We start from the raw sequence: 57,112 nt of genomic DNA, 5'->3' as shown, positions 1-57,112 counted from the left end.
CCGGATCCGCGAGGCCCCGCCCGGCGGCAAGTGGGACCACACCCTGTTCCTGTGCGGGGCCGAGAAGCTGCGCGGGGACGTCCTCGACCGGCTCATCGACGCGTGCGAGGCCACCGGGACCGGGCTCGTGCTGATGTACCGGTCGATCCCCGGCCACGTCCGCGAACGGCTCGGACGCCGGGGCCACGCCGCCGTCGGGTTCATGCGGCTCGGCAACCCCGAGGACGCCCGCGTCGCCGCCGAGCACATCGGCGCCGGCCAGCCGCTGCTCGTCGCCGAGATCACCGACGCGGCGGGGGAGACGCTGTTCGACGTCGCGGGGGAGAGCTACGCCAGCACGGTCGCGTTCGCGCGGCCGCGCGGCGACGGCCTCACCGACCCGGTGTGGTCGCCGCTGCCCGCGCCCGCCGCCGACGACTCGGTCCTGGTGAAGGGCATCAGCTCCGCGACCGCGTGGGGCCGGACGGTCGCCGACCTCCGGACGAACAAGCAGCGCTTCCGGGAACTGCTGGTGGAACCGCCGCAGCTCCAGGAGCTCCCCCCGACCGCGATGGTGTTCACCCATTCGGGCGCTGCCGGCCGCCGCATCCTCCTCGTGGACGCCAACCCCGGCATCATCACGCTGCCGACCGCGCACTCGATGGAGTTCGAGGAGTACGTCCGCGAGCAGGAGTCGCTAGCCCAGGCCGAGGACGCCCCGCCGGCGCCCCCCGACCCGGAACCACCGGACGCGCCCGCGCCGCTGGTGCCGCACACCCGGCACGCACTGCCCCGCGGCGCCGGATCCCGCCCGGTCCGGATCGGCTCGCCGCTGAAACCCAACGGCAGGCACAAGGCGAACCCGCCGTCCTCTCCCTGACCGGCCCCGCCGCTCGCGACATCTGCGGTTTCGCAATCCAGAAACCAGAGCCGCCGACGCTGTGCGACCACTCGAAAACTCGCAGCGATCCAGCCCGATCCCGCTTCGGAGAACGCATACACCGACCCACTGTAGAGGTCAATGCCAAAGTTTTATGCCTTCGGCGCTAGATGTTGTGCGGCCGTCGATTTACATCGCCTTCCCGGAATGAGGCCACTGCAAACGTCGATATTTCGAAGGCGTTTAGTTACCTAGCGTAATATTCTTGGTTGGGGTATTGAAGTGGGACGCCGGAGACGTCTCGCCAGGTTTACTGAATTGACTGTGTTGTATATCACATTGCCATGATCGATCCGGGTCTTTCTCCCTAATGATCTGCGGGTTACGTTGAGGCGGCTTTGATCAACCCGGGCGCATTGGGGTTCTTTATGAGTCGCCGTGCAGCATGTCGTCGTGGTTCTGTTCCTTGGCCGTCGCCATGGCGGCGCCCAGTTTGGTTGGTCCGGTTCCTGGCGCTGTTAATGGTCGCCGGAATGGTCCAAGTACCTTTGTGGTCGGCGATTCGAGAACCCCTGGCCCACGCCGATGAACCGAAGTCGGCGGCAACCGAGCAGCAGGCGGTGGCGGCGGCGAAACGGACGGGCCGGCCGGTGGAGATCACCTCCCGGCGCGGAGAGAACAGCACGGTACGGGCGCTGCCGAACGGCCGGATCGAGATCGAGCAGCATGTGCAGCCGATCCGCACTCGCCAGGGTGGCAAGTGGGTCGACATCGACACGACCTTGCACCGTTCCGGTGGCGCGATCGTCCCGGCCGCGACGACGGTCGGGCTGAAGTTCTCCGCCGGTGGGAACGGTCCGATGGTGCGGATGACCCGGGCCGGTCACGCGCTGGCCCTGTCATGGCCGCAGGCGTTGCCCGAACCGATGCTGGACGGCGACACCGCCGTGTACGAGGGCGTGGCCGGCCCGGCCGTGGACTTGCGGCTGCGGGCGCGGGTGGACGGGTTCGCGCATGTGCTGGTGGTCAAGACGGCGCAGGCGGCCAAGGACCCGCGAGTGGCCAAGCTCGCGCTGGCGATGTCGACCACCCGCCTCGCCGTGCGCGAGGAGCGGGGCAGCGGGGTGCTGACGGCCACCGACACCGGCTCGGGCGCGGGAGTGTTCGAGGCGCCGTCCCCGAGAATGTGGGACTCCTCCCAGACCGCGCCAACCACGCCGCAGGCCCGCGCCCGCGCGGCCGGCCCGGGAGAGGATCCGGCGAAGGGGCCCGCCGACGGGGCCAAGACGGCGCGGCTGGATGCGGCCGTGGAAGCCGGCAAGCTGACGCTGATCCCGGATCAGGGGCTGCTGACCGCGCCTGACACCCGGTTCCCGGTGTACATCGACCCGGTGTGGACGACGAGCAAGGCGACCAGTTGGGGGATGGTGTCGTCGGGCTGGCCGGATGAGTCGTATTACAAGTTCGCCGGCAACTCGACCGAGGGCGTGGGTCGCTGTGAAGTGGCCAAGGACCCCAACTGCGTGAAGAACCAGACCAAGCGGCTGTTCTTCCGGATGCCACTGCCGGCGATCAAGGGCCGCTACATCCAGAACGTGGAGTTCGTCGCCTACGAGACCTACGCCTACAACTGCAGCAACCCGACCTCGATCCAGTTGTGGCGGACCGCCACGCTGCAGTCGTATGCGACCTGGAACAACACCAATAACTCATCGGTGTGGCAGGAACAGCTGACCTCGCGTGATGTGGCGTACTGCTCCAAGACGCCGGTGGAGTTCGGCGGGACCAAGCTGCGTTCGCATGTGCAGGACGCGGTGAACAAGGGCTACTCGACCATCACGTTCGGGTTGAAGGCCTACAGCGAGTCGACGATGGACTGGTGGAAGCGGTTCGCCGACGACGCCTACATGAAAGTGCAGTACAACAACCCGCCGCTGCAGCCCGACACCGACACCATGTTCGCCAACCCGGGCACCAAGTGCCTGCCTAGTGGGCAGGCCAAGACGGTCAACGACATCTCCACGGTGTACGCCTACCTCAAGGACCCCGACACCGAGGACGCCAACAAGGTCCAGGGCCAGTTCACGCTGCACTGGGCCAACAACGCCGACGGGTCGGACTGGGGCCCCAAATGGACCTCCGCGCTGACCCCGGCCAAAACCTCGGGCAGCCGGTTCTCGGTGACGCTGCCGTCCACCATCCCGCAGCGGACCAAAATCGGCTGGGGCGTGCGGGCCTGGGACGGCGAGCAGTGGGGCCCGTGGAGCTACGCAGGCGCCCAAACCGGCTGCTACTTCTACTACGACCCCGCCGTGCCCGGGGCCCGACCATCACCTCGACCGACTACCCCGCCGACGATGCTTGGCATGGGGGCGTGGGACAAGCCGGCACGTTCACCATTGCCGATTCCGAGGGCGTCGCCGACCGGTACGAGATCACCTTGAATGACGAGCCGGCGCGGATGGTGACCACTACCGCCGGCGCGGTGCAGCAGGTGCAGATCGCGCCGACCCGCTCGGGCCCCAACATCTTGACGGTGCAGGCGTTCGCGCCGTCCAACCAGAACGGACCAGCGGTCTCCTATGAGTTCCGCGCGAACACGGGTTCGGATCCGGTGGCCAGGTTCAAGCTGGACGAGCCGTCCGGTGCCACGACTTTGCAGGCGGTGACCCGCAACGGTGAACCGGCCGTCTCCGCGACCGTGCACGGAGGAGTGACCACTGGCACGACCGGCCAGATCGATGGGGCACTACAACTAGACGGTTCGACCGGCTACGCCTCCACCAGCGCCCCGTTGATCGACACCAGCAAGAGTTTCGCGGTGTCGGCCTGGGTTCGTCTTGACGACCCTGATGGCCGCACCCGCACGATGCTCAGCCAGGACGGGACGAGCAAGAGCGGGTTCTACTTCAAATACGATGGCGCGTACCGTAAGTGGGCACTGTCCAAGGTCAAGTCCGACTCAGCCGAGACGGGAACCTATCAATCCTTCTCCGCGAGCATGGCGGAGCTGAACACCTGGACCCATCTGGTCGGTGTCTATGACGACACGACCAGAAGGCTGCAGATCTATGTCAACGGTCAACCAGGGACCCCCAGTCCCGAAGTGACTTCCGTATGGAACGCCACGGGCGGGTTCCAGGTCGGGCGCAGCCTTTGGCTTGGCAACCCGGCAGATCACTGGCCCGGTCAGATCGACGACGTGCGAGTTTACGACCGGATCGTCGGCCAGCAGGAGGCCGAGGAAATGGTCACTCAGCATCCGGTGCTCAAGGCTCGGTGGAAGCTGAATGAGAATGGTTCGGGTGAGCCTGCGGGCGCCCCTGCGTTGGTACTGCAGAACGGCGCGGCCATCGACCCGACGGCCGGGTTCCGGGAGTGGGCGTCACCGGCGGGCCTGAAGCTCGACCCCGCCCAGAAGCAGTTCGCCGAGACCACTGAACCCGTGGTCGACACCGATGAGAGCTTCACCATCACCGGGTGGGTCCGCAACGGTGGCCGACCCCAGCAGCCGGCCACCGTGTTCTCCCAACCGGGCGCCGCCACGAACGCCTTCGCGTTGCGGTACGTACCGGGTGAGGATCCGGCCGAGCAGGGCGGCTGGCAGGTCGTGATGCACAACTCCGACGATGCGGCCGCTCCGGTATTGACCGCCTCGCATTCGGGTTTCGTCCCGTGGGACTGGTCGCATGTGGCTGTGGTGTACGACGCGTTGCGTGACCGCGTCAGCCTGTACGTCGACGGGCAACTGGAGGAAACCGCCGACGGGGTGTCGCAACAGGACCAGATCCTCGGTTTCAACGCGGCGGGCAACGGCGGTCTGCAGGTGGGCCGCAACAAGTTCGGCGCGACCGACGGCACCGAATTCTGGACCGACGCCCTCGACGACATCTGGGCCTACCAAGGTGCTCTGACCACCGAGCAGATCCAGTCCCTGGCCGGCGATATCGAGCTTCCGACCGCAGACGGTCCCTAGCCGCCAGGTCCGCCGCCCGCGCCGGTGAGGCCGGGCGGCGGACCATCACATCCCTGCCCTCTTCTCTTCGTGATCTCGTGAGGCGCCCCGCGGCGGGGTGCGGCGATGGAGGACGTCGTGAACGCAGGCCGGAAGGTCTCGGGTCGGACCGGACGCAGGAGGCTGGTGCTGGGGTCGCGTCGGGCCGTGACTCTGGTCGCGGCCGTGCTGGCGGTTGCGATGCCGGCCGGGCTGGTGTCGGTCCCACCGGCGCTTGCCGACCCGCCGAACTCGCATCGCCCGAAGGTCGCGAACCATGAGAAGCAGGTTCCGGGTCGTGATCTGAAGGTCCGGCAGCGCAAGGCTGACCCCGTCAAGCCCGGGCCCGCCGCCAAGGCGGCATGGCCGAAGCCGGGGGCCGCCGAGGTCGACGTCCCGTCCGATGGGAAGGGCGCTGGGACGCGGGTGGGCAAGCTGCCTGTGCAGGTGTTGCCGCCCGGCAAGCAGCCACGATCCGCTAGGGCCGTGCCGGCAGCGGGACGGGTGCGGGTTCAGGTGCTGGACCAGCAGACCAGCCGCACGCTCGGAGTGGACGGTCTGGCGTTCACCGTGGCCCGCACGGACACCGTCGCACCGGGCCGGGTGAAGGTACGGCTGGACTATTCGGGGTTCGCGCAGGCGTTCGGTGGTGCCTTCGGTGCGCGGCTACGGCTCACGCAACTGCCGCAATGCGCCCTGACCACGCCGGACAAGCCGGAATGCCGGGCGGGCAAGCCCGTGACGGCAGGCAATGACGCGGCGGCCAAGACGCTGACCGCCGACGTCGAGGCCGCCCCGTCGGGTTCCCCGACGGCCGCGACGGGTCAGAGTGCGACTTTGCTGGTCGCCACCGCCGGCTCCGGCAGTTCCCAGGGTGACTACGAGGCCACTTCTTTGGAGGCGTCGGCGACATGGAACGCCGGTGGCAATTCCGGAGATTTCACCTGGTCGTACCCGATGCGGGTGCCGCCGGTACCCGGTGAGCTGGCTCCGGAGGTCGCGCTCTCCTACTCCTCGGCGAGTGTGGACGGCCGGACCGCCAACACCAACGGCCAGCCGTCGTGGGTCGGTGAGGGCTTCGATCTGTGGCCCGGCTACATCGAGCGGCGTTACAAGTCCTGTGAGGACGACGGGGCACCCAAGGACGCGTATGGCAACTCGCCAGGCGATCAGTGCTGGGGGTACGACAACGCGACGGTCACGTGGAACGGCAAGGGCGGGGAGCTGATCGAGGCTTCCGACGGCACGTGGCGGATGAAGGGAGACGACGGCACCAAGTTCGAGAAGCTCACCAGCTCCTCCACCGGCAACGGCGACAACGACGGGGAGTACTGGAAGGTCACCACGACCGACGGCACGCAGTACTTCTTCGGGCTGAACCGGCTGCCGGGCTGGACGAGCGGGAAGCCGGAGACCGATTCGACGTGGACTACGCCGGTGTTCGGTGACGACTCCGGTGAACCGTGCCACGAGGCGAGCTTCGCCGACTCGTGGTGCCAGCAGGCATACCGCTGGAACCTGGACTATGTCGTCGACCCGTCCGGCAACGCCGTCAACTACACCTACGGCAAGGAGATCAACCACTACGGCCGCAACCTCAAACCCGAGGACGAGACCCCGTACGTCCGCGGCGGCTATCTGAAGACGATCTCCTATGGGCTGCGCAAGGACGCGCTGTTCGCCAAGGCACCCGCGCAGGTCTCCTTCACCACCTCCGAGCGCTGTATCCCGGACGCGACCTTCGACTGCGACCCGTCCAAAATCGGAACCAACCCGGACTACTGGTGGGACGTCCCCTGGGACCTGAACTGCGACGCCGGGCAGGAGTGCAAGGACACTCACGGGACGGTCGCTCCGACGTTCTGGTCCCGCAAACGCCTCACCAAGGTCACGACCCAGATCCTGACGGCGGACGGGTCAGGGTACCGGCCGGTGGACTCGTGGTCGATGGACCACGAATGGGGGCTGGCGGACGTCGAGCGGGATCTGCTGCTGAAAGAGATCGTCCACACCGGCCACGCCGCCACCGATGACGGCGGTGCGGTGACGTTGCCGAAGGTGACGTTCAACCATGTCCAGTTGCCGAACCGGCTCGACAAGACCGGTGACGACATCCTGCCCTATATCCGTTACCGGCTCGGCGCCATCTACGACGAGTCTGGCGGCCAGATCGACGTCGCCTATTCCGACCCGGACTGCTCCCTGTCGAATCTGCCGACACCGGAGACCAACACCACCCGCTGCATGCCGGTGATCTGGACGCCGCCCGGCAGGGAAGACCCGATCACCGACTGGTTCCACAAGTACGTGGTGACGTCGGTGATCCAGACAGACCGCACCGGGCTGGCCCCCGACATGGCCACCAAGTACGAGTACGTGGGTGGTGCGGCCTGGCATTTCGACGATGATGACGGGCTAACCAAGGAGAAGAACAAGACCTGGTCGCAGTGGCGCGGATACGGCCACGTCCGCACCTTCACCGGAGACCCCGCCGCTCCCGCCACCCAGGCGGACGCGTACTTCATGCGCGGGATGGACGGGGACCGCGAGTCCAAGGCCGGCGGAACCAAGTCTGTCACCGTCTCCGACGGTGAGGGCGGTACCTACACCGACCATGACGCGCTGGCCGGGTTCACCCTCAAAACCGTCCAGTACACCGAACCCGGCGGCAGCGTCCACAGCAAGACGGTGAATACGCCGTGGCGGGTCCAGACCGCCTCACGGACCCGTTCCTGGGGCACCACCGCCGCCAACGTGGTCCACACCGACACCACCCGTACCTGGACGGCCAAGGACGGCGGCGGATGGACCGAGACCAAGACCGACACCGAGTACGCCGGTTCTGGCCCGGGCGTCGGCCGGGTCACCTCCATCAACGACCTCGGTGATACCGCCACCGGCGCCGATGACAAGTGCACGCGCACCAGTTACGCCGACAACACCGCTGCGTGGATGGTGAACTTCCCCTCCCGTGTGGAGACCGTCGCAGTCGCCTGCACCGTCACCCCCGACCGGCCCGCGCAGGTCCTCTCCGACGCGCGCACCTACTACGACAACGGCGCCTTCGGTGACGGCCCGTCCAAGGGCAACATCACCAAGGTCGAAAACCTGGCCGACTATGACGGGACCACGCCGCAGTATGTGACGCAGGCCGCCACCGTCTACGACGCCTTCGGCCGGGTCACACAGGTGACGAATGCGCTGGGACAGGCCACCACCACCGCCTACACCGACACCCAGGGTCTGGCCACCAAGGTGCAGACCACCACGCCGCCCGCCACGTCCGGTGACGTGTCCACGGCGCTGACCACCACCGAAGAGCTGGATCCGGCATGGGGGCAGCCGACCCGCACCACCGACGCCAACGGGCTGAACACCGACCTGGTGTATGACGGGCTGGGCCGGCTGCGGAAGGTGTGGCTACCTGACCGGTCCAAGGCCAACGGCCAGAGCCCCAACCACGAGTTCCAGTACCAGGTGACCGACGGGCAGATCGTCACGGTCACCACCAAGGCACTCACCGCCACCGGCGGGCAACGCGTGGCCGGGATCGAGTTGCTGGACGGGTGGCTGCGATCCCGGCAGACCCAGGTCCCCGCCCCGGACGGCCGCCTGATCGCCGACACCTTCTACGACGACCGCGGTCAGGTCATCAAGTCCTACGCCGCTTACCCGGCGACCGGCGCCCCCGAGCCGACCCTGTTCGGGGTCGGAACCCCCGGCAACGTGGAGACCCAGACCCGCACCGAATATGACGGGCTGGGACGCAAGACCGTCGAGAAGCTCACCAAGGGCAACGGGTCGCAGCCCGAGCAGGAACTGTGGCGCACCACCTACGCCTACGGCGGCGGTGACCGGATCTCGGTCACCCCACCCGACGGCGGCACCCCCACCGCGCAGATCACCAACGCCCATGGCCAGGTGATCGAACGTCGCCAGTACAAGGCGTCCACCCCGACCGGTGACTACGACGCCACCCGCTACACCTACACCCCCGCCGGGCAGATCGCCTCGGTCACCGACCCGTCCGGCAACACCTTCACCACCACCTACGATTTGCGCGGTCGCAAGGTCCAGACGACCGACCCCGACAAGGGCACCACCACCTTCACCTACGACGACCTGGACCGCCTCACCTCCACCACCGACGCCCGCGGCAAGAAGGTGTTCACCACCTACGACGGATTGGACCGCAAGACCGCCACTCACGAGGGCACGGCCGACGGGCCGCTGCTGACGTCCTTCACCTACGACACCGTGACCCGCGGCAAGGGCAAACCGGCGACCGCGACCCGCCATGTCGACGGTGCCGAGTACACCAGCCAGATCCGCGGCTACGACACCCTCGGCCGCGTGCAGGCCACCACCATCAACATCCCCACGCAGCAGGGCGCGCTGGCCGGCGCCTACACCTTCTCGACCCGCTACAACCTCGACGGCACCGTCCAAAGCAACAGCCTGCCCGGCATCGGCGGGCTGCCCGCCGAAAGCGTCGTGCAGTCCTACGACACCTGGCTGCGGCCTACCCGCCTGACCAGCAGCACCGCGACCTACGTCAACGACACCGTCTACACCCCCACCGGCAAGCCCACCATCCTCGAACTCGGAGTTGCACCCAAACGCGCTTGGCAGACCTTCTCCTACCAGTACGGCCCCCAGCGCCTTTCCACCGCCGAAACCCTCCGCGAGGGCATCAACGGCTCCGACCGCAACGCCACCTACCACTACACCGACTCTGGCGTCATCACCTCCATTGCCGACACCTCCCGTGATGGCGTCGACAACCAATGCTTCACTTACGACCACCTGCAACGCCTCACCCAAGCCTGGACCCAGGCCACCACCGACCCCTGTGCCGCCGACCCCACGGCCTCGGTGGTCGGTGGCCCGGCCCCCTACTGGCACACCTTCGGCTACGACACCGCCGGTAACCGCACCAGCGAAACCCGCCACGGCATCGCCGGCGTCGCCGACACCACCCGCACCTACAGCTACGCCACTCCCGGTCAGGGAAACCGTCTCACCCAGGTCACCCAGAGCGGCCCCACCGGAGACCGCACCGACACCTACGGCTACGACGCCACCGGCAATACCACCACCCGGACCACCACAACCAGCCAAGGCACCACCGGCCAGACCCTGCAGTGGGATACCGAGGGTGAGCTGGCCAAGGTCACCGAGAACGGCAACGACGAAACCTTCATCTACGACACCGACGGCAACCGCCTCATCCGCACCGACCCCGCCGGCTCCACCCTCTACCTGCCCGGCGGCACCGAGCTACGCGCCCTGACCGGCGCCACCACCGCCACCGGCACCCGCTACTACACCTTCGGCGACCAGACCGTCGCGATGCGCACCTCCGACGGCACCGTCACCTACCTCACCGCCGACCACCAGGGCAGCGGCCAAGTCGCCGTCAACGCCACCACCCAGGCCGCCACCGTCCGCCGCTTCACCCCCTTCGGCTCCATCCGCGGCATGGACGAGAACGCCACCTGGCCGAACGACAAGGGCTTCGTCGGCGGCACCCAGGACCCCACCGGCCTCACCCACCTCGGCGCCCGCGAATACGACCCCGAAACCGGCCGCTTCGTCTCCGTCGACCCCCTCATGGACCAGGCCGACCCCCAGCAGATGAACGGCTACACCTATGCCAACAGCAACCCGGCCACCCACGCCGACCCCGATGGCCTATGCCCGCCGGACATCTGCGGCGCGGGCTACGTCCCTGTCGGCCACAAGAAGCCATTGATGACCGGTGGATGTGGGCACGACTGCGGAAGCCCCCCTCGGGGATTCACCTCATCACCCAACAGGCCAGTGAATGTCCGGTGGGGCGACACCGTGGTTCGCGCCAGGGATTCCATCGCATACACCGGTGCCCTGCAAAAGATGCTGCGGCTCGTGTACACGAAATATGCAGGCACCCTAGGCCCTCTGGACCCGCAACTCATGCCAACCTGCGGTACCAACGGCAATGCCTGTTTCCCAGGGGACCTGGGCAGACTGGGCAACTTCGCAAGACTGCTCTGCAAAATCGGCGGCTTCACATGCGAACGCATGTCAGGCATGGAGTTCCTCTCCGCAGGAATGCGCAGCTTCCCAGAGCTTGCCGCGTTGGGGCCGGAAGGCGGTATCACGGGCGTCAGCGGTGGCCGCCGACCGGCGGGCGGGCCAAGGAGCGGCCCCTCCAAGCTCGGGGGATGCAGCAGTTTCGTGCCGGGAACAACGGTCCTCATGGCCGACGGTGGCCGGAAGCCCATCGAAGACGTCAAGGTTGGCGACAAGGTCCTTGCCACCGACCCTGAGACGGGCGAAACCCGGGCCCAACCAGTCCTGGGAACGATCACGAGCAAGGACGATAAGAACCTCGTCCAAATCACCGTCGACGGCGATGCTCCCGCCCTGGCGTGGATGACCAACCAGACGGCAAAGCGTGTCTCTCCCAAGTTCCATGGCCTCAAGTTCTCCAAGAGCGGCGTGCTCATCGCCACCGACAACCACCCCTTCTGGGTCGCCGGTGACATCAACGCGTGGGTCGAGGCGGCCGACCTCAAGCCCGGCATGTGGCTCCGCACCAGCGCCGGCACCTACGTCCAGGTCACCGCCACCCAACACCGGATCACCCACCACCAACGCGTCCACAACCTCACCATCGCCAACACCCACACGTACTATGTGGAGGCGGGCACCGCATCCGTACTCGTCCACAACAGCGGTTGTGGCGAAGTCATGGCGCACTTCGATGGCGTAAGTGCGGCGCGTAACGCCGCTCGAAATTCGGCCGGCTTGGGGGACGATGCTGTTCCGTTCATTCAAGAAATCGGCCCAATGAAGGGTCGGGTGACGGGTATGCAGAGTCCGGACGGCCTGAGAGGGTGGCGTATCGACTTCGACCCGAATGATCCGGAGAAAGGCTTTCATTTCAACTGGTGGGTGAGGGACGCTGCTAAGCGTTCGGCAGGTGGCTGGCGGAGCGGGGCTAACGTCGTTAGGGGTGGCACCTATGACGATTACCTCAGTCTTATCAGCCACTTCCCACAGTCATGATGATTTGATGAAAAAAAAGACAAAGATCAAAGAAGCTCACATCAGGCAGTGGATGTCAGAGCACGAGTCGCTGCAGTTGGACGCGTCTTACTCGGCCGAATTCGAGCAATATCTGAACAGTCAGCCGTGGGCTCCGAGTCGACTCGATTGGAGATCTGTCGGTCACGTCGAGTTTGTAATGACCGATTCCTGGGAAAATAACATCGTTGAGTTTTCCGATCAGACGCCCTTGGGGCATCATGGTCATCTGATGCTTATGTATAGCGGTGCTGAGCCTTCGCTGCTCAGCTTCAAAGAGGACGCACTTCGGGATATCGACTTGATTTATTCGGCAAGTCCTGGAGCTCGCTACTTCTGTGGCGTCGATATTGTGGATGGTCGGCCCATGCCAAGGTATGAGGACTTTGCTGAGTTCGATGGCAACTCTAAGATAACCTTTCGGGTGTAGGTGTAACGAGGGGAGAGTGAAGCTTTGCTCGGTAACTGAGTAGTCGCATCTGCGGTATCTGGTCTCATCAGGTGCGCAGCCGGTTGCGGTCAAAGCCTGGTTGGTTACACAGAGCTCTTCAAGATTCTTATAAAGCCGGGCGGCAGGCGATAGCCTAAGCCCATGCGGCGCATAGCCACCCCGGCAACCGTTACGGTCTCGGCTGTTTTATCTACGGAGGACGGGGCGGTGCGTGCCGCAATTCGTGAGTGGGTGTGGTAGTCGGCGGCACCCTCGGCTGGGTGACCAGCCAAGCTCCCAAGCCCAGCAGCCCCAAGCTTCTCAACCCCAAGGGCCCCAAGAGCGGCGTGCTCATCGCCACCGACAACCACCCCTTCTGGGTCGCCGGTGACATCAACGCGTGGGGCGAGGCGGCTGACCTGAAGCCCGGCATGTGGCTCCGCACCAGCGCCGGCACCTACGTCCAGGTAACCGCCACCCAGCACCGGAGCACCCACCACCGGCGCGTCCACAACCTCACCATCGCCGACACCCACACGTACTATGTCGTGGCAGGGGCTAGGCCAGTCCTCGTCCACAATCAGACTTGTGGGACCCCGTCTTCAGGGAAGGTTAGTAACCCTGGCACGAGATTTGATGTTCCAGATGAAGCCGGTGTATATACGATTCACATGGATGACGGAAGTAAATATGTCGGAAGTAGCGTCGATAGTATGAGGACGAGAGTTAATAAGTAAATGCGATCGAAGCATGCAGTCAGGAAGGCTGAATATGGTCCGGGAAACGTTGTTAATGTCACATGAATTTCACTTCCTGGTGTGAATGACCCGGTAGTCGCACGTCGAACCGAGCGGACTGTAATGGAAGGGCTCAAGAGTCGAGGTGTCACGCTGATTAATCGGCGTGATCCGGAAATCGTGGTTCCATTTGGTGGATATTTTCAGTGAGATAGAATAGAGGGGGCGAGATGGGGGCATGGGGCTCTGGGCCATTTGACAGTGATACGGCGGAAGATTTTGTGGACGACCTGGAACGGCTGGCTTCACTGCAGCGCTTGGCGGTGCTGGAGCGTGTATTTCATCGCGCCATCGATGCCGCAGAATCTGAGAAGCTTCCTGCGGAAGTTGTGGCTGCCGCCGCAGTGGTTGCGGCAAACCTGCCATCAGGTGCGTCTCTGTCCTGGAATGAAGATTATCCAGGTATTTCCGAGTGGTTGCCTAAGCCCATTGCTTTCGATCTCACTGTCTTGGCCAGGCGCGCCTTGGATGTCGCCCTGCCGGTTAACGGATGGTTCTGGCAAAGCTGGGTGGATATTGAGGAGAGGCGCGAAGCGGAGAGTGTGGTCAATATATTGAAATCCATTTTGAGTGATCGGTGATAAGAAAGTCCCGGAGCGTGTGTGGATCGGCGCTAATGTCAAGGGCTTTAATTTGCTGCAACAAGGCACTGGAGAGACTGGCCTGCCTCAGCAGCTCCGTGCCGAGTGGGTATCGCGGGGGCCGCGGCTCGGCATGCGTTGCCGCGGGGTGGAGGGCGGGCGGTAAGGGCTGTGGGGGCGTTGAGGACGGGTGGGGGGCGTAAAGGTGGGCATTTGGGGTCTTCTTAACGGGGCGTTGGCGTGAGCGGTGGGGGCTGGTAAGGATGCTGGGGTGACTCCGCCGTCTGGTTCGAGACCGCCGTACCGGATGAATCCCGGTATACCGCCGAGCATGGGTGCCGCCCCGGCGGAGCCGTTCGTGCTGCCGGGGCCGTGGTACCGGATCCAGGCGATCCCGGTGCCGGAGCGGGTCGCGTCCGCCGAGTGGGATTTCGTCAGCGTGCTGCCCGCCGCGCTGTCGGCGGCGCGACTGGGCAGGCCGTTCGTGGTGGGGTGGTTGTCGGCGGGCGGCGGCGCGCCGCTTGAGCTGATCACCAATGCGGGGTCGATCGGCACCCCGGAGCCGGGGGCGGAGACGCACGGGTTGCTGTTCCCCGGCGGGGCGCGCGGTGTCCCGATCGGGGACGGCTGGCTGCGCCGGGCGGAGCGGATGGCGTGGACGCGCTGCCCCGGCCGGCTCGCCCCGCAGCACGCCGGGGCGGGCGGCGGGCCCGGGCTGTTCGAGGCGACGCTCGTCACGCTGATGGAGCGGCCGTTCGGGTGGTTCGTGGTCGCCGACCCGTGCGATGAGCGGCAGATCGACACCGAGATGCGCGAGCTGCACCACGAGCTGCGGATGCTGCGGCGCGGCGAGGACGAGCAGGCCCGGCTCGCCGTCGACCGGGCCGGGCGGCGGCTCGCCGAGCTGGACGCGTTCCGTGAGGCGGGGCTGTGGCAGGTGCGGGTCGTCGCGGGCGCCGCTTCGCAGGACGAGCTCGGGCAGATCGCCCCGGTGCTGGTCGGGTCGATGGAGCTGGGGCACCATCCCTATCGGCTCAGGTCGGGGCATGGGAGCGGGTCGTTCGCGGAGATGCTGACTCCGGGGGCGGTGCCCGCGCCGGCCCGTTCGATGGCCGAGCCGGAGCAGCGGTTCCCGTTCGTCGCGACGGCCGGGGCGCTGGCGGCGCTCGCCGGGCTGCCGCGGCGCGAGGTTCCCGGGCTGCGGGTGCTGGACGCCGGGTACTTCGATGTGACGTCCGAGACGGTGCCGGTGAGCGGGGAGCCGCAGATCGAGCTGGGCGCCATCCTGGACGGGCAGGACCGGGAGGTCGGCCGGTTCGCCGTGCCGCGCTCCACCATCAACCGGCATGTGTTCGTGACCGGCGCGACGGGCGCCGGCAAGTCGCAGACCGTCCGGCATCTGCTGGAGCAGCTGACCCGCGCGGGCATCCCGTGGCTGGCGATCGAGCCCGCCAAGTCGGAGTACGCGGCGATGGCGGGACGCATCCAGGACCTCGGCGGGCCGGTCACGGTCGTCAACCCGTCCGATCCGGGGGCGGTGCCGCTGTCGGTGAACCCGCTCGCGCCCGAGCCCGGTTATCCGGTGCAGGCGCACATCGACATGGTGCGGGCGCTGTTCCAGGCCGCGTTCGACGCCGAGGAGCCGTTCCCGCAGATCATGGCGCAGGCGTTGCAGCGCGTCTACGAGAACAACGGGTGGGACGTCGTGACGGGCGGGGGCGTGCCCGGTTCGCTCATCGAGCCGGCCGTGCCGACGCTGGAGCAGCTCCAGAACGCGGCGTTGCAGGTCATCCAGGACGTCGGCTACGGGCGTGAGCTGATGGCGGACGTGCAGGGGTTCGTGGACGTCCGGCTCCGGTCCCTGCGCATCGGGTCGGCGGGACGGTTCTTCGAGGGCGGCCACCCGGCCGACATCGGCGGGATGCTCCGCGACAACATCGTCCTCGCCATCGAGGACGTCGCGAACGACGAGGACAAGGCGTTCCTCATGGGGACGCTCATCATCCGCATCGTCGAGCACCTGCGGATGCGGGAACGCAAACGCGACCGCGCGACGGGTCCGGCGCTGCGGCACGTCATCGTGATCGAGGAGGCGCACCGGCTGCTGCGCAACCGCGGCCCGGAACGCGGCAGCTCCCACGCGGTCGAGCTGTTCGCCGGGATGCTCGCCGAGATCCGCGCGTACGGCGAGGGCATCATCGTCGCCGAGCAGATCCCGACGAAGCTCGTCCCGGACGTCATCAAGAACACCGCGCTGAAGGTCGTGCACCGGCTGCCCGCCTACGACGACCGGCACCAGGTCGGCGCGGCGATGAACCTGGACGGCGACCAGTCCCGCGAGGTGGTGTCGCTGCGTCCGGGTGTCGCGGCCGTGTTCGCCGACGGCATGGACCGCCCGCTGCGCGTCCGCGTCCCGCTGGGCGAGGGCCGGGAGGCGGAGCTGGCGGGGCCGCCGCCGCCCGTGGACGGCCGCCGCTCGGCCGCCTGCGGCTGCGAATGCCGGTCGGGGCGCGCCTGCACCCTGTTCGAGCTGCGCGAGGCCGACCTCATCGCGGGCGGCCCCGACTGGACCTGGCTGCGCCTGTGGGCGGACACGCTCGTGCTGGCGCATGTCGTGAACCGTCCGCTGCCCGCCGTCCCGCCCGAACTGGGGCGTGCCTGGTCCCGGCTGGCGCCGCGGCTGCGCGAGTGCGCGCTGGCGACCGTCCTGGAACGTTCGGTGACCCGGCGGTCCCGGTCGCTGCGCACCGCGTACCCGCCGGCCGAGCTCACCGCCGCCGTCGCCGAGGTCGCCGGGCGCCTCCTCGGCGGCGCCGCCCCCGGTGCCGCGCCCGGCCCGGCCTGGGTGATCCCGCAGGTCAAGTGGCTGCACGAGCTGGACCGCCTGTTCCCCTACGGCGGCGGCGTCCCCGACAAGCACGCCCCCGCGCCGCCGCTCGACTACCCGCTTCCCGGTCTCAAGCAGCCGCCGGGCGCCAAGCTCGGCCACCGCCTGCGCGCCCTGCGCCGCCATCCGCTGTCGATGGAACTGGAGCGCAACCGTCCGATCGCCCTCACCGCCCTCTACGGCGACGACGAGCACGCGGGCTTCTACCAGGACCTCACCGTCGTCACGATCGGCTTCGAGGAGGACGAGCAGGTGGAGCACGTCGCCGGGACGATGCGCGTCACCGAATGGCTCGAACCCGTCCTGAGCTGGTTCGAGCGTTTCGTGGCCCCCTTCGAGGACCCCTCCGCCGGGCTCCCCTTCCTCGGCCAGCCCCGCACCCCCGGAGAGCCCGCCGAGCCGTGACCGGGTGTGGCCAGCGGATCACAACTCGGTTCCGTTCCACCTGTCAGGGTGATCATCCGGATATTTTCGTCGTCATGACCGTGGAGCAGGACACTCCGGGCGGCGCGCCGTTCTTCCACCACGCGCAGACGGCCGCGGAGGCCGCGCAGCAGCCGCTGCAGAACACCACCCGCTACCTGTGCGCCGCCGTCTACCTGGACCGGCGGATCTGCGATCGGGTCATCTCCGAGTTCCTCGACGACGAGAACCGCGCCGTCGTCCCGTCCTTCGGGTTCGACCTGGAACCGGTGATCCTGCACGCGCTGCGGGCACGCCGCTACCGGCTGATCCGCGACCTCGTCCTTTGCGGGATCTGGACGGTCGCGCTCATCCTCCTGCCGCTCATCGCCGTCGGCCTCTTCATGTTCGCGCTGGTCCTCTCCGCCTTCTACGCGATCCCATGGCGGCGGCTCTCCCCGGGGATGCGGCTGCTCGTCGGCTGGGTGGCGGTCAACGCGGTCGGGGTGGTCGTCGCCGCCGCCGTGGTCCCCGTGGTCGGTGCACAGCTGGTCGAAAATGCGGGCTACACCACCCACGAACTGGAGCAGGACAAGGGAGCCCTGGAACTGCTCCAGACGGATCTGGCCGTCCCCAGCCTGATCATGCTGACCCTCGCCCTGAGCATGACGGTCATCGGCCATCTCGCCGCCGTCTACGCCGTCCTCGCGCGCGACCTCGCACCCGGCGCGACCGGGCCGGGCCCGCGCGCGTTCGGCGAACGCGCGGGGAAGGTCGTGACGCGGGTCCGCTCCGCCCAGCGCGGCAACGTGACGCTGCACTCGGGGACGAACCCGTTCATCGGCGCGGGCGACCTCACCTCGCCGTGGGCGCGGGCATGGTCGATCGTGCTGGAACTGGACCGTCCCGCCTCCGGCCGGGTCGACCTCGTCAAGCACGGGGACGACGCCGCGGGGCCGTCCCGCGTCGACCCGATGGTCATGCACATGCGGGTGCGGGACCGGCTCCACGCCATGCGGGACGAGCGCCCGACCGGGGAGCACACCGCCGGCCTGGAGGACCTGCCGCCGAACGAGCGGATCACCGCGCTCCTCACCGGCATGCACATCGCCGGGCGTGGCGAGAGCGTGCAGCGGATGCGTCCCGCCGACCCGGCGATCGCCACCTCGATGCCGCCGCACCCGCTGATCGACCCGGCGCACGGATGCCCGTTCTCGATGGCCACGCCGGAGGCCGTCGACGCGCTCGTCCGGCATCCGCAGTCGCACATCCGCTGCTTCCAGCGCATCACGGTCGGCGCCCACGGGCAGGCCGTCCTCAGCCGGGACGGCCGCGTCGTCGCGGCCGCCGAGGAACAGGACATCTCCCTCACCGCCTTCGTGTATCTCGCGGTCGAGGGCCGGATGCTGTACGGGAATTTCGCGGCGACCGTGCTGCCGCCCGTCCGGCGCGAGTTCCGCATCGTGGACCTGCTGCCCACCTGGAGCACCGCGACCCAGCTCTTCTACGCCTTCAAGCACGGGTGGCGCACCGTCCTCAGCGGGATGCTGCTGCCCGGCGTCCGGACGGTCGCGACCTGCTGGGCGACGGTCCGCAGCGTGATCGCGGCGGCGTCCGCGCACGACTCCGCGCGCCGGATGGTGCACGACTACGGCGCGCGGATCAGCGTCCGGGAGCTGTGCGCCGCCGCCGACTTCGACACCTACGTCCAGGAGATGGACGCCGACAAGTACACGCGGCTGATCGAGTGGCGCGTCAACGAGGCGCTGCTCGACTACCTGGGGGACGAGTGCGGCATCGACGTGTCGGCGTACCGGACGCAGGCCGGCGTCATCATGAACGAGGGCGTCATCATCACCGGCGGGACCGTGAACGGTCAGGTCGCCGGGGGCAAGCGCATCGACCAGCGGCAGGGCGGCCCCGGCCGCGTCAACCCATGAACCGCGTCAACCCCCGACGGCATCTGGAGGGCGCATGAGCGAGCACGGTGACCGGGGCATCAGGATCGGCGGCAACGCCCGCGTCTCCGGGCAGGTCGCGGCGGGCGAGAACGTCACGCAGAACCAGCGGATCGGCGCCGGGCCGCCCGGCGACGCCGCGGACGCCCTCGCCCGCGTCGAGCGGCTGCTGGAGGCGCACGCCGCCGAACTCGCCGAGCCCGCCAGGGCGCGCCGCGACCTCGCCGACGTCCGCGAGGAGGCGGATTCCGGCGACCCCGACCCCGAGCGGATGGAGGGCGCGCTCGCGCGCCTCGGACGCCGGGTCGGCGGCGTGGCCGCGCTGGCCGAGGCCGTCCGTGCGCTCGGAACCGCCCTCGGCCTGGGCTGACCCGGTCAGATGTCGCTTTCGCCGCGGGCGGGGAGGCCGGCCCGCTCGGCGATCGGCGTCCAGTAGCCGATGAACTCGCTCTTGGCGCTGCTCGCCCGCTGGTTGACGTCCGCGACCTCGCCCTCGGACGGGCAGCCGGGCGCGACGTCCAGGTAGCGCCGGTTCGACTCGGTCGACGCCTCCAGCGCGCGGACCAGCGCGTCCCTCATCTGGGTGCCGTTGTCGAGCGCGCCCACCTCCAGCTCGCGGGCCTTCTCCAACTGGCTCTGGCGCGCGTCGAGGACGCTCTCCAGCCCGCTGACCGGGCAGTCCTCGGTGACGACCGTGCCGAGGTCGGTGCGGGTCGAGTGCATGTCGTCCAGCAGGTCGTTCACGGCCTTGGCCTGGGTGTCGAAGTCACCGGTGTCCTCGGTCTGCGTCCCGGCGGTCTCCACCGGCCGGGTGGACGGCTGGGTGGCCGCGGGCGGCGGCGTGGGGGTGTTCGACCCGCTCGGCCAGAACACGATCCCGAGCGCCACCCCGATGAGGAGGACGACGCCCGCCGTGCCCAGGAAGTACGGGAGGCGGCTCTTCTTCGGCTGCACGGGCGGCTGCCAGATCGCCGGTTCCGACCACGGCTCGGGGGACAGCGGAGTGGACCGCTGTTCCGACGGCGGCATGGGCGTCGTGTAGTCGGACGGCACATCCCAGGGGACGGGGTTCTCCCATGGCGGCGGCAGCGGATCGCGCGGGACGGGCACCTCGCCGAGCGGGTCGCGGGCCGTCGCGTCACCGCCGGGTGGGGGCGCACCGGGCGGCGGGAGGGGTGCGTTGCAGCGCATGCAGCGAGGCGACGACGTGCCGGTGTCGGTCCCGCAGTTCGGACACCGCATGACGCTCCCTGACCCCGTGATTTCGAACGCTCACAAGATACTTCGTGACCCCGGCGCCGGGGCGGTTCCACGTGGCTTGGAACCCGACCGTAATCGGCCGTTACACCCGCTTCCAGCTCCGCTGCGGCTGGCCCGTCTTCCTCGCGACCGGGTTCCACAGCACGACGAACTGCTTCTTCGCCGTCGTCGCGCGCTGTTCGATGGCGGCTCGGCCGGGCACCTGCGCGGCGCTCGGCCGCGGCTTGCCGTGGCAGTTGCGCTGGTTCGCCTGCGCCCACTGCAGCAGAACCTGGTCGACCTGGAGTGACGCGGTCAGCGCCTGGGCCAGCGAGCCGCGCAGCCGCTCCCCGTTCGCCAGCTTGTCGAGCTGGAGCCGGCTGGTGCGGCGCAACTGGTTCTGGCGGCGCTGCGCGACCGTCTGGAATCCCTGGATGGCCTGCGGCAGCGTCTTGCACTTGCCGGCCCGGCCGAGCGCGCCGGCGAGGATGCGGCGGGTGTCGACGCTGTCGTTCAGGAGCGCGTTCATTGCCGCGGCCTGCTGCTTCGTCGCGGCCGGGATCGTGTTCTTCTGCGCGACCTGAGTGCTGGACGCCGACGGCGTCGGTGTCGTGCCCGCGGACGAGCCGTCACCGGACGGCCACGCGACGAACACCACGGCCCCGGCCGCGACGGTGACGAGTGCGGCGACGGCGGCGATGAGCGGCTTGCTCGTCCCGCCGCTCTTCGGCGGCCGCTGCGCCGGCGGGAAGCCGCCGTACGCGGGGTCACCCGGCCCCATCGGAGCGCCGCCCATCGGAGCGCCCATCGGCGCCATGCCGGGCCCGCCCATCGGGGGAGCGCCCATGGGGGCGCCGGGATCCATCCGCGTCTGGTCGAGGTCGCCGCCGAAGCCCTGCGGGCCGGGACCGGGGCCCATCATCGGGCCGGGGGCGATCTGGGTGGCGTCCGCGTCCTGGAAGGCGGGCGGCTGCGCGGCGCCCTGCTGCCCCCACACCTGGGTCGCGTCTGCGTCCGGTTCGTCGGGCTTGCGGGGCTGTGCGAACCACGAATCCGGGACGATCGACTCCCTCGGCTCGGGCTGCGGGGCGAGGCCGAACGACGGGGGCGCGGGGTCCGCGGGCGCCGGCAGCGCGGGCCGCTCGTTCGCGGGCAGCGCCGGCCGCCCGTTCCCCCACGCGGGCGCCGGCGGCGGAACGGTCCCGAACGAGCCGGAATCGTCCTCGTCGGGGTTGAACGTCCATGCCGCGGTGTCGTCGGGATCGACGGGCGGCAGCGGGGACGCGGTGCCGGGCGTCGCCGCCGACGGCTCCGCGGACGGCGGGAAGGGAGGCGGCGCCTGCGGCCCGGTCGCCGCCGACTGCGGTGACGGCTGCTGGAACGCCGCGGGCTGGGACACCGGGAGCTGGGACGCGGCGGGCGGGGGTGCCGCGGGCAGGGGCGGCATCGCGAGATCCGGCGGCACGGGCGGCTGCGGGCCGGGTGCCCAGGACGGTGTGGGCGGCGGCACCATCATCGTCTGCTCGCCGAGCGCCTCGGCGGTGCCGAACGTGGCCGGGTCCGCGAGGGGTGCCGCCAGTGGAACGGCGGGCCCGATCGAGTACACGTCGATCGGCGCCTCGCAGTGTGAACACTTGCCGAGCGTCCCAGGCGTGTCATTACCGCACGTCGGACACTGCATCGCTCAGACCTCGCCTTATAGCCGCTATGCCACGCTTGCGATCCAGGCCCGCCGGCAGAGACGGGCTCGTTTCCCCGCGAACCAGCAGGGCTACCGACAAAAGTAGTGGGTGCCGCCGTTCTCGGAGGCGTGGCTGGAAATCTGGCACCCCGCAGTCGGAGGTCGCACCGAATCACGACATGTCGGTATCGGTCAAGATTCCTCCGGGTGGTTTACCGGACTCCTTGTGATGATGCACACATTGGACGCCGCGCCGCCGCGGGACGCCCCCGAACCCGGCGGGCGCGCCGCGAGCGGGGCGCTCAGCGGCTAGGCTCGGAGCGGTTTCCCGGCGCATCCAGAGAAGACGGAGTCCATGAGCGATCTTCCGCTGCGTTCGCAGCTGGCCGTCGCGCTCGGTCGTACGGCCGCCAAGATGTCCCGAATGGCGGGCCGCGGGGACGGCTCGGTGATCGGCGGTCGGGTCGGCCTGCGGCTCGACCCCGAACTGCTGACCAGGCTCGCGAAGGACCGCAAGCTCGTCCTCGTCAGCGCGACCAACGGCAAGACGACGACGACCCGGCTGATCACCTCGGCGATGACGCCGCTGGGCGAGGTCGCCACGAACGCGTTCGGCGCGAACATGCCGACCGGGCACGTGTCCGCGCTCGCGTCCGCGCCGTCCGCCCGCTACGGCGTGCTGGAGTGTGACGAGAAGTACGTCCCGATGGTCCTGAAGGAGACCGGGGCGAACGTCGTCGCGCTGATGAACCTGAGCCGCGACCAGATGGACCGTGCCGCCGAGATCTGGCTGCTGGCCGGCAAGTGGCGCCGCGCCCTGGAGGCGTCCCCGACCAGCCACGTCATCGCCAACTGCGACGACCCGCTCGTCACCTGGGGCGCGTCCACCGCCAAGAGCGTCACGTGGGTCGCCGCGGGCCAGCACTGGCGCGAGGACTCCTGGTGCTGCCCCGAGTGCGGCGGCCCCCTCGACCGGCAGGACACCGACGAGGACAGCGACTGGCGCTGCCGCCAGTGCACGTTCGCCCGTCCCCGGCCCGACTGGACGCTGAGGGGCGACACGATCACCGCCCCCGACGGGCGGTCCTACTCGCTCACCGGCCTGTCCCTGCCGGGCCGCGCGAACCGCTCGAACGCGCTGATCGCGCTCGCGGTCGTCGCGCAGTTCGGCGTCCCGCCCGAGCAGGCGCTTCCGCTGCTGTCGCAGGTCACGTCCGTCGCCGGCCGGTACACCACGGTCGAGCACGAGGGGCGCTCCATCCGGCTGCTGCTGTCGAAGAACCCGGCCGGGTGGCTGGAGGCGTTCGACGTCCTGCAGCCCGCGCCCGGCCCCGTCGCCCTGTCGGTCAACGCGCAGGGCCCCGACGGCCGCGACACGTCCTGGCTGTGGGACGTCGACTACCGCATCCTGCGGGGCCGTCCCGTGTGGGTCACCGGCGAACGCCGCATCGACCTCGCCGCCCGGCTGGAGGCCGCCGAGGTGTCCTTCACCGTCGTGGACGACATCGACCAGGCGGTCATGGCCGTCCCGCCCGGACACCTGGACGTGATCGCCAACTACACCGCCTTCCAGACCATCCGAACGAGGTACGGCCGTGTCGTCTGACCGCATCAAAATCGTCTGGATCTACCCGGACCTCCTCAGCACCTACGGCGACCAGGGCAACACGATCGTCCTGGAGCGGCGCGCGGCGCTGCGCGGCATCCCGACCGAGACCGTGCACCTGCGCTCCGACGAGCCCGTCCCCGCCGACGGTGACATCTATCTCCTCGGCGGCGGCGAGGACCGCCCGCAGATCCTCGCGGCGCAGCGGCTGCGGGGCGACGGCGGGCTGGCCCGCGCCGTCCAGTCGGGCGCGGTCGTGTTCGCCGTCTGCGCCGGCTACCAGCTGCTCGGCCACGAGTTCGGCGGCGAGGAGGGCCAGCCCGTCCCCGGCCTCGGCCTCCTCGACATCCGCTCGGGACGCGGCGAGCAGCGCGCCGTCGGCGAGATCGTCGGCGATGTCGCGGCCGAGCTGAACGTCCCGCGCATCACCGGCTTCGAGAACCACCAGGGCGTCACCCACCTCGGCCAGAACGTCCGCCCGTTCGCGAAGGTCGTGCACGGCGTCGGAAACGGTTCCGGTGACGGCTTCGAGGGCGCCTACAGCGGACGCGTCCTTGGCACCTACATGCACGGCCCGGCCCTCGTCCGCAACCCGGGCCTCGCCGACCTGCTGCTCGGCTGGGCGGTCGGCTCGGAGCTGCAGCCGCTGGACAACTCGTGGGCCGACCGCCTGCGCGAGGAGCGCCTGAACGCCGTCCTCAGCTGACCCCGGCCCGCGCCCGGACGGCGGCGGACGCGACAACCCGCCGCCGACCGGGACCGGGTGGGGCTAGCCGGCTTTGCGGGCCACGCCGCGTAGCACGATCTTCTACCCGTTCTGGGCCGTCCACATGAACCCCGAGTACTGGCCCGACTCGCAGAGGTTCGACCCGGACCGGTTCACCCCGGAGGCGGCGGCCGGCACCCCGCGTCAGCCGTCGTAGGGGACGTGCGGGGTCCATTCGCCGTCGGGCCTGGCGACGGCCCGCCACATGGCGTCGGCGATCGGGGCCGGCGAGAACGGGCCCTCCTTGCCGAGCACACCGTTGACCTGCACCGCGACCGCGCGGATCCCGTCCGGCGCCAGGGTGGCGTCCAGGCTGGTGACGAGGTTGCGCACGGCGGCCTTCTGGACGCCCAGCGACGCGGCGCCGTGGAACGGCGTGTCCGCCGCGGCGGACCCGGTGACGAGCACCCGGGCACCGGCCCGCATGAACGGCCGCGCGGCCTGCACGGCGGGCAGCAGCGCCCCGGCCCCGAGCGCCACGTCCTCAAGGAGTTCGGGGACGGTGAGGTGCAGCGGGTCCTTCTCCCGCCACACGCTGGGGTTGAAGTGCAGAAGGTCGATCCGGCCGTGCCGTTCCCCGATTCCGCCGATCACGTCGTGGACGGCCGCGGGGTCGGTCAGGTCGACACCCGCCCCTTCCGCGCCGTGCCCCTCGTCCCGCAGCATGGCGGCCAGCGGTTCGGCATGTTCGCTCAGCCGCGCGGCCAGCACCGCGTGATACCCCTCGGCGGCGAACCGCCGGGCGACGGCGAGCCCCAAACCGGGCCCGGCCCCAAGAACGACGCACACGGGTGTGGACATATCGACTCCTGCCTTCCGAAGACCGCTGTGAGCATTCTCCCGAGCCGCACGGTGCGTTCGTCCGCCCCAGGCGGCGCCGCGCGAGGCCGAACACCCAGTCCATCACCTAGGAAACACTCGGCGGCATCTCGGGGGCACTTGTTCGCGCGTGGTATTCCTCTCGGTCGGCCCCGGACGGCTGCTCCGGGATGGTCCGGGGCTTACCGCGCAGCCCAGGGGTCAGCAGCAGGGTGACCGTGATGGAGCCCGCCGCCATGACGGCCATCGCGGTGGCGGACGAGACGTACTGGGCGACCGTTCCGGCGAGGGTGGCGCCGACGCCCTGCATGGTGACCATGCCGGCGGAGTGCAGCCCCAGTGCCTGCCCGTGGACGTCCCTGGGCGTGAGGGCCATGAGGTGGTCCTGGAGGAGCAGGGAGGCGGAGTAGCCGATCGACGCGAGGGTGATGACGGCCACGGCGAGGCCGAACGGCGGGTGCGCCGCGAAGACGAGGTACGGCGCGGCGAGCAGCAGGAGCAGCGGGGCGGCCAGCCGCCGCCTCCACGCCGGCGGGACGAACCGGCCGGTCGCGGTGTCTCCGAGGAGCATCCCCGCGCCGGCGAACGCGAACAGCAGGCCCGCGTGCTGCGGCGAGTAGGGGACGAACAGCGCCTCGCAGCCGACGATCAGGCCGTTGGGCACCCACAGGGCCAGGTAGATGTACCGGCGGGGCGGCGAGGACCAGAGCCACGCGTTGGTCCGCCAGGTCGCGGTGATGGACGGCCGCCCGGCGGCGCGTGCGGGGCGGCGGCTCAGCCCGAACCGGGCGACGAGCGCCGTGGCGAGGTAGAGGGCGGCGCCGGCCAGCAGCGTTCCGCGCGGGGACAGGACCGCCACCAGGGCGCCGCCCGCGGCGAACCCGCCGATCTGCATCACTCCGACGGACATGTTCAGCACCGAGCGGCCGAGCAGGTAGCCCTCACCGGAGAGGAGCTCGCTGAGCAGCCCGAACCGTACGCCGCCGCCCACCGAACCGGCCAGCCCGAGAAACATGATCACCGCGAAGACGGCCCACAGCGGCAGGCCGGGGACGGCCAGCACGGCGGTGCCCAGCCCGAAGGTGACCGACAGGCTCGTCATCGCGGCGCGCGGCGGCAGCCGGTCGGCCGCCGACAGCAGCGCCGTCGCCCCGACCACCTGGGCCAGGGACGGGCCGAACATGCTGAACGCGGCCAGCAGCGGTGAGCCGGTGGCGGTGTAGACGAGCGTGCCGAGGGCCAGGCCACTGACGGTCGACGCCGCCACATGCGTCGACGCGGTGGCGAACAGCGGGGTGAATTCGGGCGTGCGGAACAGCCCTCGATAGGTGCTGGGCATGATCGGGAGTCTCACCGTCCCGGCGGCGCGCACGTTAATGTTTCGCCGGGAGGCGAAACATGGGCTGGTGGCAGATCAGCACGGACACCCTGGCGGAGAGCCGGTTCGTCGTCTCGGCGCTGTCGGAGACCACCGCGTGCCTCATCGTCCTGGCGAAGGGGACGGCCGCGCACCCCGGGGAGCGCCAGTGGCTGGCCGCTCACCTGCCCGCCTACCGGGCACGGCTGGCCGGTGACCCGATCACCGCGCTGCTGGTGCGGTCGGCGCTGCGTCCCCGCTATCTCGCCGATTTCGTCACGCCGGCGCCCACCGGCGAGATGAATCCCGCCTTCCACGACGAACTGGCGCAGGTCCGCGAATGGCCGGCCGATCAGGTGCACACGGACCTGGAGGTCGCGCTGGACGGCCCGGTCCCTGACCGGCTGCACCGGCCGGACCTGGCCGAGCGCATCGCCGACCTGCTGGAGTGGATCTGGACGACGGCGGTCCGGCCGGACTGGGACCGTCGCAGGCGGATCATCGAGGCCGACATCGTCGCGCGGACCGGGCTGCTCGGCCAGGGCGGCTGGGTCACCGCACTCGGCACGATGAGCCCGGGGATGCGCTGGCTGGGGGAGGGCCGCCTCCAGACCAACCAGTACGACTACCCGCCCCGGGACCTCGCGGGCAAACGCCTGCTGTTCGTCCCGGTCACCCCCGTCGTGGGCTGGCTGTGCTGGACGGCCGACCGGTACGCGGTGATCTACCCGTGCTCGGGCGTGCTCGCGGAGCGGGATCCGGTCCCGGTGTCCGACGCGCTCGGCGCGCTGCTGGGACCCGCGCGGGCGCGCGTCCTCGTTCTCCTGGACACGCCCAAGAGCACGACCCAGCTGGTCGCCCTGACCGGTCAGGGACTGGGGTCGGTGGGCCGCCACCTCAAGATCCTGCTCGACGCCCGGCTCATCCGGCGGCGGCGTGCCGGACGGTCCGTGCTGTACGACCGCACCCCGGCCGGCGAGGTCCTCGTAGCCGCACAGACCCGCTGATCACCCGCCTTGCGCCGGGCGACACCCTCCCCTGTTGTCGTCGTGCCGACTCTCCGGCGGGCTACCAGGTGGAGGGGAACATGCGGTGCCTGAGGAGCGCGTCCACCTGGCCGGCGGCGTGCTCGACGTCGTCGCAGGGACACAGGTAGCCGTGCCTCCCGCGTCCGGCCTCGTAGTAGCCCCAGGTCCTGCCGGGCGTGGCCTGGACTTCCACCGGGAGGCGGACGTGGTCGTCGGGGCTGAAGGCGAACACCCACAGCACCGGCGGATGGGTGGGGAACTCGTCGGCCTGGTAGAGCTTGACGTACCGGTACCCCTTGGCCTTGACCGCGTCGGCGAGCAGGTTCAGGTGCCGGATGGCAGTCCTGCGGCCCAGCCAGGTCCGCCACCGCAGCAGGTGGCGGCCCGCCCGGATCCTCAGCGGGCGCATCGAGCCCATACGATCTTTCCCTCCTCGTAGAGCGGGCGGACGCCCCAGTCGTGGACGAGTTCGGACATCAGCAGCAACCCCCGCCCGCTGGTGGCGTCGTGGTCCCCGCCCCCGACCAGGGGAGGGGCGGTGCTCTCGTCCCAGACCTCGATGACGGTGAGCGGCTCGCGCACGTCCGGGAGGACCCGGACCACGATGTGCCCGATACCGACGTGCTTGTAGGAATTGGTAACCAACTCGGTAACCACGAGCCGCCCGACGAAGTCGTCGGCGTGCCCCAGTTCCCGGAACCGCTCGGTGAGATAGCGCCGCGCCATGGCGGGCGCCCGATCAGTCGGCTCCAGCACGAGCGCCGGTCTCTCCGGCGCGAAAGCAATGGTTGGCATCAGTACGACCTCTGGTCATGCGGGTTCTCGTATCTGTCAGTAAGACACCCATCAACGCAGAGTCACTGTTAACATCCAGAAAGACGCAACATCTCATTGCTGGCTTCCACTCCCCGGTTATACGTGGTTCCGTCTGGTTAAGGAGCGACGAGCATGGCATCCCCCCGACGACGTGCAGTGACGTCCCCCGCGCTGGCCGCGTTCGGCCGGCAGTTCCGGCGGTACCGGGAGCGTGCAGGGTTAAGCCAGGCGCGCGTCGCCCAGCGCACCGGCAAGACCGCGTCCTTCGTCTCGCAGGTCGAGAGCGGGAAGAAACGGTGCAAACGCGACTTCGTCGAGATCATGGATCCAGAGTTGAGAGCTGGGGGCGTCCTCCTCAGCCTTCATGACGACCTCACCAACGACGAAGCTGTCGCCTTCCCGAGCTGGTTCGACTGGCCCACAATCGAGGGCGAGGCGGCCATGCTCACCTCATGGCAGCCGACTACAGTGCACGGCCTGGTGCAGATCCGGTCGTACGCGGGTGCGATCCTGCGAGGCAACGAAGAAGCGATCGAAGCACGGATGGCCCGTCAGGCCGTCCTGACCAGGGACGTCCCGCCGCCCCCGATTTTCAGCCTCTACCTGGATGAAGGGGTCCTATACCGCGAAGTCGGCAACCCTGGCATCATGCGAGAACAACTCAATCACCTCATCGCGTGTGTCTCGGACAGGCTCATGGTCCACGTGGTGCCATCTCGAGGTGAGCACCTGGGCAACGTCGGCTCGGTAACGCTCGCGAAGATGGACGATCTATCTGAGGTCGCTTATGCCGAGACCATCCCCCACGGGGTTACCATAGAGGAGCCCCATCATCTGAAACTCATACACCAGGCACTTGCAGAGATTCGCGGTCTCGCCTACTCGGTAGCCGAATCTACCGCACGCATCAGGGAAGTTGTTGAGAAAAAATGGACTTGAGCAAGGTTGCGTGGCGAAAGTCGTCCTATAGTGGCGCTAACGGCGGAGAATGTGTGGAAGTCGCTAGCGTTCCGGGTGCCGTTGCCATTCGCGATAGCAAGGACCCCTCTGGCCCCAAACTCACCATGAACCACAAAGACTTCCAACGCCTCGCCGCAACTCTCAAGAACCGCTGAGATTAAGCTGTGCGCACCGGATGGACGATGAGATGGATCTGAGTAAGGCCGTCTGGCGCAAGGCCAGCCGCAGCACCTCCAACGGCGGCGAGTGCGTAGAAGTTGCCAGCGTTCCCGGTACCGTTGCCATCCGTGACAGCAAGGATCCCTCTGGTCCCAAACTCATCATGAACCACAAAGATTTCCAGCGACTCGCCATGACTCTCAAGAACCTCTGAAATTAAACTGCGTGCTCCGGAGGAACGACGAGATGGACCTGAGTAGGGCCGTCTGGTGCAAGGCAAGTTTGAGCACAGAGAACGGTGGAAATTGTGTGGAACTTGCATCTGCGGGAGACCAGATCGCTGTCCGCGACAGCAAGGACCCCGACGGTCCCAAGGTCATCATGAGTCGCGATGACTTCCGCCACTTCGCAGTGACCCTCAAGAACCTCTGACGGACGCAGTGGCCGGACGGCTGGCAGCGACTCTGCATGCTGGACGTTCGGCCGCCCTCGCTTGCATGTCGCCACGTCGATGACGCACGCCTACGGTCCCGCGTGCGGTCACGGCCTGCGTCGGCTGGGCGAGCCGCCACCCGACCAGATGGCTCTGCCTACACCACCAAGGGCGCCGAACGCGACAGCTGGCGCAAACGCTGGGGCGTGCCGCCGCCCCTTCCTCATCCATCCGCCCACACCGCGCCCCCCTGCCAGTGCGCCGGTATCTTGAAGCGAGCCAATATAACCGGCATCAAACTCCAATTTCCGTTCACCTTATTGGTATGGACGACCGGGGGCTGTAAGGTAGGCATCCCGAAGGTCGATATTTATATCGTACCGTTGACTGGATGCCCGGCGCGGGCGAGTCTTTAAGCAGGCAGTGTGAGTAGCCTCGCGGAGGATGTCATGGCACTCGTGTTCATCGGTATCGACCCTGACACTAACGGCGGTAACTGCCCGTCCGTATGGGTGGACGAGGCAACTGGGGACCTCGTGTTTCAGGGGTGGGAAGTGACTGATCACGCTACGCTGGCCGAAGTGGCGGCGCGGAGCCCGGTCGCGGAGAACGAGAAGGTTGTAAGGCTTCCCGCGCGTATGAAGATGATCATTCAGGAGGCGTGTGGTGGCGGAGCGGCCAACCTTTGACGAACTCTTCGCCGGATGCCGGTATTCGGCCGTGCATCTGGAAATGCGAGACATGTACACGCCTGATGATGAGACGTATCTCGATTGGAAAGCCGGAGTCAAGTTCGATCCCGTCGAGCGGTTCCGTGACTGGTATGATCTGGTAGTCGCGACGGTCGCACGTGGAGTCGACATACGCCGGGCCCGCGTCGTTTCAGAACCGATCACCGACTTCATCCGGCACGAGTACGAGGTCACGCCCGTACTGAACATTCCCGCAGGAGAGAAGGTCCGGTGGTTGCCTCGGAGACGAGCATCAGACCTCGCGCTGCCCGGCAACGACTTCTGGGTGTTCGATGACAAGCTTGTCCGCTTCGGTTTCTTTGCCGGAGACGGCACCTACCTCGGCCACGAAATAACCGAAGACCCGGCCATCGTGAAGTCGTGTTCCAGCGCCTTTGAATCGGTATGGGAGCGCGCAACGGAGCACGGGTCCTACCAGCCGATGTGATGAACGACTTCACTGGTGACGCCAGGACGGTCTTACAGGTCGACACTGTGCACGGTGACATATTTGTGCGCAAGGGTGCTGATAATTTTCCAGTGCCTCGGCAGTTGCCTGTGAGACCAAATTGCTTCGTCAACCGAGCCGTTGAGTTTCGGGTGCTGCATGAGGTCCTGGAGAGAAATCGTACAGGGGACGACGAGCGCACCGCCTTGGCGAGGGTCTACGCGTTAATCGGATCGCCGGGCATCGGTAAGACGGCACTGGCTCTGCACTGGGCTCATCAAGTTCGCGACCGCTTTCCCGACGGCGATCTTTATATGGATCTTCAGGGATACGGGCCGGTTTCCTCGATCGCTCCGCTACATGCACTCGATGCCTTTCTTCGTGCACTGGGAATCCCCGCTGACAGGGTTCCGGAGACTCTTGAAGAGCGCGCGTCGCTCTACCGATCGACCTTGAACGGCAAGCGCGTTCTCGTATTCATAGACAACGCGTCTTCCTCCAAGCAGGTTCGTCCCCTCTTGCCTGCGTCACCGGATTGTTTCACCGTCGTAACCAGCCGTAGCACACTCCCTGGACTGGTAGCGCGAGAAGGAGCGCTGCGCGTGACCCTGGGCTTCCTCTCTTCAGAAGAATCAGTTGAGCTTCTATCTCAGATCGTAGGACGGTCACGTGTAGAACCCGAGTTGTCGGCGGCTTTTCAGATCGCCGAGTTGTGCGGTCATCTGCCGCTGGCGTTGCGGATAGTCGGAGAGCGTATTTCCGCCAGACCTCATATCTCTCTGCCGGAAGTCGTCGGTGAGTTAGTCAACGAACAGAACAGGCTTGATGCCCTCGCCTCCCTCGAGGATGAGCTAAGCGACACTCGGACCGCGTTCTCATGGTCCTACCGTGCGTTGACGCCCGAGTTGCGACAATCCTTCCGGAGGATCGGCCTGCACGCCGGCCCGGATATCGGCCCCGGCGCGGCCGCCGCGTTGATCGGCACGACCGTCGTAACCGCAAAAAGGCGGCTGCACACGCTGACCGGTGTTCATCTTCTTCAGGAGGTGCAGCCCAATCGATTCCACATGCACGATCTTTTGAAGTCGTACGTACTGGAACTCGCCCAGGAGGAGGACACTCGAGAGGAACGTACACAGACCGTACGGCGAGGGCTGACGTGGTATCTCCTCTCCACCGATGCCCGGCGACGGGCGGCGCTACCCCATTCCGCGATGGTTCCACTCGTTCCAGATGACGATATCGAGGTTGCAGAGAAAGTCGGAAGTTCCGCCGACGCAACACGCTGGTTCGCGGAGGAACGGGCGAACATCGTCGCGGCTTTGAATCAATCAATAGAATACGGCCAGTTCGACATAACCTGGAAACTGGCCACGGTTGCAAGCGGCCTTCTAGAGTTGCAGTCCTACTGGACTGACTGGGAAGAGGGAATGCGACTGGGGTTGCGGGCCGCTCGAACCATCGGAGATACCTATGGCGAGGCCGTCTGCAACCTCATCCTCGCCGATGCCGTCTGGCGCGCCGGCCGACCCGACGAGGCCGCGACGCACTACCAGGTAACGGCGAGCATGGCGGATGTGATCTCGGCAGGCTGGATGCGAGGGTTCGCGCTACGCGGACTGGGACTTCTCCGGGAAGAGCGCGCGGACTTCATCTCAGCGCAGGAGTACTTCCAACAGGCGCTGCGTGTCTTCCGCGCGGCCGGTCCTCGGCGCGGTGAAGGCATGTCCCTGCTGAGTCTGGGCAAGTGCGCACGGGCACTCCATGACCTGCCGCGCTCGATTGAACTCCTGGAACAAGCGGCCCTCATCTTCGAAGTCATTGACGACCAATGGACGCTCGCCTACGGAAAACTACCGCTGGCCACGAGCCTCCTTGAAGCCGGTCGAACCGAAGAGGCCATCTCCCACCTCCGTCAGGCTGCCGAGTCCTTCGCTGCCTTCCGTGACCGCCGCAGCGAGGCCCTGGCCCTGGAATCACTCGCGGAAGCACTTCACCAGGCCGACCGAACAGCGGAAGCACTCAACTGCCGGCGTCGCGCGGCGGAACTCTACGAAGCCCTGGCGAACCCCCGCCACACGGAGATCGAGCGCCGCCTCGAAGACCTGACCTGAGCCTGGACGGCCAGGCGTGGGATGCATGACGGCCGTCCGCCGACACAGGTCTGAACGGCTTGGGCGACGTCCGCGATGGTGGACGGCCAATGTGACGTGCGGTCCGCGAGCATGCTCGGCCACTGCCGACCCGCCGTTCATCGTGCACGCACCCAACGGACCTGGCTACCACGGGGCCTGCCGGACCATTGCGTGACGGCGGTGACTCTCTGGCGAGGCATGTCGTCACGGCGTCGGCACTTCGAACTGCCGACGCCGTGACGGAATGCGACCTGGCGGATGCACCGCCGACGATACGGACCCACCTGGCACGGGGCGGCTTCAGCTGTCGTGGCCGACACCGTGATCGGGTGCGCTCATGTCCCCTGTCCCGGGCGTGCCGCCGGCGAGTCCGTAGCACAGGTACACGGTGCCCTTCGGACTGGCTGCCGGTGGTTTGAGGAGTGTGAGGTTCGTGGGCACCTCGCCGCCGTCGAACACCTTCTTCCCGACGCCGAGCACGATCGGGTGCACCCAGAGGTCGAGGCGGTCGAAGAGCTTCTCGTGCAGGAGGGTCTGCACCAGGTTCAGGCTCCCGACGACCTTCACGTGCTCGTGCCGGTCGCGGATCTCGCGCACCGCGCCGGCCAGATCCGGGCCGAGCTGCGTGGACCCGGCCCACGACAGGTCGGGCTTGCCGCGGGAGGCCACGTACTTGGGGACGCTGTTGAAGAGCACGGCGATCTCGTTGTCCTCGCCGCCCTCCTGGTGCGGCCAGTAGGCGGCGAAGATGTCATACGTCCGCCGGCCGAGCAGGAGGGCGTCGGTGCCCTCGTACGCGGCGCCGATCTGCGCCCCGGTGACCTCGTCCAGCAGGGGCGCCTGCCAGCCGCCGAACGGGAACCCCACCGGGTCCTCGTCGGGGCCGCCGGGCGACTGTCCGACGAGGTCGAGGGTTGCGAACATCGCGATATGGATGAGGCCCATGCCTTACTCCCGATGAGTTGGTCGTCTCGGTCGGGAGGTAGACCTGTGGACGCCGGCAGACTCATTGCTGCGACGGCACCCAATCCTTGCGATGCCCGGCAGCAGGGCTCGGCAGGTATGCCGTGCGCCTTGATCCAGGCCCGCACGTCCGATTCCTCGAACAGCACATTCCGACCGATCTTGAAGCGCGCAGCACGGTGCCCTACTCACGCCACCGGGCAGGGACACCGCACCGGCACTCCCCGCTCACAATAGATCACAGAACGCGTCCAAGTCGGGTGGCCGCCCCGCGTCCAGCGTCACCGCAGGTCACCGGCGCGATCTACGGCTGTGGCACGGGCGCTGATTTCCAATGTCGTCGCCGTCCGTAACAGCGAAGACCCACACGGACCGAAGCTCATGGTGAGTCGCCGCGACGTCGGTGACGCACGTCCACGGTCCTGCGCGCGGCCACGGCCTGCGCCGACCGGGCGGGCTTCGGGTGCGGCTCGTCAGCGGTGCCGGTGGGTGTTGAGGCGGGCGGCCTGGCGCGTCAGGTGGTCGCGTTCGGTGAGGTTGGGTGCCTTCTGGGCCGCCTCGGCGTACAGCCGTGCCGCCGTCGCCAGGTCGCCGTCGCGCTCGTGGAGATACGCCGCCACCGCGGCGTATCGGGGTAGTGAGGCGTCCAGCGCCGCGAGCGCCGCCAGGCCGGCGCGTGGTCCGTCGGCCTCGCCGACGGCCACCGCGCGGTTGAGCCGGACGACCGGGCTGTCGGTCAGGCGCGCGAGCTCGTCGTACCACTCGACGATCTGTACCCAGTCGGTCTCCTCGGCGGTGGGCGCGTCGGCGTGCAGTGCCGCGATGGCGGCCTGGGCCTGGAACTCGCCCAGCCGGTCGCGGGCGAGGGCCGCCTGCAGGATTTCGACGCCCTCGGCGATCAACGTGGTGTCCCACCGGCCGCGGTCCTGCTCGGCGAGCGGTACCAGGCTGCCGTCGGGCGCGGTCCGGGCGGCGCGCCGGGCGTGGTGGAGCAGCATGAGGGCGAGCAGCCCCGCCACCTCGGGATGGTCGATCGCGGCGGCGAGCCGCCGGGTGAGCCGGATGGCCTCGGCGGCCAGGTCGACGTCGCCGGAGTAGCCCTCGTTGAAGACCAGGTAGAGGACGCGCAGCACGGTGGCGACGTCGCCGGGCTGGTCGAACCGCACGCCGGAGACGGTGCGTTTGGCCCGGCTGATGCGCTGCGCCATGGTCGCCTCGGGCACCAGGTAGGCCTGGGCGATCTGGCGGGTGGTCAGCCCGCCGACGGCGCGCAGCGTGAGCGCGACCGCGGACGACGGCGTCAGCGACGGGTGGGCGCACAGGAAGTAGAGCTGGAGCGTGTCGTCCACCGCGGGCGCGGGCCCGGGGGCAGGCTCCTCGTCCACGAGGTCCTCGCGTCGGCGGCGGGCGGCGTCCGCCCGGGTCGTGTCGAGGAACCGGCGCCAGGCCACGGTGACCAGCCAGCCCTTCGGGTCCCGGGGCGGGTCGGCCGGCCAGACGCGGACCGCCTCGACCAGCGCGTCCTGCACGGCGTCCTCGGCCGCCGCGAAGTCGGCTCCGCGGCGGACGAGGATCGCCAGGACGTTCGGCGTGAGGCTCCGGAGCAGGACCTCGTTCACCTGAGATGTCACTCCGTGATGGTGGGCGGCGCGGTCAGGAACGGGCGCACCTCCAGCCACTCGTGGATCGGCCTGCCGCCCGCCCCGGGGGCGGCCGACAGCTCCCCGGCCAGCTCGACGGCGCGCTCGTAGCCGTCGACGTCGATCACCATCCAGCCGGCGATGAGGTCCTTGGTCTCGGCGAACGGGCCGTCGGTGACCGGCGGGCGGCCCTCGCCGTCGTACCGGACCCACGTCCCCTCGGGTGCGAGCGCCTGACCGTCGACGAACTCGCCGGTCTCCTCCAGCCGGGCCGCGAAGTCGTTCATGTACTGGACGTGGGCCGAGATCTCCTCCGGCGTCCACCGGTCCATCGGCACGTTGTTGACCGAAGCCGGGGCGCCGCGGTAGTGCTTGAGCAGCAGGTACTTGGCCATCGGGTCTCTCCTCGATGCTGGTGCGACCCATTCTGGTCGCGTTCACACCGGGGACGGAGCCGGTTCCGGGTTCTCGACATCGCCGCCCCGATTTTTTTTGGGGCTCTCGTAGATGAGCCTCGGACCGATGAGCTGTCCGGCGTGGAGGGCATGCACCTCTCGACCTCGCCTGCGCCCCTGACCGGCGTCTGCGTGCGCGGCTGCTCGATCTGCACCGCCACCAGCCCCACCCCCGGCCGGCCCGCTCGAACCATCCGGGGGACGGCCGTGCGGGCGGGCCGGGGCCTTGGTCAGCTTTGCCGCAGCGCCGTGAGACCCTTCTCCAGATCTTCTCGGGTCATCACCGGCTGGATCTCGACCTTCGCGCCCAGCTCCTGGAAAAGCGGCTCGGCGATGCTCGGCAGCATTGAGCTGTCCTGCATGTCGAAGACCACGGTGCAGGCGCGTCCGCCCTCGCCGGGGCCGAAGTAGACCGCTTCAGGATTGAGCCGATCCATCATTGAATTGAGGATCTCCGGAAGTTTTCCGCTTTTGAGCGCCTCGTTTGAAGCCTTGGTGTCCATGTGCGCTCTCAGCATGACTCTCATCGCGTCGTTCTCTCCCGGACGGCCGGGTCGGTGCGGTCCGCGCTCGCTGGAACCTGGCCGCTGTCCCGACCCCTCTCCCCTCGGTGAAATGGGCAACCATCCCGAGGGTGTGCCACTGGCGGTCTGCTCTCCGCCGGCCCCCGTGGCCGCCGCCTGGACGGCTCGCGCGGGTGAATTGCGCGGAGTCGGCCCGCGCATGGCCGATCTCGCCGGGCGTCTCATGCTCCGCCGGCGGGCAGGAGGTCGGTATCGACTCGCCGTCGAGATCGGAGGTGCCGCAGAAACCGCTGACCGAGACGTCCCAGCGGTTCGGGCGAAGAGGACAACGCCCCGCCTTCTGAGTGGGATCTTCCGGTCTGAGGTGATGAGGAAGAATTGCGTCCTCGACAACCCCGCGCGGCCTTCCTGTCATTTGCTGCGTATCGCCGGGTCGGCGTTGCCAAGCGGCTGATCCGCCGCATAACCGACTCTCGGGCATTCGCGGGTGAGACGTGCCGACAGGGGCGATCAGGGAATAGCCGACCCGGACGAACTCCACCCATAGGGCAGCCCGGCCAATATCCTCCGCTCGCGCGGTGCCCTCCAGGCCGCCGAGAACCAACGATCTGCGCCTCCGGCATCGCCGGGCCGGCCCATCGAATCGTCGCGCTGAACCTTTCAGGTCGGCACCACACCTCTAAAAACGTCAAATTACGCGGAACGCGGGAATCGGGTTTCAGCTTGCCTGGGCTGGACCCGGTTCCAAGGGATTAAAATCCAGGATGCCTGTCAGGAAAAGTCGGATAAGAATCTATGGCCAGTGATCATGATAGGTCTGACTTTCGGGTGGGTCCTGGTTATCTTTCGCTGCTCCAAGATATGGGCGGCAGATAGTGGAGAGAGTCCAGTTCATCTGGACCTCACGCGGGAGATCAATGAGCCATGTCCTTCGCTGCTTCGCCTGTTAGGGCGCGATCCGCCGATTCATCGACATACGATGTCGCGGTCATCGGGCTGGGTTATGTCGGGCTGCCGACCGCGCTCGCCTTCCACGCCGCCGGGCTGCGCGTGCTCGGCGTCGATCTGGACCCGGGCCGGCTGGAGGCCATCCGGTCCGGACGCGTCGACCTGCTGGACAACGACCATGAACGGCTGCGGGCGGCGCGGGACGGGTTCGCGGTGACCGCCGAGCCCGCCGACGCGTCCCGGGCGGACGCGGTGATCATTTGCGTCCCGACGCCGGTGAACCGGCATCTCGTCCCGGACCTCAGGGCGCTGGCAGGGGCGTGCGCCACCGCTGCCGCGCACGCCCGGACAGGGCAGACGATCGTGCTGACCTCGACCAGCTACGTGGGGTCGACGAAGGAACTGCTCGCCCGGCCGCTGACCGCGCGGGGGTTGCGGGTGGGGACGGACGTGTTCGTCGCGTTCAGCCCGGAACGGATCGACCCGGGCAACGACCGGCACGCGCACGAGGACGTGCCGCGGGTGGTCGGGGGCATGACGCCACGGTGCGCGGAGCGGGCCGCCGGGCTGCTCGGACGGTACGCGGGGAAGCTGCACACGGTGTCGTCGGCGGAGGCCGCCGAGATGACCAAGCTGCTGGAGAACACGTTCCGGGCCGTGAACATCGCGCTGGTCAACGAGTTCGCGGACGCGAGCCGGCTGCTGGAGCTTGACGTGACGGAGGTCATCGAGGCGGCGGCGACGAAACCGTACGGGTACATGCCGTTCTTTCCCGGTCCGGGGGCGGGCGGGCACTGCATCCCGTGCGATCCGCACTACCTGCTGTGGCAGCTGAAGCGGGACCGGCTGGACACGCCGCTGGTGTCGGCGGCGATGAACGCCATCGCGATGCGTCCGGGGCGGGTGGTGGAGCGGGCCCGGCAGGTGCTGTCGGACCAGGGGCGCGGTCTGGCGGGCGCGGACGTGCTGATCCTCGGCGTCGCCTACAAGCCGGAGGTCGAGGATCTGCGCGAGTCGCCCGCGCTGGAGATCATCGACAGGCTGCTCGCGGCGGGCGCGCGGGTCAGATACCACGATCCGCACGTGCCTGAGCTGGTCACCGAGGGCGGGACGAAGCTGGCGAGCGTCGAACCGGGCTCGGCGGACTTAGTGATCGCGCACACCCCGCACCAGGCCCTCGACCTGGGCTGGCTGCACGAGGACCAGTTGCTGCTGGACGCGACGTACCGCTTCTCCGGCCGCGCCCGGCGCGTGGCGCTGTGAGCCGCCGCCGAAGGCCGCGGATCCCCTTCGGCGGCCTGCCCCGGACAGCACGCCCGGTGCCGCTCGGAGCGCTGGCCGGTGTGGCCGCGATCTGCGGCGTCATCATCTGGCATGTCGGCGTGAAGGTCGCGTACATGCGCGGCAACCTGCTGCTGCCGACGTACACGGTGCTGGTCAGCAGCTATGTGATCAGCCGGTTCGTGCTCGCGGTGTTCTACCGGCCGCCGCGTGACGCGGGCATCGCCCCGTCCGTCGCGATCGTGGTGCCCGCCTACAACGAGGGCGAGGCCGTCGCCCGGACGATCCACTCCTGCATCGGGCTGAACTATCCCGGGGACAGGCTGGAGATCGTCGTGGTGAACGACGGGTCCACCGACGACACGTGGGAGCGCATGCAGGAGGCCGCCGCGCAGTATCCGGAGGGGCAGGTGCGGTGCGTCGACCTTGGCGGCAACAAGGGGAAGCGCGCGGCGATGGCGGCCGGGATCCGGGCGACGTCGGCGGAGATCCTGGTGTTCGTCGACTCCGACTCGATGCCGGCGCCGGACTCGGTCCGGTTGCTGGTGCAGGGGTTCGCCGACGAGAAGGTCGGCGCGATCTCCGGGCTCACCTACGTCCGCAACGCCGAGAGCAACGTGCTGACCAGGATGCAGGCGGCGCGCTACTACGTGTCGTTCCAGTTGCTCAAGAGCGCCGAGTCGGTGCTGGGCGCGGTCACGTGCTGCTCCGGCTGCTTCGCGGCGTACCGGCGGACGGCGATCGCGCCGCTGCTGAACGCGTGGGAGCATCAGCGGTTCCTCGGCGTCGAGTGCACCTACGGGGACGACCGGGCGCTCACCAACCGGGTCATCAAGGCCGGCTGGACGACCCGCTACGACGCCCGGGCGGAGGCGTGGACGGACGCGCCGGACCGGTACCGCAAGTTCTTCCGGCAGCAGTTGCGGTGGAAGAAGTCGTGGAGCCGGGAGGGGCCGCTGCTGCTGGCTCACGTGTGGCGGAGCCGGACGCGGGCCCTGCCGTCGATCGCCGTGCAGACGATCGCGGGGCTGCTCAGCCCGATCGTGGTGCTGTACAGCCTGGCGACACCGATCGCCGGCGGCCGCTTCCCGATGATCTACTTCCTCGGCCTGTACCTGGTGTCGATGGGCTACGCGCTGACGTACCGGATGCTGCGCGACGACGGCATGTGGATCTACGCGTTCATCGGGACGTTCTTCTATGTCGCGTTCTCGCCCCAGCTGTTGTGGGCGATCGCGCGGATCCGGGACGGGAAGTGGGGCACGCGGGACACGACGACACCCGCGTCGCCGGCCGCGCCGCGTCCGGTCCAGGTCTACAGCGCGGCGGCGAGCGATGGCTGAGCGGGTGGAGCCCGCGCCGTGGGACAGGCCGCCGCCCGCCCGGTCCACCCGGCTGTTCCGGGCGTTCACCGGCCTGGTGTTCCTGTGCGCGCTCGGTCTCGCGCTCACCACGTGGGTGACGTTGAGCCGTCCATTCGACCCGGGACAGAAGGAGGCGCTGGCCGTCCGGCTGGATCCGGGGACGGCGCGAACCGCGGCGGCGCTTCCCCGCTATCCGGGATCAGTGCTCGTCCTGACGTATCACGGGGTGTCCGGCACCGGCCACACCGGCAGCACGCTGTCACGCGAACTGTTCGGTGAGCACATGGCGGCGCTGGCGGCGGCCGGGTACCGGACGGTCCGGCTGCGGGACGTGGAGGACCTGCTCGCGCGCCGGCCCGTCGACCTGCCGCCCCGCGCCCTGCTGATCACCTTCGACGACGGCCGGCTCACCGACTGGACGACCGCCGACCCGGTGCTGAAGGAGCACGGCTTCACCGCGGCAGGCTTCCTCACCACCGGGAAGATCGTCCAGCCGGGCACGCCGTCCTACTACCTGTCGACCCGGCAGGTCGAGGACCTCGCCGCGACCGGGCGCTGGGAATTCGGCTCGCACAGTGACGGCCTGCACGACCTCGCCCGGATCCCCGGGGACGTCGCTGCGCCGATGCCGAACCTGATCCTCGTGGACGGAAAGCGGGAGACGATCGGGCATTGGCGTGCCCGCGTCCGCCGTGATCTGGCCCGCAGCCAGCGCTTCTTCCGCAAGACGCTCGGGCACCGGGTGACGGCGTTCTCCTACCCGTTCGGTCGGCCGGGAGGGTCCGGCAACGACCCGCGGATCGCGGCGGAACTGCCCGCACTGCTCCGGCACGCGGGGTTCGCTGAGGCGTTCGTGGGCGAGAACGTCCCGACCGGCCATGTGGACGCGCTGACGGCGGATTCACCGCGCTGGGCGCTCGGCCGGATCGGCGTCCGCGCCACCACGTCGGTGTCCGATCTGCTGGAGATGATCCGCGGCGCCGTCCCCACCCCGCCGCCGCACGACCTGTGGGCGCTGCCGTGGACGGGCGACCTGGCGACCTGCCGGCGCCACGCCTCCGACCTGCGGGTGACCAGCGATGTCTACGGGAGTTGCCTGCTCGGCGGCGTCAACACCAGCCGGTGGACGGACTACCGGGTGACCACGTCGGTCTTCGGGATCGACCCGCGCACCAGCGCGGTGATCGCGGTCCGGGACGGCGCGGCCGTGGACCGCCGCGGCCGCGTCGAGGTCGTCGTCGGCACCGCGTCCGTCCTGGTCAGGCAGCGGGTCGACGACCGGGACCCGGTCGTGCTCGGCCGGCGGCCGATCGCGTCGCGCGCGGGAGCGCGGGACGTCCGGATCGAGGTGCGCGGCACCCGGCTCACCGTCGCCGTGGCGGGCGGCGCGCCGCTGCACGCCACGATCGACCCGCGGCTCGGCAAAGGAGGCCTGAAGTTCGAGATCGCGGCGCGCGACCAGAGCACCCTGATCTTCCACGAACCGACGCTCGACCCGCTCCGCGCGGGCTGAGCGATTTCCTGGAGTCCGATGATGCATCCACGAATCCTTCTCCTCTTCGCCACGACGCTGGTCACCGCGTTCGTCCTCGTCCCGGCGCCCGCACGCGCCGAAACCGGCACGGTCGTGTCGCTGACGTTCGACGACGGGTCGCAGGACCAGTACGACAACGCCCGTCCGGTGCTCGCCGGCCACGGAATGAAAGGGACGTTCTTCATCAACAGCGCGCGGGTCGGGACGTCCGGCTACATGACGCAGGCGGAGATCGAGTCGCTGGAGTCCGCCGGGAACGAGATCGCCGGGCACACCATCACGCACGCCGACCTGCCCACGCTGTCCGTCGCCGAGCAGCAGCGGCAGGTCTGCGACGACCGCGTCGCGTTACTGAACATGGGCTTCACCATCAAGAACTTCGCCTACCCGTACGGGAACGCCGACGGTACGTCCGAGCAGGTGGTGCACGACTGCGGCTACAACAGCGCCCGGACGGTCGGCGGGGTCGTCTCGCCCGGCAGCTGCAACGGGTGCGGCTACGCCGAGACGATCCCGCCCGCCGACGCCTACTTCACCCAGACCCCCGACTCGGTCAAAACGGACACGACGCTCGCCCAGCTCCAGGGCTACGTCACCCAGGCGGAAACGCACGGCGGGGGATGGGTGCAGCTCGTCATCCACCACGTCTGCAACGGCTGCGACAACACCTATGCCATCAGCCCGTCCACCCTCTCATCGTTCCTCGACTGGCTGGCGCCGAGATCGGCGAACGGGACGCAGGTGAAGACGGTCGACCAGGTCATCGGCGGAAGCCTGCAACCACCCGTCGACGGGCCGCCGTCGCCGACGAGCGTTCAGAACCCGTCGCTGGAGACCGCGACCGGCAACGTCCCCGACTGCTTCCAGCTCGGCGGATACGGGAGTAACACCTACACCTGGTCGCGGACGAGCGCCTCGCATACCGGGCAGTACGCCGAGCGGGTCGACGTCACCGCGTACACCGACGGCGACCGGAAGCTCGTCACGAAACAGGACGCCGGCACCTGCGCGCCCGCCGCGACACCAGGCCACGCATACCGGCTCGGGGTCTGGTACAAGGGCACCTGGTCGTCGGCGGTGCACGCCAAGATGAGCATCTACTACCGCAGCGCCACCGGAGTATGGACGTTCTGGACGAACGGTCCCACCCTCACGCAGACGAACACCTGGCAGCAGACGCTCGTCACGACTCCCGCCGTGCCCTCGGGCGCCACCAACATCAGCTTCGGCGTCGCGCTGCCCGGCGTCGGCACCCTCATCGTCGACGACTTCTCCCTTATGGATCAGGGCCTATGACGAGGAAGAAGAGGACGGCCGGGCCCACGCGGCCCGGCCGTCCCACCCGCCGCGAACGGCACCCGCGCCGACAGCTGCGCCGCCACCTGCTCGAACTGGGCTTCGGCGCCCTCGCACTCGCCGCGATCACTCCACTCGCCCAGGACGCGCTGTTCCCGCAGCCCAGCGGTGGTGACACCGCCCGCGCCAAGACCGTCGTCTCCCGCGCCATGCTCCAGAACGCCGACACGAGCAACGTGTGCAGGCGCGGACGGGTCGCTCTCACCTTCGACGACGGCCCCGACGTCTACACGCCGCAGATCCTTGAGGTCCTGCGCGCCTACAACGTCCGCGCCACGTTCTTCATGATGGGCGAGAAGGCCACCGCGCATCCGGACCTGGTCCGCGCGGTCGTCGCCGGCGGGCATCTCGCCCAGAACCACAGCTGGGACCACCCGCACATGACCGACCTCGACACCGCCGCCGTCCGCCGCCAGCTCGCCGACACCAACGCCGCGATCACCCGCGCGGGTGCGCCGCGCCCCACCCAGTTCCGGCCGCCGTTCGGCGACACCGACGGCATCGTGGACGGCCAGGCCCGCGCGCTCGGGTTGCGAGTCGTCCGCTGGTCGGTCGATACCACCGACTGGCGCGGGCGGCGTCCCGCCGACATCGCCGCCACCGTCCTCGACCAGGCGGTCCCCGGCTCGGTGGTGCTGATGCACGACGGCGTCGCCAACTCCGCCACCACCATCGAGGCCCTCCCGACGATCATCAGCGGGCTTCGCGCGCGCGGTTTCTGCACGGCGCTCGACACGGGGTAGCCGATGCCCTCCCGGCAGGCCATCATCGCGGGGGCCCTCGCCGTCGCCGCGATCCCCCCGGCCGTCTGGTCGGTGACCGGTGGCCTCGGCTCCGGCGGCGCGGACTTCGCGCCCGCGACGTCCGGACGCGACCGGCTGATCACCAACGAGTACGCGCACTGGAACCCCCGCGCCTCCGACGCGCGCCGCTCCCCGGACTGGGACGTGACCAGCGGATCCTTCTTCGCCCGGAACGGCGTCGGCTGGTCGGGTCCGCCCGACGGCGCCACCCCCGACGCCCGGTCGTCCACCGGCACGGGGTCGAGCGTGTTCCGGATGAACACGCGCCGTACCGACTTCGACGACGTCCAGGTCACGCTGAGGATCCGCACCCTGCGGTTCGTGGCCGGCGGCGGGCGCGCACCGACCAGGCCGAGCGACGGCGTCCACCTGATGCTGCGCCGCCAGGACCAGACCGAGCTCTACGTGGCTTCGCTGAACCGGCGGGACGGGCTGCTGGTGGTGAAGAAGAAGCTGACCGGCGGCACCGAGAACGGCGGCACCTACGTCACACTCGGCCAGGTCCGGGCCCCGTTCCGGTTCGGTGCGTGGCAGTCGTTCGGCGTCCGGATCACCTCCAACGGCCGCTCACTGGTCACCATCGCCGTCTCCCGGAACGGCCGCGAACTGCTGGAGGCCGTGGACGGCGGCGAGCACGGCCCGCCGATCGCCCGCTCCGGTTCGATCGGCCTGCGTGCCGACAACTGCGAGTTCGAGTTCACGGCCCTGCGCGTCCACCCACTGCGTTGACTTGCGGCCTGTCGCCCAAGACCGCGGTCAGGTGAAGTGGAAACCGGCGATGAGCAGGCCGCACAGGGTCAGGCTGTCGGTGATCCGGCCCTGCCGGTATATCTCGCCCAGGCGGTTCGCGGCGACCGACGCGGTACTGCCCAGGTCTTCTTCGCTGTGCTCGGCGATGTCGCCCCCGAAGGTCCCGTCGGGGGCCGAGCCGGAGAACACGTAGACCTTCTGGTCGCTCAGGCCGGGCAGGGCGTAGAACCAGCCGCGCTCTTGGAGATCGTCGCATCGGACACCGGTCTCCTCGCGCAGTTCGCGCCGCGCCGCGCCGGCGGGGGACTCGCCGCCGTCGATCCCGCCCATCGGAAGCTCAAGGGACCATTCGCCGGTCGGGTAGCGGAAGCTGTTGAGCATCAGGAGGTTCCCGCCGGGGGACTTCACGCTGATGACGACCGAGTCCGGGCGTTCGACGACACCGTAGATCCCGGGCTTTCCGCTGCGGTTGATCCTGTCCTCGTAGACGGTGAGCCAGGGGTTGGTGTAGACGACTTTCCGAGACACCCGGGTGAGTGCGCTCAATTTTCCGGACCTCCTTGCCGCAGGAACCCGTGTTCCCGGTCGCTCGCGAACATCCGTAAGGTCAGGTCAAGGCACAGCAGGGACTGGGGTTCGAAGTCCTCGGCCTTGACGCCGCACCTGTCCCAGGCGAACTCCATGTCCTCGGCGTCCAGGTTGACGAGGAGGTTCTTGGAGTCCCAGACGTAGCGTTCGATCGCCCGGACGCCGGTGTCGAAAACCGTGTTCTCCCGGGCGTTCTTGGCCGTCAGGAGTTTCATGATGGCTCTGGAGTCCGAGTCGGTCTCCCAGGCCAGGAGGATGTCGAAGGCACCCGTGTTCGTGTTGCGAACCACGCCCAGCATGCGCAGATTGCGCGGGTCGGCGCGCACATGGCCGATCTCTCTGAGCGTCTCGTGCTCCGCCGTCAGGCAGGGGTTCAGTATCGACTCACCGTCGAGATCGACGGTGCCGCAGAAACCGCTGACCGAGACGTCCCAGCGGTTCCGGGCGAAGAGGACGTTGACTCCCCGCCTTCTGAGCAGGATCTTCCGGTCCGAGGTGATGAGGCAGAGCTGTGTTCCCAGCAGCCCCACGCGGCCTTCCCGCCATTCGCTGCGTATCGCCGGGTCGACGTTGGGTAAGCGGCTGATCCGCCGCATGACCGACTCCCGGACGGTCGCGGGCGAAACGGGATCGCTGACGAGAGCGATCAGGGAATAGTCGACCCGGACGACCTCCATCTCGTAGGGGCCGCCCGGATGCCTCTGCTTGGGCAGGGTGACGGGAAGAAAACGGACCGCGTCGTAGTAGCCCATGAGACCGGTGGCTTCGCGCCGCATGTTCAGGTCGACGAAGGTCGATACCACCTGCGGTGTCGCCTGGAGTTCGGCGTCCCGGACCGTGACCTTCAACCCGAGGGCCCCGATCGCCTCGCGCGCCAGTATCTCCAGGTCGCCGCGTCCGGAAACCGGCTGCTCGATCTCATTCGCCGTATTATGTGAACCTGCACGGTCGATGACTCTTCTGCTGATCACAGTCCTGATGCCACCTGCACATATCCCGAGACCGGCGAATCCGCAAACTATATAGGCTGCAATGTGCCACGTCAAACTTTCGATCAGATGCGGAGATAGTGCGAGAACGGCGGCTATGAGAATTCCAGCCAAGATCTGGACAAAGGTGTCGTGGAATACCTTTTGCCACCATTTCTCGCCGCGCTCTCCTAGCATCCATCCGCCCCCGGGACGCCCTGGCAGCCGCCCAGCAGCGCGGTTGCGGCGGTGTCCGTCGGAACCGTGCGCCCGCCCGACAAGGCCAGTAACTCGCTCGTCGCGGCGAGGTTCTCCCCATGGTCCTTCATCTGCTGGTTGGTGAGCTGCGCGCCCCTGAGCACATGACCGGCGACACCGAGATCCGCGCACATGCCGAGGAGCGCCGACAGGTCTTTGGGGAGGCACCACTTTCCGAAGGAACCGCCGGGCACGCGCAGCGTGGTGGCGAATCTATCCCGCGAGGTGATCTCCCTGGCGAGCTCAACGAAGAACCGGCGCTGCATCCCCAGCGCGTCGGACAGTTGCAGATACTCGTTCCACAGGCTGATGAGCACGGCGTCGATCGAGTTCTCGATATATTTCAGCAGCTCCACGGCCTCGTACGACGTGGACACATACCTCGGGGCGCCGGTGAACTCCTTGTAGACCTCGTCCAGGACCTCAGTTGCCTCGCTCGGGCCCGCATAGGCGATTCTGGGCGGGCGGTCGCTGTCCTCCCACTGGGTGGCCTTGGATAAGAAACTCGGGTTGACGGCATACGGCGTGTGTTCGAACTCCGCCGAAAACCTGGCCGCCGAACCCGGTGGGCAGGTGCTTCGCTGGACGATCACCGGCGGATGACGTCTCCAGGCGGGGCGGGATTCCAGTGATGAAAGCCCGCGGACGACCTCTTCCATGATGCTGAGGTCGGCATGACCGGTCACCTCGTCAGGATCGGTGGGAACGCAGATGAAGACGATGTCCATGCCGCTGAGCTCTGCAAGCCGGTCGATGACGGCATGTGCGCCAAAAGAATCGGCGACATTGCCCCGGGCGGCTTTGCTGATATCGACGCCGAAGACGGAGTGCCCCCTGATTTGGAAGGCTTTCAGTGTGTTGAATCCGACGTTTCCGCATCCGATCGCACAGACCTGCACGGCGCCTCCGGGCTGCTGGTCCCCCTCCGCATTGGTACCATATATGCGGGAGATTTCCAGCGACGACCATTTTTGTGGTGGCCGAATCTGCTGTTTCGGAGACCTCTGTGCGTCCGGATTTCGGGATCAAGAGCAAACGGCCGTGGTGGAGATCCATTTGTCACGTTGCAAGCACGGTGGCAATGCCGATCCCAAGTTTGATCTCGGCCCGCGGTGACGGCGTTTCAGATCATTTCGGCGGCCGGGCTCAGAGCCGTTCAGCGTGAGCATGCGCGGATGAAACGGGTGCCCCAGTCGTGCAGCCGGGCTCGCAGTTCGGGGGGTTCCAGGACGCGGAAGTCGGCTCCGGCCACGCCCAGGGCCATGATCGCCCAGTTCAGGGAGTCGGTGGTGAGGGTGACGCGGCACTGCTCGGCGTCCACCTCCTCGACCGTGCTCCATCGGCCGATCCGTTCGCGCACGACCGCGGCCGGGGCGTCGATCAGTGCCTCCACCCGGTGCGGGTGCGGTATCTCCCTCAGGGCGCCGCGGACGAACTCGGCGGCGTCGGCGGCGGGCAGGTCGCGGGGCCGGAACCGGGCGCCGGTGGCCTCCGGTCCGGTGAGCCGGTCGACCCGGAAGGTGCGCCAGTCGTGCCGGTCGAGGTCGTAGGCGACCAGATACCAGCGGCGGCCGAGCGGAACGAGGCGGTACGGCTCGACCTGCCGGTCGGTCCGGTGACCTTGAGCGGCGGTGTAGCGGAAGCGGAGCCGTTCACTGTCCCGGCAGGCGAGCGCGATCACGGTGAGGACGGCCGGGTCGATGTCCGGCGCGGCGGACCCTCCCCAGCCGGCGGGCACCGTCATCGCACGCAGCGCCTCCACCTGGCGGCGCAGCCGGACCGGCATCACCTGCACCACCTTCGCCAGCGCCCGCACCGACGACTCGGCGATGCCCTCCACCGCGCCCTGCGCCGCGGCCTGCAGGCCCACGGCCAGCGCGACCGCCTCCTCATCGTCGATCACCAGCGGCGGCAGGGCCGCGCCGGCGGCCAACTGGTAGCCGCCGTCGACGCCGCGCTGCGCCTCGACCGGATAGCCCAGCTCACGCAGCCGGTCGACGTCCCGGCGCAGGGTGCGGACGGAGACGCCCAGCCGATCGGCCAGCTCCGTCCCGGACCAGTACCGATGGGTCTGCAACAACGACAGGAGCCGCAGCGTCCGGGAGCTCGTGTTCGCCATGGTCCCGATTCTCCGGTAATTCAGGCCGGAAAGTGGCCGCAATGGTTCCTAGCGTGGTCGTTGACCGACGAGGCGGGAAACGACGAAGGGCGGCGGACATGACCGTGAACGAGCAGATGACGGGCGAGCGCACCGACCTGCTGGCGATGCTCGCGAAGCACCGGCACTTCCTGCGCTTCACCACCCGCGACCTCACCGACGAGCAGGCCGGGCTGCGGACCACCGCCAGCGAGCTGTGCCTGGGCGGCCTCATCAAGCACGTCACCTCGGGCGAGCGGAACTGGGCGAACTTCATCCTGGACGGCCCGTCCGCGATGGGCGACTTCACCGAGATGACCGAGGAGGACTGGCAGCGGCGGGCGGACGAGTTCCGGATGCTCCCCGGCGAGACGCTGGCCGGTGTCCTGGACGCCTATGCCGAGGTGGCCCGCCGGACGGACGACCTGGTCGCGAGCCTGCCCGACCTGGACGCCGTCCAGCCGCTGCCGAAGGCCCCGTGGTTCACCGAAACGCACTGGTCGGCCCGCCGGGTGTTCATGCACATCATCACCGAGACGGCCCAGCACGCCGGCCACGCCGACATCATCCGCGAGTCCCTGGACGGTGCCAAGAGCATGGGCTGACCACCCCGAAGCGCATCAGGGCCGACTCCGGCGGCTGACCCGCGTGGCGGGGGACGGCGCTCGTCCCCCGCCACGAAACCCGACCGCACGGCGGACCGTCGCCTGATGCGACCGCCTCATCGGCTACCGTCGGTAACCATGACGCTCAACGGAAAGACGGCGCTGGTGACGGGGGGTTCGCGGGGGATCGGGCGGGCCATCGTCCGGCGGCTCGCCCGGGACGGCGCGCGGGTGGTGTTCAGCTTCCGGGAGGACGAGGCCGCCGCGGGCGCGCTCATGCGGGAGGTCCCGGGCACCGAGGCGGTCCGCGCCGACCAGGCGGATCTGGCGAGCATCGAGGCGCTGTTCGAACCCGTCGCGGGCGGGCTGGACGTCCTGGTCAACAACGCCGCCATCAATCCGCCCACCCCGATCCGCGACGTCACCGCCGAGTTGTTCGACCAGGTGATGACGGTGAACGCGAAGTTCCCGCTGCTGGCCATGCGCCGGGCGGAGCCGCTGCTGCGCGACGGCGGGCGGATCGTCAACATCTCGACGCTCAACACCGTCCTCCCGGTCCAGGGCCTGGTGCTGTACTGCGCGAGCAAGGCCGCGCTGGAGCAGTTCACCGCGGTCGCCGCCCGCGAGTTCGGCGGCCGGGGCATCACGGTCAACACCGTCTCGCCGGGTGCGACCGACACCGGCATGCTGCGCGCCACCAACACCCCGGAGGCGCTGGAGCGCACCACGGAGTTCACCGCGCTGGGCCGCCTGGGCGAGCCCGGCGACATCGCCGACGTGGTCGCCTTCCTCGCCGGCCCCGACGCCCGCTGGATCACCGGGCAGAACATCCGCGCCACCGGCGGCCTGCTCCTCTAGGACGGCGGGCGGTCAGCGGGCCATCGGTCAGCGGGCGGCGGGTTCTTCTTCGCGGGGCCGCCTTTCGCGGTGTCCGCGCAGAGCGCCGGCCTTGGCCTTCTCCTCCGGGTGGGCGTGGACGCGGACCAGGCTGGCGGCGGTGGTGAACAGCAGAATCGCCAGGATCACGCCCAGTGAGAACATGGTCGGGATCTCGGGGATCGACCCGGTGACGTCCTCGTGCAGGAACTGCAGGATCAGCTTCACGCCGATGAACGCCAGCACCACCGAAAGGCCGATCGACAGGTAGACCAGGCGTTCCAGGAGCCCTTTGACGAGGAAGTAGAGGGCGCGCAACCCGAGCAGCGCGAACGCGTTGGCGGTGAAGACCAGGAACGCGTCCCGGGTCACCCCGAACACGGCGGGAATGGAGTCGAGCGCGAAAAGGACGTCCGTGCTGCCGATGGCGACGAACACCAGCAGCAGCGGCGTCATGACGCGCTGCCCGTCCTCGCGGGCGAGCATCCGCCCGCCGTGGAAACCCTCGCTCAGCGGCAGCAGCGCGCGGGCGCGGCGGACGAGGAAGGTGTCCTCGACGTCGGGTTCCTCGTTGCGGTGCCGGATGAGCTGCACCGCCGTCCAGATCAGCACGAGACCGAAGACCAGGAAGGTGAAGGAGAACAGGTTGATCGCCGCCGCGCCGATCGCGATGAGGACGCTGCGCAGCGCCAGCGCGGCGGCGATGCCGAACAGCAGCGTCTTCTGCTGGTACTCCGCCGGCACCGCGAACCGGGCCATGATGATCACGAAGACGAAGAGGTTGTCGACCGACAGGCTCTTCTCGACGATGTAGCCGGAGAAGAACTCCGTCCCCGCCGTCGACCCGCCGAGCAGCCAGAGCGCGCCGCCGAACAGGACCGAGACGGCGACATAGAAGACCGACCAGGAGGCGGCCTCCCGCAACCCCACCGCGTGCGGCCGCCGCACGGCGACGAAGAAATCGAGGACGAAGAGCGCGGTGATCAGACCGATCGTCGCACCCCAGGCCCACAGGGGTATGTCGAGCATCCGGCCGGTTCCTCCTGGATGGGGGCGTCGGCTGAGCTATATATCCATTCTGTGGCCCTTCTACCGCCCGGGACGCGTGGTCCCGCCGTCCCCGGGCCGGATCGGGGAAGGTGCTCAGGCGGGTCTGAGTAGGCGGACGGATGTGCCCACGCCGGGCGAAACGCCATGCTGACCGGCATGGACACATCCCGATGGCGACCGCTCGCACTCGCCGCCAAGGCGGCCCTGGCCGTGCTGCTGGGGCTCGCCGTGGCCTTCCCCGACTGGGACCGGTTCGCGGACAAGGCGATGGGCGTCCGGGTGGCCGCCTACCCCGCCGCCGTCATGCTCGTCACCCTGATCTGGGCGCTGCGCGGCCGGGCCCGGCCCTTCCCCTGGGACGTCGATCTCCTCGTGACGCTCCCCTTCGTCGTGGACGTCGCCGGGAACGCCGCCGACCTCTACGACACGGTCGCCTGGTTCGACGACGCCTGCCACTTCGGGAACTGGGCACTGCTGAGCGCCGGCGCCGGTGTCGCGCTTGGCCGCCGGGGCGGCCTCAAGCCGTGGGTGTTGGCCCTGACCTGCGCGGGGGCGGGCGCCATCGCGGCCATCCTCTGGGAGTTCGCCGAGTACGGGGTGTTCATCCTCGACACGCCGGAAACCGTCACGATCTACCGCGACACGATCGGCGACCTCATGCTCGGCCTGGCCGGCTCCACCGTCGCGGGCCTGGCCGTCGCGGCTCTCGCCCGCCGGGACCGGCGAACGCCCGAGGCTTGGCGGGGCCTCGGCCAGGACACGGGCCTGGAGGCCGTCGTCCACCTCCTGGACGTCTCAGTACACCAGCGCCTGGACATCGTCCATGGTGACCTCTTCGACGAAGGTCGGGGCGCCGGCGATGCGGACACCGGGCAGGACGTCGTCCGGGCCGATGTCCCGGCGGGCAGCGCACTGGGTGCAGAGGGTGACGCGCCCGGTGGTGAGGATCACGGTGAGCAGGTCGTCCAGGGGGGTGGCGTGCGGCAGTGAGAACTCGGCGGCCCGCCCCGGCAGCGCGAACCACGCCGACTCCCCGGTCAGCCACAGCGAGACCGGTACGCCGCTCGCCGCGGCGGCCGCCGCCACGGTGAACGCCTGGTTGCATCGTTCGGGGGCGTCCGCCCCCACCGTCACCTTGATCACCAGCGGTCTGGCCATAGCCGCACTCTAACCCGCCGATGCCCGTAGCATCCTGCGGTGTGGGTGGCATGGTGAACGCGGGGATCCTCGTCCTCGCCCTCGGACTCATGGCGGTCGCCGCCGTCCTCCTCGTGATCCGGCTGAGCCGGCTGAAATAGGACGGCCCCGGTCACGGGTCCGGTGATCGCCCGGCGGGGACGCGCGGCCTCCGGGACGCCGCTACGCTCGGTTTCCATGGATGTTCCTGAGCTGCACCCGGACCTTGAGCCTCTGAAGTTCCTGCTCGGCACCTGGGAGGGCGCCGGCGTGGGCGGCTATCCCACGATCGAGTCGTTCAACTTCGGCCAGGAACTGTCCTTCACCCATGTCGGGAAGCCTTTTCTGATCTATGCGAGCCGGTCCTGGATGATCGAGGAGGACGGCACGCTCGGCCGTCCGCTCGCCATGGAGACCGGGTACTGGCGGCCGCGTCCGGACCACCAGGTCGAGGTGACGCTGGCGCACCCGACCGGCATCATCGAGATCTACGTCGGCAACGTGGCGTTCAACCGGGTGGAACTGCACACCGACGTCGTCGCGCGGACGGAGTCGGCCAAGGAGGTCACCGGCGGCCACCGCCTGTACGGGCTGATCGGGGAGGACCTCGGCTGGGCGTACGACATGGCGGCCGTCGGCCACAAGCTCCAGTCGCATCTGTCGGCGCAGCTCAAGAAGGTGTCCTGACGGCCCCGGGCACAGCCCCTGGAAATGAACGATCCCCGGACCTCCCGCCGGATGGCGGGGCGATGGACAGGACGGGTCCATCGGTCCGGGGATCGGGTAACTGCCTGGTATTCGCCGGTCACCGTCGCGACCGGAGGCCGCCGCAGGGCGGCGGCGCCGAGGCGGGATGGCGACTAGCGGACAGCCACCTCGCGAGTCCTAGAATCAACCATTTCTTGGACCACCTCCTTTCGCGCGTACTCGCAACGTATGCGAGCGCGGCCGGTGAGGCAAGCAGTTTTTCTCCGTGGGCACACGCGGCCGGGATCTAGACTCGATGCATGGTCGAGTCGTGGCAGGAGGAGCTGAGGGCCAAGGGGTACCGGGTCACCCCTCAGCGCCAGCTGGTCCTTGAGGCGGTCACCAACCTGGAGCACGGGACCCCCGAGGAGATCTGCACCGAGGTGCAGCGCACCGCCCGCGGCGTCAATATCTCCACCGTGTACCGGACGCTCGAACTCCTCGAAGAGCTCGGGCTGGTCAAGCACGCCCATCTCGGGCACGGCCCGCCGAACTATCATCTCGCCGCCGAAGCGGAGCACATCCACCTCGTCTGCCGTGGCTGCCACACCGTGGAGGACGTCGACCCGCGCGCGGCGGCCGGGCTCGCGGACGTCCTGCGGCGCGACTTCGGCTTCGAAACGGACGTGCACCACCTCACCGTGTACGGGCGGTGCAAGGAGTGCCGCTCCACATAGTCTGGACGGCATGGAGAGCCCGCTGCTGCAGTCGCCCGGAGCCGTCGCCGCCGATGCGCCCGATCAGGAGGTCGCCGCGCACTACGGGGATCCGACGCGGGAGCAACGCGCACTGGAAGCGGGGACGGCGTTCGTCGACCGGAGCAACCGGGGCGTCGTCCGCGTCTGCGGCCCGGACCGGCTGCGCTGGCTGCACAGCCTCCTCAGCCAGCACCTGGAGTCGCTGAAGCCGTTCGAGCCGACCGAGGCGCTGCTGCTGGACCCGAAGGGCCACATCGAGCACCATCTCTTCGTCATCGACGACGGCGAGGCCACGTGGGCGCACGTGGAGCCGGGCGCCGCGCCGTCCCTGGTGGAGTTCCTCGACCGGATGCGGTTCATGCTGCGCGTCGAGGTCGCCGACGTGTCGGACGCGTACATGGTCGTCACCGGGCCGTCCGGTGCCGGCGGCCTGGCCTGGCCCGACGTCGCCGGGACGGCGACGCGGATCGTGCCGCGCGGCGAGTTCCCCGAGGGGCTCGGGCCGGCCGGCATCTGGGCGTACGAGGCGCTGCGGATCGCCGAGCACAGGCCGCGGTTCGGCCGCGACACCGACGCGCGGACGATCCCGCACGAGGCGGGTTATGTCGAGACGGCCGTCCATCTGAACAAGGGCTGCTACCGGGGGCAGGAGACGGTGGCGCGCGTCCACAACCTCGGCCGGCCCCCGCGCCGCCTGGTGTTCCTGCACCTGGACGGCAGCGTGGACCGGCTGCCCGCGCACGGCGACCCGGTCGAGATTCCCGGCGGCCGGACGATCGGCTTCGTCGGCTCCGCGGCCCGGCACCACGAGCTGGGGCCGATCGCGCTGGCGACGGTGAAGCGGAACGTTCCGGTGGACGCGGAACTGCTGGCCGGCGGGGTCGCGGCGGCGCAGGAGGTCGTCGTGTCGCCGGACACCGGGGCGAACGCGCAGATCGCGTTGCGGCGGCGTCCCGCGGCACACGGGTAGCCCCACGGCACACGGGTAGCAACGCACCCCTCTGGGCGAATATCGTCGGACATAGACGATTTATGACGGCCGCCGCCCGGGGAAGGTGGAATCCTACCTATGGTCGCGAACCTTGGGAAGCGGGACAGGGCGGCCAGGAGGGGGACCCGGCGCCGCCCGCGCCGGGAGTCCGCGCTGGTGTGGTGGGCCCTGTTCGCGGCGCTGGGCGGGGTCGCCTGGTGGCTGCACTCGTGGCGGGTCGCGCTGCTCGTCCTGCTCGGCTGGTGCTTCTACCAGTTCGCGTTCGTCCCGACCGTGTGCCGGGTGTCGACACGGCGGGGCGCCGGCTGCACCGAACGCACCAGGGGACGGCTGTTCGCCTGCGGCCCCGGCCATCAGCGGCTCAGGAACGACGCGCTGTGGCGGCTCGCCGGTCTCCGCGCCCCCTTCCGGAAGCGGTCTCCGCGGGACGAGAACGAGACCGGCGCCGTTCCCCCGGACGTCCGCGGTCGCCTCGCCCTGCCCGACCGGCTCCTGATCCTTCTCGCCGCCGCCGGGACGATCGCCGTCCTGGCCGGCCTCGTGCACGGATTCCGCTAGACCTCGACGATCAGCGTGATCGGGCCGTCGTTGACGAGCGCGACCTTCATGTCCGCACCGAACTCGCCCGTCTCGACCTTGGCGCCGAGGGCGCGCAACTCGCGGACGACGGCGTCCACGAGGGGCTCGGCGACGTCCCCGGGCGCGGCGGCCGTCCACGACGGGCGGCGGCCCTTGCGGGCGTCCCCGTAGAGAGTGAATTGGCTCACGACGAGGAGCGGCGCGTTCACGTCCGAGCACGACTTCTCGTCCTCCAGGATGCGCAGCCCCCACAGCTTCGCGGCCAGCCTGCGGGCCTTTTCCGGGCCGTCGTCGTGTGTCACGCCCACGAGAACCAGGAGCCCCGGCCCCTCGATCTCGCCCACGACACGTCCCGCCACGGACACGCCGGCCTGGCTCACCCTCTGGACTACTGCACGCATGACCATGCATTCTGCCGCTTATGGGAGCAACGACGCTCATCACGGTGGCGCCCACGGGCGCGGAGTCCGCCAAGGCGGACGTCCCGGCCCTGCCCGTCACCCTGGATGAACTGGTCCAGACGGCCAAGGAGTGCGAGGCGGCCGGCGCGGCCGTGATCCACGTGCACATCCGCGACGACGACGCGCGGCCCACGCTCGACCCGTCCCGGCTGCGGGACACGGTGGCGGCGCTGCGGGAGAGCACGGGACTGATCGTCCAGTTGTCCACGGGCGGTGCGGTCACCGACCCGTACGAGGACCGGTTGCGCGTCCTGGACGCCGAACCCGACATGTGCTCGCTCACCTGCGGGACGGTCAACTTCGGCGACGACGTCTTCATGAACCCGTGGCCGTTCATGGTGGAGCTCTACCAGCGCACCCAGGAACTTGAGGTCGTCCCAGAGTTCGAGCTGTTCGATCTGGGCCAGGTGGCCGCGCTGAACCGGCTGCTGGACAAGCACGGCCTTCCCTACGGCGGCCACGTCCACTGCGACCTGGTGATGGGCGTGCCGGGCGGTATGCCGGGCGACGCCCGGACGCTCGTCGCCGCCGTGGAGGCGCTGCCGGACGGGGCCACATGGTCGGCGACGGGCGTGGGCCGGACGTCCCTGCCCGTCCTGTTCGCGGCCCTGTCGGCCGGCGGCCATCTGCGCGTGGGCATGGAGGACACGCTCACCCTGGCGAAGGGCCGTCCGGTGACGGCGAACGTCCAGCTGGTGGAGCGCGCCGTGCAGGCCGCGCACCTGGCGCAGCGTCCGCCCATGCCTTCTGCGGAGGCCCGCACCCTGCTAGGCATCAAGCCCCGCTGACCGGGGAGGATGCGGGCATGATCAATCCTGTGCTGGTGGAGGTGGAACGGTCCGGGTTCGTGGAGTCCCGGCACCGTGGGGCGGCGATCGGGATCGCCGCGGACGGGGGCGTCACCGTGCGGGCGGGGGAGCCGGAGGCGGTGATCTTCCCGCGGTCGGCGAACAAGCCGATGCAGGCGGTCGCGATGCTGCGGTCCGGGCTCGACCTGGACGACGAGCTGCTCGCGCTGGCCGCGGGCAGCCATTCGGGGGAGGACTTCCACGTCGAGGGAACCGAGAAGATCCTCGCGGGTGCCGGGCTCGTGGCCGGCGACCTGCGCTGCCCGGCCGGCTGGCCGATCGACCCCGAGGTGCAGCAGGAGGTCGCGCGGGTGGGCGGCGGGCCCTCGCGGATGCGGATGAACTGCTCCGGCAA

Annotated in this window: 52 protein-coding genes (1 of these 52 cut by a window edge); 35 read left to right on the top strand and 17 right to left on the bottom strand. The window is 68.9% G+C overall.

Annotated elements, in window-relative coordinates:
* From AF1_RS02575 to AF1_RS02545, 10 genes are all read left to right on the top strand, one after another.
* On the top strand, positions 1–859 hold the end of the coding sequence (locus tag AF1_RS02575; protein ID WP_067793301.1) for a hypothetical protein. Its footprint begins 1,175 nt before the window's first position; only the last 859 of its 2,034 coding nucleotides appear in the window; its start codon lies beyond the left edge, outside the window; its stop codon occupies positions 857–859.
* Between the two features lie 533 nt (positions 860–1,392).
* Positions 1,393–3,303 (top strand): hypothetical protein, encoded by a 1,911-nt coding sequence (locus tag AF1_RS35080; RefSeq protein ID WP_165488313.1) that lies wholly within the window; start codon positions 1,393–1,395, stop codon positions 3,301–3,303.
* Positions 3,234–4,835 (top strand): LamG domain-containing protein, encoded by a 1,602-nt coding sequence (locus AF1_RS02565; protein ID WP_067793297.1) that lies wholly within the window; start codon positions 3,234–3,236, stop codon positions 4,833–4,835. The genes AF1_RS35080 and AF1_RS02565 overlap by 70 nt, the downstream gene beginning before the upstream one ends.
* Positions 4,836–5,021: 186 nt before the next feature.
* A complete protein-coding gene (locus tag AF1_RS02560; RefSeq protein WP_067793294.1) occupies positions 5,022–11,906 on the top strand; it encodes a polymorphic toxin-type HINT domain-containing protein in 6,885 nt (2,294 codons plus the stop codon).
* 7 nt (positions 11,907–11,913) lie between these two features.
* On the top strand, positions 11,914–12,354 hold the full coding sequence (locus AF1_RS34045; RefSeq protein WP_131732346.1) for a hypothetical protein: 441 nt from the start codon (positions 11,914–11,916) through the stop codon (positions 12,352–12,354).
* Between the two features lie 281 nt (positions 12,355–12,635).
* On the top strand, positions 12,636–13,091 hold the full coding sequence (locus AF1_RS32950; RefSeq protein WP_242608587.1) for a polymorphic toxin-type HINT domain-containing protein: 456 nt from the start codon (positions 12,636–12,638) through the stop codon (positions 13,089–13,091).
* A gap of 230 nt (positions 13,092–13,321) precedes the next feature.
* Positions 13,322–13,732: a DUF4259 domain-containing protein gene (locus tag AF1_RS32945; RefSeq protein ID WP_084262369.1), complete on the top strand. Its 411-nt coding sequence runs from the start codon at positions 13,322–13,324 to the stop codon at positions 13,730–13,732.
* Between the two features lie 331 nt (positions 13,733–14,063).
* A complete protein-coding gene (locus AF1_RS02555) occupies positions 14,064–17,024 on the top strand; it encodes an ATP-binding protein (RefSeq protein WP_242608585.1) in 2,961 nt (986 codons plus the stop codon).
* Between the two features lie 74 nt (positions 17,025–17,098).
* Positions 17,099–18,961, top strand: a complete 1,863-nt coding sequence (locus tag AF1_RS02550; protein ID WP_067793290.1) for a hypothetical protein — start codon at positions 17,099–17,101, stop codon at positions 18,959–18,961.
* Positions 18,962–18,995: 34 nt separating this feature from the next.
* Positions 18,996–19,349: a DUF5955 family protein gene (locus tag AF1_RS02545; RefSeq protein ID WP_067793289.1), complete on the top strand. Its 354-nt coding sequence runs from the start codon at positions 18,996–18,998 to the stop codon at positions 19,347–19,349.
* 5 nt (positions 19,350–19,354) lie between these two features.
* Here AF1_RS02545 and AF1_RS34040 read toward each other — a convergent pair whose 3' ends face one another.
* Positions 19,355–20,170 carry a hypothetical protein gene (locus AF1_RS34040; RefSeq protein WP_131732345.1) on the bottom strand — a complete coding sequence of 272 codons (816 nt, stop codon included), beginning with the start codon at positions 20,168–20,170 and terminating at the stop codon, positions 19,355–19,357.
* A gap of 151 nt (positions 20,171–20,321) precedes the next feature.
* Positions 20,322–21,899 (bottom strand): hypothetical protein, encoded by a 1,578-nt coding sequence (locus AF1_RS02535; RefSeq protein WP_131732344.1) that lies wholly within the window; start codon positions 21,897–21,899, stop codon positions 20,322–20,324.
* A gap of 355 nt (positions 21,900–22,254) precedes the next feature.
* Between AF1_RS02535 and AF1_RS02530 the strand changes: the two genes are divergently transcribed.
* The 3 genes from AF1_RS02530 (at position 22,255) to AF1_RS36970 (ending at position 24,428) form a co-directional block, all read left to right on the top strand.
* On the top strand, positions 22,255–23,505 hold the full coding sequence (locus tag AF1_RS02530; RefSeq protein WP_067793284.1) for a Mur ligase family protein: 1,251 nt from the start codon (positions 22,255–22,257) through the stop codon (positions 23,503–23,505).
* Positions 23,495–24,211 carry a type 1 glutamine amidotransferase gene (locus AF1_RS02525; protein ID WP_067793283.1) on the top strand — a complete coding sequence of 239 codons (717 nt, stop codon included), beginning with the start codon at positions 23,495–23,497 and terminating at the stop codon, positions 24,209–24,211. The genes AF1_RS02530 and AF1_RS02525 overlap by 11 nt, the downstream gene beginning before the upstream one ends.
* Before the next feature lie 73 nt (positions 24,212–24,284).
* Positions 24,285–24,428, top strand: a complete 144-nt coding sequence (locus AF1_RS36970) for a cytochrome P450 (RefSeq protein ID WP_207393929.1) — start codon at positions 24,285–24,287, stop codon at positions 24,426–24,428.
* Here the strand turns inward: AF1_RS36970 and AF1_RS02520 are convergent.
* Entirely contained in the window at positions 24,416–25,072 is a 657-nt protein-coding gene (locus tag AF1_RS02520; RefSeq protein WP_067793280.1) for an SDR family oxidoreductase, read from the bottom strand. The genes AF1_RS36970 and AF1_RS02520 overlap by 13 nt on opposite strands.
* Positions 25,073–25,178: 106 nt before the next feature.
* A complete protein-coding gene (locus AF1_RS02515) occupies positions 25,179–26,429 on the bottom strand; it encodes an MFS transporter (RefSeq protein WP_067793368.1) in 1,251 nt (416 codons plus the stop codon).
* Between the two features lie 59 nt (positions 26,430–26,488).
* Here AF1_RS02515 and AF1_RS02510 point away from each other — a divergent pair, with 59 nt between their 5' ends.
* On the top strand, positions 26,489–27,454 hold the full coding sequence (locus AF1_RS02510) for an ArsR family transcriptional regulator (RefSeq protein WP_067793278.1): 966 nt from the start codon (positions 26,489–26,491) through the stop codon (positions 27,452–27,454).
* Between the two features lie 61 nt (positions 27,455–27,515).
* Here the strand turns inward: AF1_RS02510 and AF1_RS02505 are convergent, their stop codons facing one another.
* Positions 27,516–27,884: a hypothetical protein gene (locus tag AF1_RS02505; protein ID WP_131732343.1), complete on the bottom strand. Its 369-nt coding sequence runs from the start codon at positions 27,882–27,884 to the stop codon at positions 27,516–27,518.
* The gene (locus AF1_RS02500) at positions 27,872–28,270 is read right to left on the bottom strand and encodes an ATP-binding protein (RefSeq protein WP_067793274.1); all 399 of its coding nucleotides are present in this window, start codon (positions 28,268–28,270) and stop codon (positions 27,872–27,874) included. Before AF1_RS02500 ends, AF1_RS02505 begins: the two co-directional genes overlap by 13 nt.
* A 153-nt stretch (positions 28,271–28,423) precedes the next feature.
* Here AF1_RS02500 and AF1_RS02495 point away from each other — a divergent pair, with 153 nt between their 5' ends.
* The 7 genes from AF1_RS02495 to AF1_RS02475 all read left to right on the top strand — a co-directional run bounded on the left by AF1_RS02495 (position 28,424) and on the right by AF1_RS02475 (position 33,136).
* On the top strand, positions 28,424–29,230 hold the full coding sequence (locus AF1_RS02495; protein ID WP_084262366.1) for a helix-turn-helix domain-containing protein: 807 nt from the start codon (positions 28,424–28,426) through the stop codon (positions 29,228–29,230).
* Positions 29,221–29,406 (top strand): DUF397 domain-containing protein, encoded by a 186-nt coding sequence (locus AF1_RS32930; RefSeq protein WP_084262365.1) that lies wholly within the window; start codon positions 29,221–29,223, stop codon positions 29,404–29,406. Before AF1_RS02495 ends, AF1_RS32930 begins: the two co-directional genes overlap by 10 nt.
* Positions 29,407–29,426: 20 nt before the next feature.
* Positions 29,427–29,624 (top strand): DUF397 domain-containing protein, encoded by a 198-nt coding sequence (locus AF1_RS32925; protein WP_407642175.1) that lies wholly within the window; start codon positions 29,427–29,429, stop codon positions 29,622–29,624.
* 32 nt (positions 29,625–29,656) lie between these two features.
* Positions 29,657–29,842 (top strand): DUF397 domain-containing protein, encoded by a 186-nt coding sequence (locus AF1_RS02490; protein ID WP_067793270.1) that lies wholly within the window; start codon positions 29,657–29,659, stop codon positions 29,840–29,842.
* 450 nt (positions 29,843–30,292) lie between these two features.
* Positions 30,293–30,532: a hypothetical protein gene (locus tag AF1_RS02485; protein WP_067793366.1), complete on the top strand. Its 240-nt coding sequence runs from the start codon at positions 30,293–30,295 to the stop codon at positions 30,530–30,532.
* Positions 30,510–31,022: a DUF6879 family protein gene (locus AF1_RS02480; RefSeq protein WP_067793268.1), complete on the top strand. Its 513-nt coding sequence runs from the start codon at positions 30,510–30,512 to the stop codon at positions 31,020–31,022. The genes AF1_RS02485 and AF1_RS02480 overlap by 23 nt, the downstream gene beginning before the upstream one ends.
* Positions 31,023–31,174: 152 nt before the next feature.
* The gene (locus AF1_RS02475; RefSeq protein WP_165488312.1) at positions 31,175–33,136 is read left to right on the top strand and encodes an ATP-binding protein; all 1,962 of its coding nucleotides are present in this window, start codon (positions 31,175–31,177) and stop codon (positions 33,134–33,136) included.
* A 321-nt stretch (positions 33,137–33,457) separates the two neighbouring features.
* On the opposite strand, the gene AF1_RS02470 is transcribed toward AF1_RS02475, so the two are convergent.
* The 4 genes from AF1_RS02470 to AF1_RS02455 form a co-directional block, all read right to left on the bottom strand.
* Positions 33,458–34,102, bottom strand: coding sequence for a dihydrofolate reductase family protein (locus AF1_RS02470; protein ID WP_067793265.1), 645 nt, complete (start codon positions 34,100–34,102; stop codon positions 33,458–33,460).
* Between the two features lie 491 nt (positions 34,103–34,593).
* Entirely contained in the window at positions 34,594–35,739 is a 1,146-nt protein-coding gene (locus tag AF1_RS02465; protein WP_067793264.1) for an RNA polymerase sigma factor, read from the bottom strand.
* An 8-nt stretch (positions 35,740–35,747) separates the two neighbouring features.
* Entirely contained in the window at positions 35,748–36,155 is a 408-nt protein-coding gene (locus tag AF1_RS02460) for a YciI family protein (protein WP_067793261.1), read from the bottom strand.
* Between the two features lie 290 nt (positions 36,156–36,445).
* Positions 36,446–36,718 (bottom strand): hypothetical protein, encoded by a 273-nt coding sequence (locus AF1_RS02455; RefSeq protein ID WP_207393927.1) that lies wholly within the window; start codon positions 36,716–36,718, stop codon positions 36,446–36,448.
* A gap of 945 nt (positions 36,719–37,663) precedes the next feature.
* On the opposite strand from AF1_RS02455, the gene AF1_RS02450 reads away from it, so the two are divergent.
* From AF1_RS02450 to AF1_RS02425, 6 genes are read left to right on the top strand one after another with little or no spacing between them, the layout of a single operon-like run.
* Positions 37,664–38,950, top strand: a complete 1,287-nt coding sequence (locus tag AF1_RS02450; protein ID WP_067793257.1) for a nucleotide sugar dehydrogenase — start codon at positions 37,664–37,666, stop codon at positions 38,948–38,950.
* 56 nt (positions 38,951–39,006) lie between these two features.
* Positions 39,007–40,311, top strand: coding sequence for a glycosyltransferase family 2 protein (locus tag AF1_RS02445; protein WP_067793245.1), 1,305 nt, complete (start codon positions 39,007–39,009; stop codon positions 40,309–40,311).
* A complete protein-coding gene (locus AF1_RS02440) occupies positions 40,304–41,845 on the top strand; it encodes a polysaccharide deacetylase family protein (protein ID WP_165488311.1) in 1,542 nt (513 codons plus the stop codon). Before AF1_RS02445 ends, AF1_RS02440 begins: the two co-directional genes overlap by 8 nt.
* Positions 41,846–41,863: 18 nt before the next feature.
* On the top strand, positions 41,864–43,162 hold the full coding sequence (locus AF1_RS02435; protein WP_067793238.1) for a polysaccharide deacetylase family protein: 1,299 nt from the start codon (positions 41,864–41,866) through the stop codon (positions 43,160–43,162).
* The gene (locus tag AF1_RS02430) at positions 43,159–43,965 is read left to right on the top strand and encodes a polysaccharide deacetylase family protein (RefSeq protein WP_067793237.1); all 807 of its coding nucleotides are present in this window, start codon (positions 43,159–43,161) and stop codon (positions 43,963–43,965) included. The genes AF1_RS02435 and AF1_RS02430 overlap by 4 nt, the downstream gene beginning before the upstream one ends.
* Before the next feature lie 3 nt (positions 43,966–43,968).
* Complete coding sequence (locus AF1_RS02425) at positions 43,969–44,754, top strand: hypothetical protein (RefSeq protein WP_067793235.1); 786 nt, start codon at positions 43,969–43,971, stop codon at positions 44,752–44,754.
* A gap of 27 nt (positions 44,755–44,781) precedes the next feature.
* Here AF1_RS02425 and AF1_RS02420 read toward each other — a convergent pair whose 3' ends face one another.
* The 4 genes from AF1_RS02420 to AF1_RS02405 form a co-directional block, all read right to left on the bottom strand.
* Entirely contained in the window at positions 44,782–45,321 is a 540-nt protein-coding gene (locus tag AF1_RS02420) for an NUDIX hydrolase (RefSeq protein ID WP_131732342.1), read from the bottom strand.
* A complete protein-coding gene (locus AF1_RS02415; RefSeq protein ID WP_131732341.1) occupies positions 45,318–46,529 on the bottom strand; it encodes a hypothetical protein in 1,212 nt (403 codons plus the stop codon). Before AF1_RS02415 ends, AF1_RS02420 begins: the two co-directional genes overlap by 4 nt.
* Positions 46,523–47,488 (bottom strand): Rossmann-fold NAD(P)-binding domain-containing protein, encoded by a 966-nt coding sequence (locus AF1_RS02410; RefSeq protein WP_067793226.1) that lies wholly within the window; start codon positions 47,486–47,488, stop codon positions 46,523–46,525. Before AF1_RS02410 ends, AF1_RS02415 begins: the two co-directional genes overlap by 7 nt.
* Before the next feature lie 257 nt (positions 47,489–47,745).
* Positions 47,746–48,708: a helix-turn-helix transcriptional regulator gene (locus AF1_RS02405; RefSeq protein ID WP_067793225.1), complete on the bottom strand. Its 963-nt coding sequence runs from the start codon at positions 48,706–48,708 to the stop codon at positions 47,746–47,748.
* A gap of 98 nt (positions 48,709–48,806) precedes the next feature.
* Here AF1_RS02405 and AF1_RS02400 point away from each other — a divergent pair, with 98 nt between their 5' ends.
* Both AF1_RS02400 and AF1_RS02395 read left to right on the top strand, forming a co-directional pair.
* Positions 48,807–49,331, top strand: a complete 525-nt coding sequence (locus AF1_RS02400; RefSeq protein ID WP_067793223.1) for a DinB family protein — start codon at positions 48,807–48,809, stop codon at positions 49,329–49,331.
* 138 nt (positions 49,332–49,469) lie between these two features.
* A complete protein-coding gene (locus tag AF1_RS02395; RefSeq protein ID WP_067793222.1) occupies positions 49,470–50,189 on the top strand; it encodes an SDR family NAD(P)-dependent oxidoreductase in 720 nt (239 codons plus the stop codon).
* A 27-nt stretch (positions 50,190–50,216) separates the two neighbouring features.
* On the opposite strand, the gene AF1_RS02390 is transcribed toward AF1_RS02395, so the two are convergent.
* Both AF1_RS02390 and AF1_RS32920 read right to left on the bottom strand, forming a co-directional pair.
* Entirely contained in the window at positions 50,217–51,236 is a 1,020-nt protein-coding gene (locus AF1_RS02390) for a TerC family protein (protein WP_067793221.1), read from the bottom strand.
* Positions 51,237–52,052: 816 nt separating this feature from the next.
* Positions 52,053–52,415 (bottom strand): DsrE family protein, encoded by a 363-nt coding sequence (locus tag AF1_RS32920; RefSeq protein ID WP_084262360.1) that lies wholly within the window; start codon positions 52,413–52,415, stop codon positions 52,053–52,055.
* 216 nt (positions 52,416–52,631) lie between these two features.
* On the opposite strand from AF1_RS32920, the gene AF1_RS02375 reads away from it, so the two are divergent.
* The 4 genes from AF1_RS02375 to AF1_RS02360 all read left to right on the top strand — a co-directional run bounded on the left by AF1_RS02375 (position 52,632) and on the right by AF1_RS02360 (position 55,427).
* The gene (locus AF1_RS02375) at positions 52,632–53,120 is read left to right on the top strand and encodes a heme-binding beta-barrel domain-containing protein (RefSeq protein ID WP_067793215.1); all 489 of its coding nucleotides are present in this window, start codon (positions 52,632–52,634) and stop codon (positions 53,118–53,120) included.
* A gap of 320 nt (positions 53,121–53,440) precedes the next feature.
* Entirely contained in the window at positions 53,441–53,857 is a 417-nt protein-coding gene (locus tag AF1_RS02370; RefSeq protein ID WP_067793213.1) for a Fur family transcriptional regulator, read from the top strand.
* Positions 53,858–53,867: 10 nt separating this feature from the next.
* A complete protein-coding gene (ygfZ, locus tag AF1_RS02365; protein ID WP_067793211.1) occupies positions 53,868–54,848 on the top strand; it encodes a CAF17-like 4Fe-4S cluster assembly/insertion protein YgfZ in 981 nt (326 codons plus the stop codon).
* A gap of 99 nt (positions 54,849–54,947) precedes the next feature.
* A complete protein-coding gene (locus AF1_RS02360) occupies positions 54,948–55,427 on the top strand; it encodes a hypothetical protein (RefSeq protein WP_067793210.1) in 480 nt (159 codons plus the stop codon).
* Here the strand turns inward: AF1_RS02360 and dtd are convergent.
* Positions 55,424–55,849 (bottom strand): D-aminoacyl-tRNA deacylase, encoded by a 426-nt coding sequence (dtd, locus tag AF1_RS02355; RefSeq protein ID WP_067793364.1) that lies wholly within the window; start codon positions 55,847–55,849, stop codon positions 55,424–55,426. The genes AF1_RS02360 and dtd overlap by 4 nt on opposite strands.
* A 20-nt stretch (positions 55,850–55,869) precedes the next feature.
* Here dtd and AF1_RS02350 point away from each other — a divergent pair, with 20 nt between their 5' ends.
* On the top strand, positions 55,870–56,697 hold the full coding sequence (locus tag AF1_RS02350) for a beta-keto acid cleavage family enzyme (protein ID WP_067793207.1): 828 nt from the start codon (positions 55,870–55,872) through the stop codon (positions 56,695–56,697).
* Between the two features lie 17 nt (positions 56,698–56,714).
* Positions 56,715–57,112: asparaginase (locus AF1_RS02345; RefSeq protein ID WP_174548809.1), on the top strand; the 398-nt coding region annotated here is incomplete at its 3' end.

Origin of the sequence: Actinomadura formosensis NBRC 14204, assembly GCF_001552155.1 — a bacterium.
In the GTDB taxonomy this organism is placed as follows: domain Bacteria; phylum Actinomycetota; class Actinomycetes; order Streptosporangiales; family Streptosporangiaceae; genus Spirillospora; species Spirillospora formosensis.
The sequence above is the reverse complement of the archived record's forward strand: the minus strand, read 5'-3'. Positions and strand labels throughout refer to the sequence as shown.

What these genes read in the sequence shown, in the direction of transcription:
- AF1_RS35080 (WP_165488313.1), top strand. Translation starts at nt 1,393, where the DNA reads ATGGTCCAAGTACCTTTGTGGTCGGCGATTCGAGAACCCCTGGCCCAC.
- AF1_RS34045 (WP_131732346.1), top strand. Translation starts at nt 11,914, where the DNA reads ATGAAAAAAAAGACAAAGATCAAAGAAGCTCACATCAGGCAGTGGATG.
- AF1_RS32945 (WP_084262369.1), top strand. Translation starts at nt 13,322, where the DNA reads ATGGGGGCATGGGGCTCTGGGCCATTTGACAGTGATACGGCGGAAGAT.
- AF1_RS02555 (WP_242608585.1), top strand. Translation starts at nt 14,064, where the DNA reads ATGGGTGCCGCCCCGGCGGAGCCGTTCGTGCTGCCGGGGCCGTGGTAC.
- AF1_RS02550 (WP_067793290.1), top strand. Translation starts at nt 17,099, where the DNA reads ATGACCGTGGAGCAGGACACTCCGGGCGGCGCGCCGTTCTTCCACCAC.
- AF1_RS02545 (WP_067793289.1), top strand. Translation starts at nt 18,996, where the DNA reads ATGAGCGAGCACGGTGACCGGGGCATCAGGATCGGCGGCAACGCCCGC.
- AF1_RS34040 (WP_131732345.1), bottom strand. Translation starts at nt 20,170, where the DNA reads ATGCGCTGCAACGCACCCCTCCCGCCGCCCGGTGCGCCCCCACCCGGC.
- AF1_RS02535 (WP_131732344.1), bottom strand. Translation starts at nt 21,899, where the DNA reads ATGCAGTGTCCGACGTGCGGTAATGACACGCCTGGGACGCTCGGCAAG.
- AF1_RS02530 (WP_067793284.1), top strand. Translation starts at nt 22,255, where the DNA reads ATGAGCGATCTTCCGCTGCGTTCGCAGCTGGCCGTCGCGCTCGGTCGT.
- AF1_RS02520 (WP_067793280.1), bottom strand. Translation starts at nt 25,072, where the DNA reads ATGTCCACACCCGTGTGCGTCGTTCTTGGGGCCGGGCCCGGTTTGGGG.
- AF1_RS02515 (WP_067793368.1), bottom strand. Translation starts at nt 26,429, where the DNA reads ATGCCCAGCACCTATCGAGGGCTGTTCCGCACGCCCGAATTCACCCCG.
- AF1_RS02510 (WP_067793278.1), top strand. Translation starts at nt 26,489, where the DNA reads ATGGGCTGGTGGCAGATCAGCACGGACACCCTGGCGGAGAGCCGGTTC.
- AF1_RS02505 (WP_131732343.1), bottom strand. Translation starts at nt 27,884, where the DNA reads ATGCGCCCGCTGAGGATCCGGGCGGGCCGCCACCTGCTGCGGTGGCGG.
- AF1_RS02500 (WP_067793274.1), bottom strand. Translation starts at nt 28,270, where the DNA reads ATGCCAACCATTGCTTTCGCGCCGGAGAGACCGGCGCTCGTGCTGGAG.
- AF1_RS02495 (WP_084262366.1), top strand. Translation starts at nt 28,424, where the DNA reads ATGGCATCCCCCCGACGACGTGCAGTGACGTCCCCCGCGCTGGCCGCG.
- AF1_RS32930 (WP_084262365.1), top strand. Translation starts at nt 29,221, where the DNA reads ATGGACTTGAGCAAGGTTGCGTGGCGAAAGTCGTCCTATAGTGGCGCT.
- AF1_RS32925 (WP_407642175.1), top strand. Translation starts at nt 29,427, where the DNA reads ATGGACGATGAGATGGATCTGAGTAAGGCCGTCTGGCGCAAGGCCAGC.
- AF1_RS02490 (WP_067793270.1), top strand. Translation starts at nt 29,657, where the DNA reads ATGGACCTGAGTAGGGCCGTCTGGTGCAAGGCAAGTTTGAGCACAGAG.
- AF1_RS02485 (WP_067793366.1), top strand. Translation starts at nt 30,293, where the DNA reads ATGGCACTCGTGTTCATCGGTATCGACCCTGACACTAACGGCGGTAAC.
- AF1_RS02470 (WP_067793265.1), bottom strand. Translation starts at nt 34,102, where the DNA reads ATGGGCCTCATCCATATCGCGATGTTCGCAACCCTCGACCTCGTCGGA.
- AF1_RS02460 (WP_067793261.1), bottom strand. Translation starts at nt 36,155, where the DNA reads ATGGCCAAGTACCTGCTGCTCAAGCACTACCGCGGCGCCCCGGCTTCG.
- AF1_RS02455 (WP_207393927.1), bottom strand. Translation starts at nt 36,718, where the DNA reads ATGGACACCAAGGCTTCAAACGAGGCGCTCAAAAGCGGAAAACTTCCG.
- AF1_RS02450 (WP_067793257.1), top strand. Translation starts at nt 37,664, where the DNA reads ATGTCCTTCGCTGCTTCGCCTGTTAGGGCGCGATCCGCCGATTCATCG.
- AF1_RS02440 (WP_165488311.1), top strand. Translation starts at nt 40,304, where the DNA reads ATGGCTGAGCGGGTGGAGCCCGCGCCGTGGGACAGGCCGCCGCCCGCC.
- AF1_RS02435 (WP_067793238.1), top strand. Translation starts at nt 41,864, where the DNA reads ATGATGCATCCACGAATCCTTCTCCTCTTCGCCACGACGCTGGTCACC.
- AF1_RS02430 (WP_067793237.1), top strand. Translation starts at nt 43,159, where the DNA reads ATGACGAGGAAGAAGAGGACGGCCGGGCCCACGCGGCCCGGCCGTCCC.
- AF1_RS02425 (WP_067793235.1), top strand. Translation starts at nt 43,969, where the DNA reads ATGCCCTCCCGGCAGGCCATCATCGCGGGGGCCCTCGCCGTCGCCGCG.
- AF1_RS02415 (WP_131732341.1), bottom strand. Translation starts at nt 46,529, where the DNA reads ATGCTAGGAGAGCGCGGCGAGAAATGGTGGCAAAAGGTATTCCACGAC.
- AF1_RS02405 (WP_067793225.1), bottom strand. Translation starts at nt 48,708, where the DNA reads ATGGCGAACACGAGCTCCCGGACGCTGCGGCTCCTGTCGTTGTTGCAG.
- AF1_RS02400 (WP_067793223.1), top strand. Translation starts at nt 48,807, where the DNA reads ATGACCGTGAACGAGCAGATGACGGGCGAGCGCACCGACCTGCTGGCG.
- AF1_RS02395 (WP_067793222.1), top strand. Translation starts at nt 49,470, where the DNA reads ATGACGCTCAACGGAAAGACGGCGCTGGTGACGGGGGGTTCGCGGGGG.
- AF1_RS02390 (WP_067793221.1), bottom strand. Translation starts at nt 51,236, where the DNA reads ATGCTCGACATACCCCTGTGGGCCTGGGGTGCGACGATCGGTCTGATC.
- AF1_RS32920 (WP_084262360.1), bottom strand. Translation starts at nt 52,415, where the DNA reads ATGGCCAGACCGCTGGTGATCAAGGTGACGGTGGGGGCGGACGCCCCC.
- AF1_RS02375 (WP_067793215.1), top strand. Translation starts at nt 52,632, where the DNA reads ATGGATGTTCCTGAGCTGCACCCGGACCTTGAGCCTCTGAAGTTCCTG.
- AF1_RS02370 (WP_067793213.1), top strand. Translation starts at nt 53,441, where the DNA reads ATGGTCGAGTCGTGGCAGGAGGAGCTGAGGGCCAAGGGGTACCGGGTC.
- ygfZ (WP_067793211.1), top strand. Translation starts at nt 53,868, where the DNA reads ATGGAGAGCCCGCTGCTGCAGTCGCCCGGAGCCGTCGCCGCCGATGCG.
- AF1_RS02360 (WP_067793210.1), top strand. Translation starts at nt 54,948, where the DNA reads ATGGTCGCGAACCTTGGGAAGCGGGACAGGGCGGCCAGGAGGGGGACC.
- dtd (WP_067793364.1), bottom strand. Translation starts at nt 55,849, where the DNA reads ATGCGTGCAGTAGTCCAGAGGGTGAGCCAGGCCGGCGTGTCCGTGGCG.
- AF1_RS02350 (WP_067793207.1), top strand. Translation starts at nt 55,870, where the DNA reads ATGGGAGCAACGACGCTCATCACGGTGGCGCCCACGGGCGCGGAGTCC.